The 56,225-nt window shown below is 69.6% G+C and carries 53 protein-coding genes and 1 pseudogene (1 of these 54 running past the window's edge); 32 read left to right on the forward strand and 22 right to left on the reverse strand.

Annotated elements, in window-relative coordinates; translation table 11 throughout:
* The first annotated feature begins 12 nt into the window (after positions 1 to 12).
* The 3 genes from ED92_RS22765 (at position 13) to ED92_RS22775 (ending at position 2,954) form a co-directional block, all read left to right on the forward strand.
* A complete protein-coding gene (locus tag ED92_RS22765) occupies positions 13 to 957 on the forward strand; it encodes an RNA polymerase sigma-70 factor (protein ID WP_037342553.1) in 945 nt (314 codons plus the stop codon).
* 82 nt (positions 958 to 1,039) lie between these two features.
* Positions 1,040 to 2,206, forward strand: coding sequence for an NAD(P)/FAD-dependent oxidoreductase (locus ED92_RS22770; RefSeq protein ID WP_037341838.1), 1,167 nt, complete (start codon positions 1,040 to 1,042; stop codon positions 2,204 to 2,206).
* A gap of 160 nt (positions 2,207 to 2,366) precedes the next feature.
* Positions 2,367 to 2,954, forward strand: a complete 588-nt coding sequence (locus tag ED92_RS22775) for an NmrA family transcriptional regulator (RefSeq protein ID WP_235213348.1) — start codon at positions 2,367 to 2,369, stop codon at positions 2,952 to 2,954.
* Here the strand turns inward: ED92_RS22775 and ED92_RS22780 are convergent.
* Together ED92_RS22780 and ED92_RS22785 are read right to left on the reverse strand one after the other, a co-directional pair.
* Positions 2,930 to 3,460: an SMI1/KNR4 family protein gene (locus ED92_RS22780; protein WP_037341840.1), complete on the reverse strand. Its 531-nt coding sequence runs from the start codon at positions 3,458 to 3,460 to the stop codon at positions 2,930 to 2,932. The two genes, ED92_RS22775 and ED92_RS22780, sit on opposite strands and share 25 nt — an antisense overlap.
* A gap of 4 nt (positions 3,461 to 3,464) precedes the next feature.
* Entirely contained in the window at positions 3,465 to 4,085 is a 621-nt protein-coding gene (locus ED92_RS22785) for a TetR/AcrR family transcriptional regulator (RefSeq protein ID WP_037341842.1), read from the reverse strand.
* Between the two features lie 101 nt (positions 4,086 to 4,186).
* Between ED92_RS22785 and ED92_RS22790 the strand changes: the two genes are divergently transcribed.
* Positions 4,187 to 5,206, forward strand: a complete 1,020-nt coding sequence (locus tag ED92_RS22790) for a hypothetical protein (protein ID WP_037341845.1) — start codon at positions 4,187 to 4,189, stop codon at positions 5,204 to 5,206.
* On the opposite strand, the gene ED92_RS22795 is transcribed toward ED92_RS22790, so the two are convergent.
* Together ED92_RS22795 and ED92_RS22800 are read right to left on the reverse strand one after the other, a co-directional pair.
* Positions 5,203 to 6,330: a bifunctional lysozyme/C40 family peptidase gene (locus ED92_RS22795; protein ID WP_037341847.1), complete on the reverse strand. Its 1,128-nt coding sequence runs from the start codon at positions 6,328 to 6,330 to the stop codon at positions 5,203 to 5,205. The genes ED92_RS22790 and ED92_RS22795 overlap by 4 nt on opposite strands.
* Positions 6,330 to 7,289, reverse strand: a complete 960-nt coding sequence (locus tag ED92_RS22800; RefSeq protein ID WP_037341850.1) for a nucleoside hydrolase — start codon at positions 7,287 to 7,289, stop codon at positions 6,330 to 6,332. Before ED92_RS22800 ends, ED92_RS22795 begins: the two co-directional genes overlap by 1 nt.
* 53 nt (positions 7,290 to 7,342) lie before the next feature.
* Between ED92_RS22800 and ED92_RS22805 the strand changes: the two genes are divergently transcribed.
* Complete coding sequence (locus ED92_RS22805) at positions 7,343 to 8,101, forward strand: acyltransferase (RefSeq protein ID WP_007031648.1); 759 nt, start codon at positions 7,343 to 7,345, stop codon at positions 8,099 to 8,101.
* Between the two features lie 136 nt (positions 8,102 to 8,237).
* Here ED92_RS22805 and ED92_RS22810 read toward each other — a convergent pair whose 3' ends face one another.
* Positions 8,238 to 8,804, reverse strand: a complete 567-nt coding sequence (locus tag ED92_RS22810) for an NADAR family protein (protein WP_200882738.1) — start codon at positions 8,802 to 8,804, stop codon at positions 8,238 to 8,240.
* Positions 8,805 to 8,899: 95 nt separating this feature from the next.
* Here ED92_RS22810 and ilvA point away from each other — a divergent pair, with 95 nt between their 5' ends.
* Positions 8,900 to 10,156 carry a threonine ammonia-lyase IlvA gene (ilvA, locus tag ED92_RS22815; RefSeq protein WP_037341853.1) on the forward strand — a complete coding sequence of 419 codons (1,257 nt, stop codon included), beginning with the start codon at positions 8,900 to 8,902 and terminating at the stop codon, positions 10,154 to 10,156.
* Between the two features lie 74 nt (positions 10,157 to 10,230).
* On the opposite strand, the gene ED92_RS22820 is transcribed toward ilvA, so the two are convergent.
* The gene (locus tag ED92_RS22820; protein WP_037341855.1) at positions 10,231 to 11,055 is read right to left on the reverse strand and encodes an NAD(P)H-binding protein; all 825 of its coding nucleotides are present in this window, start codon (positions 11,053 to 11,055) and stop codon (positions 10,231 to 10,233) included.
* A gap of 77 nt (positions 11,056 to 11,132) precedes the next feature.
* Entirely contained in the window at positions 11,133 to 12,560 is a 1,428-nt protein-coding gene (locus tag ED92_RS22825; RefSeq protein ID WP_037341856.1) for a short-chain fatty acyl-CoA regulator family protein, read from the reverse strand.
* Between the two features lie 228 nt (positions 12,561 to 12,788).
* Here ED92_RS22825 and aceA point away from each other — a divergent pair, with 228 nt between their 5' ends.
* The 3 genes from aceA (at position 12,789) to ED92_RS43670 (ending at position 16,284) form a co-directional block, all read left to right on the forward strand.
* Positions 12,789 to 14,075 (forward strand): isocitrate lyase, encoded by a 1,287-nt coding sequence (gene aceA, locus ED92_RS22830; RefSeq protein ID WP_037341857.1) that lies wholly within the window; start codon positions 12,789 to 12,791, stop codon positions 14,073 to 14,075.
* 101 nt (positions 14,076 to 14,176) lie between these two features.
* Entirely contained in the window at positions 14,177 to 15,781 is a 1,605-nt protein-coding gene (gene aceB, locus ED92_RS22835) for a malate synthase A (RefSeq protein WP_037341860.1), read from the forward strand.
* Positions 15,782 to 16,152: 371 nt separating this feature from the next.
* The gene (locus tag ED92_RS43670; RefSeq protein ID WP_255355370.1) at positions 16,153 to 16,284 is read left to right on the forward strand and encodes a hypothetical protein; all 132 of its coding nucleotides are present in this window, start codon (positions 16,153 to 16,155) and stop codon (positions 16,282 to 16,284) included.
* Positions 16,285 to 16,439: 155 nt separating this feature from the next.
* Here the strand turns inward: ED92_RS43670 and ED92_RS22840 are convergent, their stop codons facing one another.
* Positions 16,440 to 17,693: a glycosyltransferase family 4 protein gene (locus ED92_RS22840; RefSeq protein ID WP_037341862.1), complete on the reverse strand. Its 1,254-nt coding sequence runs from the start codon at positions 17,691 to 17,693 to the stop codon at positions 16,440 to 16,442.
* A 108-nt stretch (positions 17,694 to 17,801) separates the two neighbouring features.
* Between ED92_RS22840 and ED92_RS22845 the strand changes: the two genes are divergently transcribed.
* The gene (locus ED92_RS22845; protein WP_037341864.1) at positions 17,802 to 19,568 is read left to right on the forward strand and encodes a glycoside hydrolase family 2 protein; all 1,767 of its coding nucleotides are present in this window, start codon (positions 17,802 to 17,804) and stop codon (positions 19,566 to 19,568) included.
* On the opposite strand, the gene ED92_RS22850 is transcribed toward ED92_RS22845, so the two are convergent.
* The 5 genes from ED92_RS22850 to ED92_RS22870 form a co-directional block, all read right to left on the reverse strand.
* Positions 19,556 to 19,783, reverse strand: coding sequence for a hypothetical protein (locus ED92_RS22850; protein WP_037341868.1), 228 nt, complete (start codon positions 19,781 to 19,783; stop codon positions 19,556 to 19,558). The genes ED92_RS22845 and ED92_RS22850 overlap by 13 nt on opposite strands.
* A complete protein-coding gene (locus ED92_RS22855; RefSeq protein WP_037342557.1) occupies positions 19,783 to 20,844 on the reverse strand; it encodes a hypothetical protein in 1,062 nt (353 codons plus the stop codon). Before ED92_RS22855 ends, ED92_RS22850 begins: the two co-directional genes overlap by 1 nt.
* 283 nt (positions 20,845 to 21,127) lie before the next feature.
* Entirely contained in the window at positions 21,128 to 21,613 is a 486-nt protein-coding gene (locus tag ED92_RS22860) for a glutathione peroxidase (RefSeq protein ID WP_016336571.1), read from the reverse strand.
* A 13-nt stretch (positions 21,614 to 21,626) separates the two neighbouring features.
* Complete coding sequence (locus ED92_RS22865; RefSeq protein ID WP_037341871.1) at positions 21,627 to 23,138, reverse strand: glycoside hydrolase family 57 protein; 1,512 nt, start codon at positions 23,136 to 23,138, stop codon at positions 21,627 to 21,629.
* Positions 23,135 to 23,908 (reverse strand): class I SAM-dependent methyltransferase, encoded by a 774-nt coding sequence (locus ED92_RS22870; protein WP_037341874.1) that lies wholly within the window; start codon positions 23,906 to 23,908, stop codon positions 23,135 to 23,137. The genes ED92_RS22865 and ED92_RS22870 overlap by 4 nt, the downstream gene beginning before the upstream one ends.
* A 70-nt stretch (positions 23,909 to 23,978) precedes the next feature.
* On the opposite strand from ED92_RS22870, the gene ED92_RS22875 reads away from it, so the two are divergent.
* Complete coding sequence (locus ED92_RS22875; RefSeq protein WP_037341876.1) at positions 23,979 to 24,401, forward strand: hypothetical protein; 423 nt, start codon at positions 23,979 to 23,981, stop codon at positions 24,399 to 24,401.
* Here the strand turns inward: ED92_RS22875 and ED92_RS22880 are convergent.
* Entirely contained in the window at positions 24,382 to 25,233 is an 852-nt protein-coding gene (locus tag ED92_RS22880) for a DegV family protein (RefSeq protein WP_081975891.1), read from the reverse strand. The genes ED92_RS22875 and ED92_RS22880 overlap by 20 nt on opposite strands.
* Before the next feature lie 243 nt (positions 25,234 to 25,476).
* Here ED92_RS22880 and ED92_RS22885 point away from each other — a divergent pair, with 243 nt between their 5' ends.
* The 4 genes from ED92_RS22885 to ED92_RS22900 all read left to right on the forward strand — a co-directional run bounded on the left by ED92_RS22885 (position 25,477) and on the right by ED92_RS22900 (position 29,102).
* Entirely contained in the window at positions 25,477 to 26,262 is a 786-nt protein-coding gene (locus tag ED92_RS22885) for an electron transfer flavoprotein subunit beta/FixA family protein (RefSeq protein WP_037341879.1), read from the forward strand.
* 26 nt (positions 26,263 to 26,288) lie between these two features.
* Positions 26,289 to 27,248 (forward strand): electron transfer flavoprotein subunit alpha/FixB family protein, encoded by a 960-nt coding sequence (locus ED92_RS22890; protein ID WP_037341881.1) that lies wholly within the window; start codon positions 26,289 to 26,291, stop codon positions 27,246 to 27,248.
* A 175-nt stretch (positions 27,249 to 27,423) separates the two neighbouring features.
* On the forward strand, positions 27,424 to 28,206 hold the full coding sequence (locus ED92_RS22895; protein WP_037341884.1) for a GNAT family N-acetyltransferase: 783 nt from the start codon (positions 27,424 to 27,426) through the stop codon (positions 28,204 to 28,206).
* On the forward strand, positions 28,203 to 29,102 hold the full coding sequence (locus ED92_RS22900; RefSeq protein WP_037341886.1) for a 1-acyl-sn-glycerol-3-phosphate acyltransferase: 900 nt from the start codon (positions 28,203 to 28,205) through the stop codon (positions 29,100 to 29,102). The genes ED92_RS22895 and ED92_RS22900 overlap by 4 nt, the downstream gene beginning before the upstream one ends.
* A gap of 83 nt (positions 29,103 to 29,185) precedes the next feature.
* On the opposite strand, the gene ED92_RS22905 is transcribed toward ED92_RS22900, so the two are convergent.
* Positions 29,186 to 30,076, reverse strand: a complete 891-nt coding sequence (locus tag ED92_RS22905) for an NADP-dependent oxidoreductase (protein WP_037341888.1) — start codon at positions 30,074 to 30,076, stop codon at positions 29,186 to 29,188.
* A 134-nt stretch (positions 30,077 to 30,210) separates the two neighbouring features.
* Between ED92_RS22905 and ED92_RS22910 the strand changes: the two genes are divergently transcribed.
* From ED92_RS22910 to mnmA, 4 genes are read left to right on the forward strand one after another with little or no spacing between them, the layout of a single operon-like run.
* On the forward strand, positions 30,211 to 31,467 hold the full coding sequence (locus ED92_RS22910; protein ID WP_037341892.1) for a LuxR C-terminal-related transcriptional regulator: 1,257 nt from the start codon (positions 30,211 to 30,213) through the stop codon (positions 31,465 to 31,467).
* Positions 31,468 to 31,500: 33 nt separating this feature from the next.
* The gene (locus ED92_RS22915) at positions 31,501 to 32,880 is read left to right on the forward strand and encodes an MFS transporter (RefSeq protein ID WP_037341895.1); all 1,380 of its coding nucleotides are present in this window, start codon (positions 31,501 to 31,503) and stop codon (positions 32,878 to 32,880) included.
* Positions 32,881 to 32,929: 49 nt separating this feature from the next.
* Complete coding sequence (locus ED92_RS22920) at positions 32,930 to 34,126, forward strand: cysteine desulfurase family protein (protein ID WP_037341897.1); 1,197 nt, start codon at positions 32,930 to 32,932, stop codon at positions 34,124 to 34,126.
* A gap of 5 nt (positions 34,127 to 34,131) precedes the next feature.
* Positions 34,132 to 35,223: a tRNA 2-thiouridine(34) synthase MnmA gene (mnmA, locus tag ED92_RS22925; protein WP_037341899.1), complete on the forward strand. Its 1,092-nt coding sequence runs from the start codon at positions 34,132 to 34,134 to the stop codon at positions 35,221 to 35,223.
* Between the two features lie 78 nt (positions 35,224 to 35,301).
* On the opposite strand, the gene ED92_RS22930 is transcribed toward mnmA, so the two are convergent.
* From ED92_RS22930 to ED92_RS22940, 3 genes are all read right to left on the reverse strand, one after another.
* A complete protein-coding gene (locus tag ED92_RS22930) occupies positions 35,302 to 35,745 on the reverse strand; it encodes a GNAT family N-acetyltransferase (protein ID WP_037341901.1) in 444 nt (147 codons plus the stop codon).
* Positions 35,742 to 36,779: an MBL fold metallo-hydrolase gene (locus ED92_RS22935; RefSeq protein ID WP_037341904.1), complete on the reverse strand. Its 1,038-nt coding sequence runs from the start codon at positions 36,777 to 36,779 to the stop codon at positions 35,742 to 35,744. The genes ED92_RS22930 and ED92_RS22935 overlap by 4 nt, the downstream gene beginning before the upstream one ends.
* Positions 36,780 to 37,488: 709 nt before the next feature.
* Positions 37,489 to 38,295: a phospholipid scramblase-related protein gene (locus ED92_RS22940; RefSeq protein WP_037341907.1), complete on the reverse strand. Its 807-nt coding sequence runs from the start codon at positions 38,293 to 38,295 to the stop codon at positions 37,489 to 37,491.
* Positions 38,296 to 38,415: 120 nt separating this feature from the next.
* Here ED92_RS22940 and ED92_RS22945 point away from each other — a divergent pair, with 120 nt between their 5' ends.
* The 4 genes and pseudogenes from ED92_RS22945 to ED92_RS22960 all read left to right on the forward strand — a co-directional run bounded on the left by ED92_RS22945 (position 38,416) and on the right by ED92_RS22960 (position 42,770).
* On the forward strand, positions 38,416 to 39,453 hold the full coding sequence (locus ED92_RS22945; protein WP_037341910.1) for a methionine synthase: 1,038 nt from the start codon (positions 38,416 to 38,418) through the stop codon (positions 39,451 to 39,453).
* A 22-nt stretch (positions 39,454 to 39,475) separates the two neighbouring features.
* Positions 39,476 to 40,180, forward strand: a complete 705-nt coding sequence (locus tag ED92_RS22950; protein WP_037342560.1) for a hypothetical protein — start codon at positions 39,476 to 39,478, stop codon at positions 40,178 to 40,180.
* A 10-nt stretch (positions 40,181 to 40,190) separates the two neighbouring features.
* Entirely contained in the window at positions 40,191 to 42,326 is a 2,136-nt protein-coding gene (gene ligA / locus ED92_RS22955) for an NAD-dependent DNA ligase LigA (protein WP_037341913.1), read from the forward strand.
* Positions 42,319 to 42,770, forward strand: a pseudogene (locus tag ED92_RS22960) (GNAT family N-acetyltransferase). Before ligA ends, ED92_RS22960 begins: the two are co-directional and overlap by 8 nt.
* 73 nt (positions 42,771 to 42,843) lie before the next feature.
* On the opposite strand, the gene ED92_RS22965 reads toward ED92_RS22960, so the two are convergent.
* Entirely contained in the window at positions 42,844 to 43,497 is a 654-nt protein-coding gene (locus ED92_RS22965; protein ID WP_037341914.1) for an amino acid-binding protein, read from the reverse strand.
* 244 nt (positions 43,498 to 43,741) lie between these two features.
* Here ED92_RS22965 and gatC point away from each other — a divergent pair, with 244 nt between their 5' ends.
* The 5 genes from gatC to ED92_RS22990 all read left to right on the forward strand — a co-directional run bounded on the left by gatC (position 43,742) and on the right by ED92_RS22990 (position 49,054).
* Positions 43,742 to 44,041, forward strand: coding sequence for an Asp-tRNA(Asn)/Glu-tRNA(Gln) amidotransferase subunit GatC (gene gatC, locus ED92_RS22970; RefSeq protein WP_005162012.1), 300 nt, complete (start codon positions 43,742 to 43,744; stop codon positions 44,039 to 44,041).
* Positions 44,038 to 45,555, forward strand: a complete 1,518-nt coding sequence (gene gatA, locus ED92_RS22975) for an Asp-tRNA(Asn)/Glu-tRNA(Gln) amidotransferase subunit GatA (protein WP_037341916.1) — start codon at positions 44,038 to 44,040, stop codon at positions 45,553 to 45,555. Before gatC ends, gatA begins: the two co-directional genes overlap by 4 nt.
* Positions 45,552 to 47,057: an Asp-tRNA(Asn)/Glu-tRNA(Gln) amidotransferase subunit GatB gene (gatB, locus tag ED92_RS22980; protein ID WP_037341920.1), complete on the forward strand. Its 1,506-nt coding sequence runs from the start codon at positions 45,552 to 45,554 to the stop codon at positions 47,055 to 47,057. Before gatA ends, gatB begins: the two co-directional genes overlap by 4 nt.
* Positions 47,050 to 47,559: a hypothetical protein gene (locus ED92_RS22985; RefSeq protein ID WP_037341922.1), complete on the forward strand. Its 510-nt coding sequence runs from the start codon at positions 47,050 to 47,052 to the stop codon at positions 47,557 to 47,559. Before gatB ends, ED92_RS22985 begins: the two co-directional genes overlap by 8 nt.
* A gap of 97 nt (positions 47,560 to 47,656) precedes the next feature.
* Positions 47,657 to 49,054: a DUF6351 family protein gene (locus ED92_RS22990; RefSeq protein WP_037341924.1), complete on the forward strand. Its 1,398-nt coding sequence runs from the start codon at positions 47,657 to 47,659 to the stop codon at positions 49,052 to 49,054.
* Positions 49,055 to 49,060: 6 nt separating this feature from the next.
* Here ED92_RS22990 and ED92_RS22995 read toward each other — a convergent pair whose 3' ends face one another.
* Positions 49,061 to 50,284, reverse strand: a complete 1,224-nt coding sequence (locus ED92_RS22995) for a sorbosone dehydrogenase family protein (RefSeq protein WP_037341926.1) — start codon at positions 50,282 to 50,284, stop codon at positions 49,061 to 49,063.
* Between the two features lie 62 nt (positions 50,285 to 50,346).
* Between ED92_RS22995 and ED92_RS23000 the strand changes: the two genes are divergently transcribed.
* The 3 genes from ED92_RS23000 (at position 50,347) to ED92_RS23010 (ending at position 52,729) form a co-directional block, all read left to right on the forward strand.
* A complete protein-coding gene (locus tag ED92_RS23000) occupies positions 50,347 to 51,252 on the forward strand; it encodes a 2-hydroxyacid dehydrogenase (protein ID WP_037342561.1) in 906 nt (301 codons plus the stop codon).
* 32 nt (positions 51,253 to 51,284) lie between these two features.
* Positions 51,285 to 52,109 carry a DUF72 domain-containing protein gene (locus tag ED92_RS23005; protein ID WP_037341927.1) on the forward strand — a complete coding sequence of 275 codons (825 nt, stop codon included), beginning with the start codon at positions 51,285 to 51,287 and terminating at the stop codon, positions 52,107 to 52,109.
* Positions 52,110 to 52,186: 77 nt separating this feature from the next.
* Positions 52,187 to 52,729, forward strand: coding sequence for a DoxX family protein (locus ED92_RS23010; RefSeq protein WP_037341928.1), 543 nt, complete (start codon positions 52,187 to 52,189; stop codon positions 52,727 to 52,729).
* A 68-nt stretch (positions 52,730 to 52,797) separates the two neighbouring features.
* On the opposite strand, the gene ilvD is transcribed toward ED92_RS23010, so the two are convergent.
* Positions 52,798 to 54,642, reverse strand: a complete 1,845-nt coding sequence (gene ilvD, locus ED92_RS23015) for a dihydroxy-acid dehydratase (protein ID WP_037341930.1) — start codon at positions 54,640 to 54,642, stop codon at positions 52,798 to 52,800.
* Between the two features lie 63 nt (positions 54,643 to 54,705).
* Positions 54,706 to 55,164, reverse strand: coding sequence for a PH domain-containing protein (locus ED92_RS23020; protein ID WP_037341932.1), 459 nt, complete (start codon positions 55,162 to 55,164; stop codon positions 54,706 to 54,708).
* A 320-nt stretch (positions 55,165 to 55,484) separates the two neighbouring features.
* Between ED92_RS23020 and ED92_RS23025 the strand changes: the two genes are divergently transcribed.
* Positions 55,485 to 56,225 carry the start of an acetolactate synthase large subunit gene (locus tag ED92_RS23025; protein WP_037341934.1) on the forward strand. 1,134 nt of this gene lie beyond the right edge of the window, so only the first 741 of its 1,875 coding nucleotides appear in the window; the start codon lies at positions 55,485 to 55,487; the stop codon falls past the right edge of the window.

Raw genomic sequence — 56,225 nt, forward strand, 5'->3', positions numbered from 1 at the left:
TAATCTGGGGTGATGCTGACCGGCGCGCGCGAGGTCGAGGTGTTCGAGGCGGCCCGTGGCCGGTTGGAGGCGATCGCGTATCGCCTGCTGGGGTCCGCGAGCGACGCCGAGGACGCGGTGCAGGACACGTTCCTGCGCTGGCAGTCCGCCGATCGCGGGTACGTCGAGACGCCGGAGGCGTGGCTGACGAAGGTGCTCACCAACCTCTGCCTCAACCGGCTCACCTCGGCGCGGGCCCGGCGCGAAACCTATGTGGGCCAATGGCTTCCCGAGCCGGTCTTCGCGGGGGACCGGATGCTCGGTCCGTCCGACACCGTCGAGCAGCGCGAATCGGTCTCCATCGCGATGCTCACGCTGATGGAACGGCTCTCGGCCAAGGAACGCGTCGTGTACGTGCTGCGCGAGGCGTTCGGGTACTCCCACGCCGAGATCGCCGAGGTCCTCGACGTCACCGAGTCGAACTGCCAGCAGATCCACCGGCGGGCCAAACAGCATCTGGCCGCCGACCGGCGCCGGGTGGAGGTCGACACGGCCGCGGCCCGCAAGATCGTCGAGGAGTTCCTCGCCGCGGCGCTCAGCGGCCGGACCGACGCGCTGGTGCGGCTGCTGGCCGACGACGCGATCAGCGTGGGCGACGGCGGCGGCGTGCTCTTCTCGCTGCCGCGCCCGATCACCGGGGCGGTCCGGGTGGCGAGGTTCCTGCGCGGCCTCTTCAAACCGAGCGCGGCCAAATGGTCGTTGATCGGCGGCAAGCCCGAGCTGTTCTCCACCGTCGCCAACGGCGTTCCCGCGCTGGTGCTGATGGTGGAGGACAAGCTCGTCGGCGTCGTCTCCTTGGAGGTCACCGCCGACGGGATCGCCGCGGTCCACGCCCAGGTGAACCCCGCCAAGCTCGACCGCGCGGCGGGTCAGTGGGGCGTTTCCGAGCACGGGGAGCCACTCACCGTCCCCTGGTGACCCGGATCACAGTCCGCCGCTGTCAGGTTTCGTGTCGCTGCCCGGTTCAGGCAGCGAACACCGACCGGACAGGAGTGAGACCATGAAGCACCGAATCGTCGTTCTCGGAGCCGGATACGCCGGAGCCAACGCCGCCGGGCGGCTGGCCAAGCGGCTGCACCCCGCCGACACCGAGATCACCCTCGTCGACGCCGACGCCGAGTTCGTCGAGCGGGTCCGCATGCACCAGCTCGCGACCGGCCAGGACCTGAAGCCCCGTCTGCTGACCGACGTGTTCGCGGGTACGGGTGTCCGGGTGCGGACGGCGTGGGTCACCGCGGTCGACACCGAACGCAAGACCGTCGCCCTCGACGACGGGGACATCGCCTACGACACGCTCGTCTACGCCCTCGGCAGCGCCGCCGCGGACAGCGGTGTCCCCGGCGTCGCCGAGCACGCCCACCACATCGACGGCAAGGGTTCCGCGCTGCGGCTGCGGGAACGTCTCGCCGACCTCGCCGCGGGCGGGACCGTGCTCGTCGTCGGCGGTGGTCTCACCGGCATCGAAGCCGTCACGGAAATCGCCGAAGCCAGGCCGGATCTCCAGGTCGCTCTCGCGGCCCGCGGCGGGCTCGGCGACTGGATGAGCGAGAAGGCTCAGCGTCACCTTCGCGGGACTTTCGAGAGGCTCGGCATCACCTTGTACGAGGACACCGACATCACGCGTGTGGGGCCGGACGGTGCGACGACCGCGGCCGGCCGCGGGATTCCCGCCCAGGTGACCGTCTGGACGGCCGGTTTCGCCGTCCATCCCATCGCCGCCGCCACGACCCTGGACGTCTCCGCGACGGGACGGATCGTCGTCGACGACACGATGCGGTCGGTCTCGCATCCGGACGTCTACGCCGTCGGTGACGCCGCGCTCGCGACGGGTGTGAACGGGACGCCGCTGCGGATGTCCTGCGCCTCGGGAGTTCCCACGGCCTACCGCGCGGCCGACGCCATCGTCGCCGCCCTGACCGGAGGCTCGCTCCCCGAGAACAAGATCGGGTACACCGGCCAGTGCGTCAGCCTCGGCCGCCGCGACGCCGTCGTGCAGTGGGTGACCCCGGACGACCGGCCCAAGGACTCGGCGCTCACCGGTAAAACGGCCGCCCGGCTCAAGGAGATCATCTGCAAGGCCGCCGCCTGGAGCATCTCGCACCCGACGTCGATGCTTCCCGTGCGGCGCCGCCGCGTCGTCCGGGCCGAAGAACTCGCCGGCGTCTGACCATCCGCCCGCCGAACAAAGGAACGATCATGATCCTGATCACCGGAGCGAACGGCGTCGTGGGACGTCAAGTGAAGACGCGATCCAGATCAGCCCGCGGGCGACAGGCCCCGGTCTCGAAGAGCTGCTGAAGCTGGCCGCCGGACGAGGGGTGCGGCGGGTGGTGCTGCTGTCGGCCACCACCGTCGAGTACCCGGCCGGGGAGGCGCGGTTCGCCGCCCAGTTCAAGAAAGCCGAAGCGCTCGTCACACGCTCCGGTCTGGAGTGGACAGTCCTGCGCCTGGCGGATTTCGCCGCCAACGCGCTGGCCTGGGTACCCCAGCTCCAGGCGGGTGACGTGGTGCGCGGCGCGTACGGCCGCGCCGCCACCTCACCGATCCACGAAACCGACATCGCCGAGGTCGCCGCGCGAGCCCTTCTCGGCGACCTCCCGGCGGGGTCGGTGTCCACGCTGACCGGTCCGGGATCGGTCGACCAGCACGAGAAAGTGCGGCTCATCGGCGCGGCCGCCGGCCGGGCACTGTCCTTTCAGGAGCTTCCGCCCGAGCGGGTACGGCAGGGAATGCTCGCGCAGGGACTACCCGAGGAGGTCCCCGACCGCCTGCTCGGTTCCCTGGCCGACTACAGCGAACGCCCCGGGCCCACGACCACCACGGTGGAAGAACTCCTCGGACGGCCCGCGCTCACTTTCGCCGACTGGGCGCGCGACAACGCGCCGGCCTTTCAGGCCCAGCCGATCCGCTCGTAGAACGGCGTGATCCACGCCCGGAACCGATCACCGTGGGCTTCACGGGCGGCGGCCACGACGGCGTCCGGATCCTCGGACGGCGTCAGGCCCCGCCCCCGGAGCCACTCGACGAACAGCTCGTGCGAGCCGCTGTGGTCGTCGTCTTCCGCCCGGTAGTAGTAGGCCGAATCGTGGTCGACCATGATCTCGGCGTCGAAACCCAGCAGCCGCAGGAAATCCGTGAAGTCGCGGGCGACGACGTGCTCGCCGCCCTCGTCGCCGAAGACGACGACGGGTGCGAGGGCGAGGTCCGTTTCGTCGTCGGCTCGCCAGATGGCGTAAGTCGAGCCGCTCCCGTTCGCCTGGGCGAAGGGGATCAAGCGCGAGAGGAACGCCGGGTCGTCCAGCTCCTGGGGGAAGCTGCTCTTGTCGTCGTAGTCGTACAGCTCGAAACCGTCGGCGAGGTAGTCGCGGGTCGAGTCGTAGAGGTCCTTCAGCTCGTTCAGGACCGGAATCGGTGAGTACACGCGGTCACCTTATGTCGCGACGGGCCTCGGCGGCGTCGAATGCGGGCGCGAGGGGCGCGAGTGCGCCGCGGAGCAGGTCGGGCAGTGAGCCGGACGGTACGACGAGGCCGCCGGCCGAACTCGGCTGGAGCCATCGCTGGAGCGCGATCCGCACCGCCGCGGTCACGCTCGCCGCGAGCACATGGGCGACGTGCGGCGGGATGTCGTCCTGGCGTCGGGCGATCGCGTCGGCGAGGGGCAGTTCGAGCGCGCTGGTGGTGTCGGCGAAAGCCTCGCGCAGCGCCGGACGGGTGGTGATCAGCAACAGGGCGTCGCGTTGGTGCTCGCCCGGGTCGGTGTACTGCTCGACGATCGCCTCGATCACGGCGTCGGCGAGGCCTACTTCAGCGGGCTGGGCCGCCACCGCGGCCGCGATCCGCGCTTCCCGTTCGGCGGTGACGGCGGCGACGATGGCCTGTTCGCGGCTGGAGAAGTAGTTGTTGTAGGTCCGGGGCGAGACTCCGGCGGCTTCGGCGATGTCGTCGACGCGCACGTTTTCCGGGCCACGCTCCAGTGCCAGCCGCAGCGCCGCCTCGCGCAAGGTCTTCCGGGTCGCCTGCTTCTTCTGGTCGCGCAATCCGGTCACCGGCCGAGTATCCCAGCAAACTTGCGCGAACGCAAACTTGCGTGCGCGCAAGTTTCTGCCTACTCTCGGGCACCACATTCCGACATGAGAGGACCGAACCCATGCGTGCCAAAGGAATCGCCTACGACACCGGCTTCGTCCGGGGCGGCCGGATCTCCCGCGAGAACTTCGATCTCGACCTGGTGAAGCGCGAACTGGCCGTCATCCGTGACGATCTGCACTGCAACGCCGTGCATCTCGTCGGCGGCGATCCGGAGCGGCTGGAGCAGGCCGCTCACCTCGCCGCCGAACTAGGGCTGGAGGTCTGGTTCTCGCCCTACCCGCTGGAGCTGACGCCCGAGGAGATGCTGGCGTTGTTCACCGACTGCGCTCAGCGGGCGGAACGGGTCCGGCAGGCGGGAGCGGAGGTCGTGTTCGTCACCGGCGTCGAGCTGAGCCTCATGGACCACGGATTCCTGCCCGGTGCCGACATCACCGAGCGGCTCGAACGACTTTTCAGCAGGCCGGAGAGCCTGGGCGAGCGAACCACCGAAGCGAGCGCGCGCCTCAACGACTTCCTCGGCGACGCCGTGGCGGCGGTCCGCCGGCACTTTCACGGGAAGGTCACCTACGCCTGCATCCCGTTCGAGCGGGTCGACTGGAGCCTCTTCGACATCATGTCGGTCGAACTCATCCGGTCCGCGGAGGTGGCCGACCGATTCCAGGAAGGGGTGCGAGCCCTTGTGGGGCAAGGAAAACCGGTCGCGATCACCGGTTTCGGCACGGCCACCTGGCGCGGCGCCGGCGATCAGGCGCCCCGCAGCATGGAGATCGTCGAGCACGACGAGAAGGGCGACCCGGTCCGGCTGAACGGGGAGTACGACCGCGACGAGACCGGTCAGGCCACCTACCTGCGTGAGCTCCTGGAGATCTTCGACGCCGAAGGTGTCGACGGCGCCTTCGTCTACCTTTTCGCGCTCTCCAACTACCCGCACCGTCCCGGCGACCCTCGCCGTGACTTGGACTTGGCCAGTCTCGGGATCGTCAAAGTCTTCGAAGACCGCGACGGTGACACCTATCCGGGCATGCCGTGGGAACCCAAGGCCGCGTTCAGCGCCCTCGCCGACTACTACCGTTCCTAGGCCGTCGGGCGGCCCGCTCCGGCGTAGTCGTCGCCCTGTTTCCGGTAGGTGTGCACCTGCACCGCCTGCCCGGTCTGCGGGGCGTCGATCATCTGCTGGTTCCCGATGTACAGCCCGACGTGGTGGATCTTCGTGTTCGGCTCGCCGTAGAAGATCAGGTCGCCCAGCTGGGGATCGGTCACCTTGTTCACGCTGTGGTACTGCGTGTGGGCGGTGCGCATGAGCTTGACGCCGGCGCTGGCGTACGCGGCCGTCGTCAGGCCGGAGCAGTCGAAACCGGGGTCGCCGCCGCCGGTGCCGTTGCCGCCCCAGACATACGGCAGCCCGATCTTGTCGATGGCGAAGTTGACCGCGCTCAAGGCCGCCGCGTTCGGCGGCTGCGGGTTCTGGCCGACCGTGCCGTAGACGTTCACCGTCGCGAGCGTGCGATGCATCAGCAGCGGCGCGGGTTGCAGCGTGCTCACGGCGTTCCACCACGTCTGGCCCTGGCCGAGGTCGCGGCCGCCCGCGCACAGGGCACGCCCGGCGGTGAGCGTGGCGTCGTCGATGTTCTGCGGGTCCGGTTTCCCGCCGCTGGCCGACGCCTTGAACCGGTCCCACACCGACGGCGTCAGCTGCAGCGGGCCGCTCGCGTTCGCCGACGAGACGACCTTGTTGTAGAAGTCGCGGACCTCGACCGCGCCGAGCGGTTTGGTCAGCACGCCGTCGGCGTTCAGCCCCGAACCGGCGGCGCGGCCGTGATCGGAGGCGATCTTCCCGAGCGCGGCCAGCGTCACCCAGGAAAGGCGGCAGCCCGGCGTTTCCTTGCTCAGCGCCACGGTGGTCTTCGCGTACCCGGTCATCGCGCGCAGCGGGATGTCGAGCCAGCCGCTGGTCTTCGACACCCAGGCGTCGAACTCCTGTCCCATCTGCTGCGGGACCTTCGGCTGTTCCTTCGGCATCTCCGCCGGGGCGGACGACGACGGCGGCGGCGTGGGCGGGGCCGAGGACTCGACTGCGGCGGCCTCCGTCTTCGGCTCCTCCTTCGGCGCGAAGGTGATGGCGGCGACCAGTGCGGCACCCGCGACGACGACCGCGGCGATGATCACCGGGAGTCTGCGACGGCGCGAGGTTTCCTGCTCCATCACCGGCCCCCGGTGATCCGGCCGAGGACGAACTCGCGGAAGGCGTCGACATCGGTGGTCAGCGCGACGTCGATGGTGCGGCCGGGCACGGCCTGCGGATCGGTGCTTCGCAGCCTTCGCCGGTCTACCAGTGTCGCGCCTCGGGCGGGGCCGAAGCCGCACTCGACGTCCACGGGGTACGACTCGACGTCGAGGATGCCCGGCCGGATCGCCTCGGCCACCGCGACCGCGTCGTGCATGACCATCCCGGGGAGACCGAGGATCGGGGTGTAGTGCTCGACGTAGGTGGGCGTCAGCGCTTCGAGCGCCGCGCCGAGCGGACCGGACGCGGCGAGTTTGCCGAGCCAGCCGGTGTCGACCGAGCATTGATGCGTGATGTCCAGCGGGACCAGCACCGTCGGGATGTCCTCGTCGACCAGCACCCGGCGCGCGGCTTCGGGGTCGCTCCAGATGTTGAACTCGGCCGCGGTGGTGGAGTTCCCCTTGGTCACCCCGCCGCCCATGATGACGATCCGGCCGATCTTCTCGCGGATGTCCGGATGGGCGGCCAGCAGCAGCGCGATATTCGTCAGCGGGCCGATCGGGGCGATGGTCACCGGTTCGTCGGCGGCTTCCAGCAGATCCACCAGCAGGCGGACGGCGCCGCGTTCGTCGAGCAGGCGCTTCGCCTCCGGCAGGATCCCGGCGTGGCCGGACAGACCGTCCTCGCCGTGGACGAACCCGGCGGGCTTGGCGTTGTCGTAGACCATCGGCCGCGCGGCACCGGCGGCGACGGGCACGTCGTCACGGCCGAAGAGCTGGAGCAGGCGGCGGGCGTTGGCGGTGGTGTGGCTCAGCGGGACGTTGCCGAACACCGTGGTCACGCCGAGCAGGTCGACGTCCTCGGATTGCGAGGCCAGCGCCAGCGCGAACGCGTCGTCGACCCCCGGGTCGGTGTCGATGATCAGCTTGGTGCCCATGCGCGTGCTCCCCTTTGCGGTCGGCGGCCTGTTCACAGGTTACGGTCACCGGTATGACGTCCATGTGGGGTGCGCCCGCGTTGTCGCGGCTCCGCGCCTGGGGCCAGGCCCGTCGTGATCCGCGTCAGGCGAAGTTCCTGACCAAGGACTCGCTGCGCTGGGTGCTGCGAAACCGCGCGTACACGCCTTGGTACCTCGTGCGCTACTGGCGGCTGCTGAAGTTCCGGATCGCGAACCCGCACATCATCCTGCGGGGGATGGTGTTCCTCGGCAAGGACGTCGAGATCCACTGCCGTCCCGGCTACGGGCGGCTGGAGATCGGCCGCTGGGTGCACATCGGCGACGGCAACGCGATCCGCTGCCACGAGGGCTCGCTGCGCATCGGCGACAAGGCCGTCTTCGGGCGGCAGAACGTGCTCAACGGCTACCTCGACATCGAACTCGGCGCGGCCACGCTCGTCGCGGACTGGGTGTACATCTGCGACTTCGACCACGTCACCACCGACATCACCGTCCCGATCAAGGATCAGGGCATCGTGAAGTCGCCGGTGCGGATCGGGCCGGACACCTGGATCGGCACCAAGGTCTCCGTGCTCAAGGGCACCCGGGTCGGCCGCGGCTGCGTCCTCGGCGCGCACGCCGTGGTGCGGGGCGAGATCCCGGACTACTCGATCGCCGTCGGCTCGCCGGCGCGCGTCGTCCGGAACCGCCAGGACGACTACGCCGCCGACGCCGCCCGCCGCGAAGCCGTCGCGGACATGGCCCGCAAGGCGAACAAGGCACTGCAGAAGACCCTGGGCGTCGACTCGTAACTCGCGTGATCGAGGACGTGACTCGCGTGATCAGAGACGTAACTCGCGTGATCGGAAGCCGCAGACACGAGTTACGCCTCTGATCACGCGAGTTACGCCTTCAAGCACGCGAGTTCGGCCTCTGATCACGCGAGAACTAGCCGCGCAGCTGCTCGCGGACCTCCATGAGCGCGAAGCCCAGGAGGTTCTGCCCGCGCCAGTAGTCGGGGCGGGTGGCGTTCTTGTCCTCGCGGGCGAGGCCGCTGCCCCAGACCAGGTCCATCCTGGACGCCTCGACGATCACCTTGTCGCCCGTGCCCAGCAGGAACTCGCGCTCCTCGGCGTGCTGACGGAACTTCTCGAGGTTCCCGTCGATGACGATGTCGAAGCGGTGCCGTTCCCACACCTCGGCGTCGAAACCGGAGACCTCACGCCCCAGGATCTTGGCGGTCTTGGGATCCGGCGCCTGACGGATGTTCGCCGCCGCCTCGTGATCGCCGAACAATTCCGCCTTGCTCGCCATCATGAAATGCTCGGCCGTCGGGTACCGCTCGCCGTCCACCACGAACGGCGCCAGCCACCACTGGCTCAGGCACGCCGCGTTGACCCGGCCGCTTTTGAGCGGGGTGTGGCCGTAGAAGAGCTGGTACTCGGGCTCCGCGCCACTGTGGACCAGCTCGCGCAACGCATCGAGACTCCGGACTCCGTCGACCTTGCTCACCATGGCGACCAGTGGACCACAGGCCACCGACAACCCTGTGACGCACCCACTGGACCACTCTCCGTCGTGGCCGGGGCCGGTCAGTACATTCAGCATTCGTGCAAGGGATCGAAACGGTGAGCGCCCGAACGGTCGAAGAGGCCGCCAAGCGATTGGCCGGGGTGGTGACCCGCACGCCGCTCGAACCGAACGAGCGGCTTTCGGCGCGGGTGGACGCCCGGGTCTGGCTCAAACGCGAAGACCTGCAGACCGTGCGCTCGTACAAGATCCGCGGCGCCTACAACTTCATCGTCCAGCTCGACGCGGAGCACCGCGAGCGCGGCGTCGTCTGCGCGAGCGCGGGCAATCACGCGCAGGGCGTCGCGTACGCGTGCCGCCGCCTCGGCGCGAACGGCCGCGTCTACGTCCCCGGCACGACTCCCCGGCAGAAGCGCGAGCGCATCGCGACGCTGGGCGGTTCGCATATCGAGGTCATCGTCGTCGGCGAGACCTACGAAGACGCCTTCAGTGCCGCGAAGCAGGACGCGGAGAGCACCGGCGCGACGCTGGTCCCCGCGTTCGACGCGCCGGAGACGGTCGCCGGTCAGGGCACGGTCGCGATGGAGGTCGTCGCGCAGCTCGGGTTCGTCCCGGACGTCATGGTGGTGCCGGTCGGCGGTGGCGGCCTGCTCGCGGGGATCGCCGCGTGGGCCGCGGAACGCGCGCCGGAGATGCGGATCGTCGGGGTCGAGCCGTCGGGCGCGACCTGTATGGCGGCCGCGCTGGCGGCGGGGGAGCCGGTGCGGCTCGAGAGCGTCGACACCTTCGTGGACGGTGCGGCGGTCGCGCTGGCCGGATCGGTGACGTATCCGCTGGTCCGCGACGGCGGTGTCGAGCTCACCGACGTCGCCGAGGGCGCGATCTGCACCGAGATGCTCGCGATGTACCAGTCCGACGGCGTGATCGCCGAACCCGCGGGTGCGCTCGCGACCGCCGCGCTCGGCACGACGGTGAAGATCGACCCCGGGCAGATCGTGGTGTGCGTCGTCTCCGGCGGCAACAACGACGTCAGCCGCTACGGCGAGGTGCTCGAACGGTCGTTGATCCACGAAGGACTGAAGCACTACTTCCTGGTGGGATTCCCCCAGGAGCCCGGCGCCCTGCGGCGGTTCCTCGACGAGGTCCTCGGGCCGGACGACGACATCACGCGGTTCGAGTACGTGAAGCGCAACAGCCGGGAGACCGGCCCGGCGCTGATCGGCGTCGAACTCGCGCGGCCCGGCGACCTTGAAGGCCTGCTGCACCGCTTGGAGGTCAGCCCGCTCCAAGTCGAGCGGGTGGAACCCGGCAGCCCGCTCTTCCACTTCCTGGTGTGACCCCCCTCCCGCGTTTCGTCCTCTGAATGCGGTCCTTGCGCGTGCAACGACCGCATCCAGAGGACGAAACGCGGCTAGCGGAAGGCGGCCAGATGTGTCCGGGCCCAGGTCGCGAACGGTCGCGGCTCCCGTCCAGTGAGGTCCTGGACGGCACCCGTGACCTCGGAGTCGTCGAACTCGCCCTCGGCGAAGAAGCGGAAGAAAGCGTCGACGTACTTCGCCGGCATCTCCGCGCTCATCGTCACCCGCGCCTCGGCGTCCGAAAGCGGATCCAGGCGCAGCTCCCGCCCGAGCAGTTCGCTCAGGACGCGGAGCCGGTCGGCCGGCCGGAGCGAACCCGGACCGGTGATGGCGTACGCCCGGCCTTCGTGTCCCGGCGTGGTCAGCGATTCCGCGGCGACGGCGGCGATGTCGTACGGATCGATCGTCGCCACCGGCACGTTCGCGAACGGCTCGCGCACGACGTCCCCCGCGCGAAGCTGCGCGATCCATTGGAGCGAATTCGACATGAACCCGCTCGGCCGCAGGAAGGTCCACGGCAGCTTCGAAGCACGCACCGCCGCCTCGGCCGCCATGTGCATCCCGGCGACGGCGTTGTCCGCGTGCCCGCCGACGACCGAACGGGACGACAACAGTGTCACCTGCTCGACACCCGCCTCCCGCATCACCGCGAGCGCGCCGGGCATGTCCTCGTAGCCGCCGAGCAGGAAGACCGCCCGGACACCGTCCAGCGCGGGTTTCAGGCTCGTCGCCTCGTTGAGATCGCCCACCACCGCTTCGACGCCGTCCGGCAACGGCCGCGGTGTGCGGACCAGCGCCCGGACGGGATGCCCGCCGCGCGCCAGGATTCCGGTCAGTTCCGAGCCGACGTTGCCGCCTGCCCCGGTCACCAAGATCATCCAGTTCTCCCCAGTGCGGTGGCCGCCGTCACACCGGCGGCCGTCGACGGCAACCCTGCCAGGGAGATCAGGACGGCTCAAGGCGCCTTCGGCACCGCCGGGTACGGGACGAAGGTGCTCGTGTTCTCGTCGACGGTGAGCTGCTTGCCGATCGTCGGGAACGCGCGCTGCGAACAGGCCGGACGTTCGCAGACTTTGCAACCCATGCCGATCGGTGTGGCCGCCGCGCGGTCGTCGAGGTCGAGCCCGGTCGAGTAGATCAGCCGTTTCGCGTGCCGCAGTTCGCAGCCGAGGCCGACGGTGAACGTCTTGCCGGGGCTGCCGTAGCCGCCGATGTTGCGCGACACCGTCCGCGCGACCCAGAAGTAGCTCTTGCCGTCGGGCAGGGTCGCGATCTGGGTGAGGATCTTGCCCGGCTGGGTGAACGCCTCGTAGATGTTCCACAGTGGACACGCGCCGCCGACGCGGGAGAAGTGGAAACCGGCCGCGGACTGGCGTTTCGACATGTTCCCCGCCCGGTCGACGCGCACGAACGAGAACGGCACGCCGCGGTTCTTCGGCCGCTGCAACGTCGAGAGCCGGTGGCAGACGGTCTCGAAGCCGACGCCGAAGTGGTCGCACAACCGCTCGATGTCGTAGCGGAAGCGTTCCGCGGTCGACAGGAACGGTCCATAGGGGAGGATCAGCGCGCCCGCGAAGTAGTTCGCGAGCCCGACCCTGGCCAGCGAACGCGCGGCGGGCCCGGAGAACGCCCACGAATCGGCGAGTTCGGTGATCAGGTCGTCGTATTCGAGCAGGGCGATCTGCGAAGCCATCCGGAACGCTTGCTGTCCGACGCGCAGGCTCGGCGCCAGCCGCAGCACCCGCGGCCCGGGTTCGTACCGGTGCTGTTCGCCGTTGGCCTCGTCGATGCCTTCGCTGGTGACGTCGACGCCGTAGCGCTGGATCAGCGTTTCCTTCAGCGCCGCGAGCACCTGACCACGCTGGAGCGGGATGTCGTGCGCCATGCGTTCGGCGCGTTCGTCCAGCTCGGCGACGTAGTTCTCCCGCTCGTAGAAGAAGTCGCGGACCTCTTCGTGCGGCAGGGCGGTGGCGGCGCTTCCGTGCAGGCCCAGGCCGTTTTCCGTGGTCAGCGCGGCGGTGTTCTCGACAGCGTTGCGGTAGCTGCGGTGCAGTTTGACCAGTGCCTGGGCGATCGTCGGCAGGTTCGTGGCCAGGTCGTTGAGCTCGCTGTTCGTGACGTCCACGCCGAGGACCTCGTCGAGCAGCGCTTCCTTCACGTCCGCGACCAGGCGGGCGGTGTCGTTGTTCGCGAAGAACTCGGTGTCCACTCCGAACGCTTGCGTGATGCGAAGGAGCACCGGGACGGTCAGCGGCCGCGAGTTGTGCTCGATCTGATTGAGGTAACTGGGTGAGATCTCCAGCACACGAGCCAGATCCGCCTGGCTCATCGACCGGCTTTCGCGCAGATGCCGCAGCTTCGCTCCGGCGAAGGTTTTGTCCACTGAGGCCTCTCTGTCCGCAAGGTTTCCGGGCCTGAACGATTCAGTGAACGGTCAAGCACGTGGATTTTCGCTCCGCTTGCGAACCTGCGATTCGCAACCTTTGCAAGATGCTACGGAAGCTTCGCAGAAATTGGCAAATTGGAGGCCTGGATCGGATTTCCCCAGTCGTGTCAGGGTCGGATCAGGAAAGGCGATCACTCGCAAACTTCGCAACACCGGGAGAATCCGATGACTCAGCACGCGCAGCAGCTGGAGCAGGCGGCCGCCGAACTGGCCAAGCAGTGGGAGACCGACCCCCGCTGGGCGGGCGTGAAGCGGTCGTACTCCGCGGCTGACGTGGTCAAGCTGCGCGGCAGCGTGGTCGAGGAGCACACGCTCGCTCGCCGTGGCGCCGAGAAGCTGTGGGACCTCCTGCACACCGAGGACTACGTCCACTCGCTGGGCGCCCTGACCGGTAACCAGGCCGTGCAGCAGGTGCGCGCCGGCCTCAAGGCCATCTACCTGTCGGGCTGGCAGGTCGCCGCCGACGCCAACCTCTCCGGCCAGACCTACCCGGACCAGAGCCTCTACCCGGCCAACTCGGTGCCCGCCGTCGTCCGCCGCATCAACAACGCGCTGGGCCGCGCCGACCAGATCAACTGGGCCGAGGGCAACACCGACATCGACTGGTACGCCCCGATCGTCGCCGACGCCGAGGCCGGCTTCGGTGGCCCGCTCAACGCCTTCGAGCTGATGAAGGGCATGATCGCCGCCGGTGCCGCGGGCGTGCACTGGGAGGACCAGCTCGCTTCCGAGAAGAAGTGTGGTCACCTCGGTGGCAAGGTGCTCATCCCGACCAAGCAGCACGAGCGCACGCTGAACGCCGCCCGCCTCGCCGCGGACGTGCTGAACGTGCCGTCGCTGATCGTCGCCCGCACCGACGCCCAGGCCGCCACGCTGATCACCAGCGACGTCGACGAGCGTGACCGCAAGTACGTCACCGGCGAGCGCACCGCCGAGGGCTTCTACAACGTCACCAACGGCATCGACCCCTGCATCGACCGCGGTCTGGCCTACGCCGAGTACGCCGATCTGCTGTGGATGGAGACCTCCAAGCCGGACCTGGAGGTCGCCCGCCAGTTCGCCGAGGCGATCAAGGCGAAGTACCCGGACCAGATGCTGGCCTACAACTGCTCGCCGTCGTTCAACTGGAAGAAGCACCTGGACGACGCGACGATCGCGAAGTTCCAGCGCGAACTCGGCCACATGGGCTACAAGTTCCAGTTCATCACCCTGGCCGGCTTCCACGCCCTGAACTACTCGATGTTCGACCTGGCGCACGGTTACGCCCGCGAAGGCATGACCGCCTACGTCGACCTGCAGGAGCGCGAGTTCGCTTCGGAGGAGCGCGGTTACACCGCCACGAAGCACCAGCGCGAGGTCGGCACCGGCTGGTTCGACAACGTCGCGACCGCGCTGAACCCGGAGAGCTCGACCACCGCGCTCGCCGGTTCCACCGAGGCCGAGCAGTTCTGATCCCTCGCAAGTAGGTGCCAGGTGGCGGTCTCCGGACTCCCAGCGGAGACCGCCACCTCCCATCCCCCTCTATCTCTCGCGAAGCCCAGCGGAGGCACACCATGGTTGAGAAGCTGAACTACCGGATCGACGTCTGCGGACCCGCCGGTGACCGGTTCGCCGAGATCCTCACCCCGGCCGCGCTGGACTTCGTGGCCAAACTGGACAACGCGTTCGCCGGCCGCCGCCGCGAACTGCTCGACGCGCGCCGTCTGCGCCGCGAGAAGCTGCAGTCCGGTGAGGAGCCGCTGGGCTTCCTGCCCGAGACGCACGCGATCCGCGACGACAGCAGCTGGTCGGTCGCGCCGTCCGCGCCCGGTCTCGAAGACCGCCGCGTCGAGATCACCGGCCCGACCGACCGCAAGATGACGGTCAACGCGCTCAACTCCGGCGCGAAGGTCTGGCTCGCCGACTTCGAGGACGCGACCTCGCCGACCTGGCACAACGTGATCGACGGACAGCTCAACCTGTTCGACGCGATCCGCCGCAACATCGACTTCACCACCGAGGCCGGCAAGCGCTACACGATCGGCGACGACCCCGCGACGATCGTCGCCCGCCCCCGCGGCTGGCACCTGGTGGAGAAGCACATCCGCATCGACGGCCGCCCGGTTTCGGCGAGCCTGGTCGACTTCGGCCTCTACTTCTTCCACAACGCGCGCCAGCTGCTGGCCCGCGGCAGCGGCCCGTACTTCTACCTGCCGAAGCTCGAGAACCACCTCGAAGCGCGGCTGTGGAACGACGTCTTCCTGCTGGCGCAACGGGAACTCGGCATCCCGCGCGGCACGATCCGGGCCACCGTGCTGATCGAGACGATCACCGCCGCGTTCGAGATGGAGGAGATCCTCTACGAACTGCGCGAGCACGTCGCCGGGCTGAACGCCGGCCGCTGGGACTACATCTTCAGCGTCATCAAGAACTTCTCGTCGCACGGCGCGGACTTCGTGCTCCCGGACCGCGCGCAGGTGACGATGACCGTCCCGTTCATGCGGGCCTACACCGAATTGCTGGTGCGCACCTGCCACAAGCGCGGGGCGCACGCCATCGGCGGGATGGCCGCGTTCATCCCGAGCAAGGACCCGGAGATCAACGCGACCGCGCTGGAGAAGGTCCGCCAGGACAAGGAACGCGAGGCGAACGACGGTTTCGACGGCTCGTGGGTCGCGCACCCCGGCCTCGTCCCGGTCTGCCGCGAGGTGTTCGACAACGTCCTCGGCGGCTGGCCGAACCAGCTCGGCAAGCTCCGTGAAGACGTCGTCGTGACGGCCGAGGACCTGCTCGACATCGCCAGCGCGGGCGGCGAGGTCACCGAAGCCGGTGTCCGCGCCAACATCAACGTCGCGCTGCGCTACATCGACGCTTGGCTGCGCGGCACCGGCGCGGCGGCGATCCACAACCTGATGGAGGACGCCGCCACCGCCGAGATCGCGCGCTGCCAGGTGTGGCAGTGGATCCGCAACGGTACGAAGCTCGAAGACGGCACCGCGCTCACCCGCGAACTCGCGGTGTCCTATTTGGACGAAGAGCTGGCGTCGGTGCGTTCCGAACTGGGCGAGGACACCCGGCTCGACGACGCCTACGAGATCTTCACCGAGACCGCGCTGGGCGAGAAGCTGCCGAGCTTCCTCACCACCGGTGCGTACGCGCGATACCTGACCACGCACTGATCGAGGCTCCGGCCGCCCCTACCTGACGCGGGGCGGCCGGGTTCCACACCGGTTTGGGACGGTGTGGCCCATCGGGTCCGGTGGCGGAGGCTCCCCGCCACCGGACCCGCTTCACGCGCGCGCTCTTCCGGTAGCGCTGTCGGGCGTGCGCCTCGCGGCGGGGACCCCGCTCACCCCCACACCGCAGTGGGCGGGGTCTCCGCGGCTTCACTCACGCGAGTTCCGGCTCCGGGCACTCACGGGACCGGACGAATCGGTCACGGACCGCGATTAGGTAGGGGTACCTAGTGATACCCCCGTTGTTTCGGCGGCGGGTCGCGCGGATGCTCGGCGCCGGGCGGGAAATCCGCCCGTTTCCCCGAGGAGCCACCATGAAGAAGCAGTTGAGAACGCTCTTGGCCGCGACCTTCGCCGTCCTCGCCGTCGCCCTCGCCGCTCCCGCGGTGTCCGCTTCGGCCGGGATCTCGGTGCAGCCGGACTGCGTCCGGCCCTGCCACTTCTGATCTTCGCCACCTAGAGCAGCCCCGGGGGTCGTGCCCCTCGCGACCCGCGACGCTCGTGAAGGGGGATCCGGGTCCCCCGACGTCCCGGATTCCCCTTCGCCCCCCGCATTCAGAGGACTAAATGCGCCCCGCCGCGTTTAGTCCTCTGAATGCGATCAGGGCTCGAAGGCGTTGCCCGTCGCGATCTTCGGCCGCCCCAGTTCCACCGGCTCGGCGACGCGAGCCTTCCGGTAGACGGCCACGGTCGCCTCGGCGATCCGGCCCCAGTCGAAGTCCGCCGCCAGCCGCGACTGCGCGGTCAGCGCCCGCCGGGCGGCGGCGACCTCGTCGTCCAGCACCGCCTCGACCGCGTCCCCGAGGGCGTCGACGTCGCCGGGGCTGAATGCCAGGCCGGTCTCGCCGTCGACGACGACCTCGCCGAGCCCGCCCGCGGTCGAAGCCACCAGCGGCGCCTTCGCGGCGGCGGCCTCCAGCGCGACGATCCCGAACGGTTCGTAGCGGCTGGGCAGCACGACGGCGTCGGCCGCGGCCAGCACGGCGCGCAGTTCGCGGTCCGACAGGTGCCCGACGAAGTCGACCGCGCGCCGGATGCGCAGTTTCCGGGCCTGGTCGACCAGTTCCTCCAGATGCCGTCCCTTGCCGGCGACGACCAGCCGCGTCCCCGGTTTGGCGCGGCGGATCCGGGGGAGCGCGGCGAGCAGGTCCTGCACGCCCTTCTCCCATTCCAGCCGTCCGAAGTAGAGCAGCAGCGGCGCGCCGGAGGGGCTGTAGACCTCGCGTGCGTGCGCGACCTCCTCCGCGGGCACCTGCCAGGTGCGTTCCTCGATGCCGTTGTGGATCACGGTGACCGCGTCGCCGTCGACCTCGAACAGATGCGCCACCTCGCGGCGCATGGCCTGCGAGCAGGTGATCAGCGCGTCCGAGCGGTTCGCGAGCCACCACTCGACGGAGTGCACCTGCTGGTTCAGCGGATGCGAGAGCCAGCCGGAGTGCCGTCCGGCCTCGGTGGCGTGGATCGTGCCGACCAGCGGCACCCGCGCGGCCTCCGCGATCGCGATCGCGGGATGGGTGACCAGCCAGTCGTGCGCGTGCACGACGTCCGGCTGCCAGCCGCGCAGCAGGTCGGTGGCGGCGCGGACCATCGCGTGCCCCATGGCCAGCGTCCACGCGACGAGGTCCCGTTCGAAGGTCACGTGCATCGGGTCTTCGGCGACCCGGATGATCCGGACGCCCTCGACCACGCGATCGGTCCTCGGATGGGTCTCGGCGTCGGTGCCCGCCGTGTGACGGCACAGGACGACCACGTCGTGCCCCTGCCGGGCGAGATGCCTGGCCAGGGCGTGGACGTGCCGTGCGAGTCCGCCGACGACCACGGGTGGGTACTCCCACGACAACATCAGCACGCGCATGGGTGGAGGTTACTCGTGAGTCGGTCGGCGGCGGGACGGGGCGATCACCCCCGCAGGTGACGCCGACCGAGGGCGACAGCGGCGGCGATCTTTGCCACCATCGGGTCGATGACGTCTTCGGTGAACACGGCCGGACCGGCCTTCAAGACCGTCGAACCGGTGCTCTCGACGCCGTGGTCCGCGCAGGTCGGACCCGGCAACGCGCTGCCCGAGTACCCGCGTCCGAGGCTGGTCCGCGAACGCTGGCTGAACCTCAACGGCGTCTGGGAGTACGCGGGCAGCGGCGCGCCCCGCCGCGACGGGTACGGCGAGCGGATCCTGGTGCCGTTCCCGCCGGAGTCGGCGCTCTCCGGCATCAGGCGACGGGACGAAACCCTCTGGTATCGCAAGGTTTTCCACGTCCCGTCCGGCTGGGACGGTCAGCGGGTGCTGCTCCATTTCGGCGCCGTCGACCAGTCCGCGACGGTCTGGGTCAACAACCAGCGGGTGGCCGTCCACGAAGGCGGGTACACGGCTTTCAGCGCGGACATCACCGACGTCCTGCGCCCGTCGGGATCGCAGGAACTCACCGTCCGGGTGACGGATCGGACCGACGCCGCGACGCATCCCGTCGGCAAGCAGCGGAACGACCCGAAAGGGATCTTCTACACCGCCGCCTCGGGTATCTGGCAGACCGTCTGGCTGGAGCCCGTGCCGTCCGCGCATATCCGGGATCTGCGTCCGACCCCCGATCTCGATGGAGTGACGGTTGTGCCCAAGGTCACAGGCGGCGCCCGCGTGGAGATGATCGTCAGCGAGTCCGATGGCGCGGAGGTGACACGCGTCGAAGGACCCGTTGGGCGGCAGTTGCGCGCGGACGTGCCTTCGCCGCGCCTGTGGACACCGGACGACCCTTATCTCTACGACCTCCGGGGCCGTTTGCTCGACGAGAGCGGCAACGTGCTCGACGTCGTCGAGTCCTACGCCGGGCTCCGGACGATCGGGACGGTCGCCGACGCCCAGGGCAGGCCTCGGATCGCACTCAACGGCCGGATCACCTTTCTTCACGGCCCGCTCGACCAGGGGTATTGGCCCGACGGGATCTACACGGCCCCCACCGACGAGGCGCTGCGCTTCGATCTGGAGAAGACCAAGGAACTCGGCTTCAACTTCGTCCGCAAGCACGTCAAGGTCGAACCGGAACGCTGGTACCACTGGGCGGACAGGCTGGGTCTGCTCGTCTGGCAGGACATGCCGTCGCTCACCGTCTCCTTCGACGGTCCACCCGGGACGGCGCCGGACCCGGTCCCGGAGGCGCGGGCGCGGTTCGAAGCCGAGCTGACCGAGATGATCGAGCAGCTGCGCGGAGTGACGTCGATCGTCGGCTGGGTGCCGTTCAACGAGGGCTGGGGGGAGTTCGACACCGCGCGGATCGCGAAGCTGGTGAAGGACCTCGATCCGACCAGGCACGTCGTCGCGAACAGCGGGGTGAACTGCTGCTTCTCCCGGCCGGACACCGGCGCGGGTGACGTCCACGACGACCACACCTACGTCGGGCCGGGGAGTCCCGCGGTGAAGGACCACAGGGTGATCGTCGACGGCGAGTACGGCGGGCTCGGCCTGGTCGTCGACGGACATCGCTGGCCGGGAGAGCCGCAGGCCTACGAGATGACGCCGACTCCGGCAGAGCTGGCCAAGCGCTATGCCGAGGTCAGCGGGCACCTCGAACGGATCGTCGCCGGAACCGGCCTTTCCGGCGCGATCTACACGCAGACCACCGACGTCGAGAACGAGGTCAACGGCCTGCTCACCTACGACCGGCGGGTGGTGAAGGCGGACGCGGAATCCGTCGCCACCCGCAATCGGGCGGTCATCGAGACGGGTCAGTCCGGCTGAGCCTCCACCGGGCCGCCGGAGTCACGGACCCGGACGGGCACTCCGAGCAGCTGAGAAGGCAGCTGCCCGGAGTCGTGACCGGGGGTCATCCACACGTCGATCGTGGGTGACCCCTCGGCCTCGCCCTGTCCGACCCCGACCACTCCGGGGACGTCGTCGAGCCACCGGGACGCCGTCACGAGGGCGGCATCGACATCGGATACGTCTTCGGCCACTACGGATGCACCTTGATCCCGAGCGAGGCCTCGACCAGCGTGATCCGGTTGACCACGGTGACCGACGGCGAACCGGCGAACAGCAGGCCGACCGCGTTCTCGCTGAGGTCCGTGACGAGGCTGCCGGAGTCGCCGCCCGCGGAGAAGGCCGTGGTCAGCAACTGCTGCGCGAACCTGGCCACCTTGCCGCCGCCGTAGTTGACGTCCACCGTCGCGTTGATGTTGGTGATCCGCCCGGTCGTCCAGTTCGTGGTCCGGCCGGTCTTCTGCACGAGGGTGCCGACCGCGGGGGCGACGTTCGTGCCCTTGAGGTCGCCGACCCAGTAGATCCGCCGGTCGAGGTCGTGGAACTGGCCTTCGGCGATGGCGGCGTCGACGAAGTTCAACGGGACCGGTTGCCCTGGCTGGATGAACTTGATCGGCACGAACCGGCTGAGCCTGGCGATGACGTCCGCGGGCGCGGTGCCGCCGTCGAACGGTCCCGGCTGCAGGATGGGGTCGCCGATGGCGGCGGCGTTCGAGTTCGCCAGGACGTGGTTGTTGGACAGGATGTAGTACCTGGGCGGAATCCCGGGCAACGCGGTGGCGTCGTACACCGCGGTTCCGTAGGTGCCCGCGGTGATCTTGAAGTGACCGACGCTCACGCCGCCGAAGGCCGGGCGGAACCGTTTGGCCAGGGTGAACGGGCCGACCTGTTGCTGTGCGAGCTCTTCGGGACGGCTGAGCGACGGCGTCGACGGCTCGTCGAGCAGGCCGGGCAGCCCGTTGCCCTTCGTCGCGGTGAGGCTGCGGCCGGCCTGGAGTACGCCGACCTCCTGCACGTCGGTGGGAACACCGGAGACGGTCTGCGGGATGACGTCCTGCTTGCGGAGCAGATCGCGGGGCAGCTTGGTCTCGACGAGAACCGTCAGAGCCTTCTCTTCGGTGTCCGTGCCTCCCGCCCACTTCGTACCGAGGGCGACCCCCACGACGTTCTGGCGGGCGAAAAGACTTTCTTCCTCGGATGCCTGTACTTCGGCCAGTGACTGGAATTCCTTCGGGATCATGTTGCTTTCGATCATGTCGGCCACACTTTTCTGGTTGTCGGCGTTGACGAAGTGCGGGACTCCCGACGAAAGAGTCTTCCCCTTCTGCGACGGATGGCGCCATAGTGCAATCGGGTATGGCGCTTCACGCTGAGACGTCAGGATTTCCCTTGTGTGGCAAGGGTTTGTGATCGATCAACCGGACATCGTCCCGGCGTCGCGGCCGTTGAGGGACTTTGGTCACCGATTCACCGGAAAAGGAAACGGGCGGGCTCGCCGGATCACTCCGGCGGGCCCGCCCGTTCGCGAAAAGCGGTGATCAGCCGATCGCGGCGTCGATCGCCTTGGTGATCGTCTCGTCTTCGGGTTCGGTGCGCGGGCGGAATCGGCCCACCACTTCACCGGACGGGGCGACGAGGAACTTCTCGAAGTTCCACTGGACGTCGCCGGCGGCACCCTCCGCGTCGGCCGCCTTGGTCAGTTCGGCGTAGAGCGGGTGACGGCTTTCCCCGTTGACATCCAGCTTTTCGAACAGCGGGAACGAAACGCCGTACGTGGTCGAGCAGAAGGTCTGGATCTCCTCCGCGGTACCCGGCTCCTGGCCCGCGAACTGGTTGCACGGGAACCCGACGACGGAGAAACCCTTGTCCGCGTAGCGTTCCTGGAGCTTTTCCAGCCCGGTGTACTGCGGCGTCAGCCCGCATTTCGACGCCACGTTCACCACCAGCAGCGTCTTGCCTTCGAGCGCGCCGAGCGTCGTGTCCTCGCCCGCGAGCGTCTTCAGCGGGATGTCGTGGATCCCCATGATGCCCCTTTCGTCATTTCCTCAGCAGATCGCGCGCGTCGACGTGACCGAACGGCCCGTCGTCGCGCCGGAACGCGGCCGCGGTCTCCCGCGCGCGGCCGAGTGCTCCTTCCCGGAGCAGCCCGGCGAGCGTGTCGAACCGTTCCGTGTGCACTTTCGCCCGCCGCCGCGCGTAATCGGCGGCGGAGTCCTTGGTGACCATGAACGCCCAGTCGCTCGAAAGCGCCAGCATCGCTTCGGCGACAGCCTGATCGCGGACGGAGTCGCGGGTCGTCGTGTCCATCCCGGCGACGAGGTCGAGCATCCGGTCCTGCAACGCGGTGTTGTCCCGCACCATGTCGGCGACCTGCTCGCCGTCCCAGACCCGCCAGTCCTTGCCCGAACCCCACGACGAGGCCGGGAGATCGACCTTCCCGCCGAGGTGACCGGCTTCGAGCGCGCCCTTGAGCGTCGTGACGCGGACGCCCGCCTCGGGCAGCGCGCGCAGGACGCCTTCGAGCCACGCCGGGCCCTCGTGCCACCAGTGTCCGAACAGTTCCGTGTCGTACGCGGCGACGACGAGCGACTCGCGGCCGTGCTCGGCCTTGAGCGAACGCAGGCGGGCGACGACCGTGTCGACGAAGTCCTGGACGTGGCCGCCGAGGGTGGCCGTCGCCATCGCCGGGTCGTACGGCGCCTTGTCCGGCGGCTCGACGGTCTTGCCGGTCACCCGCGAGGGTTTGAGACCGACTTCGTGCGCCCAGGTGTGGAAATCGCGATAGGCGGCGTGGCCGGGATAGCCGGCCTTCGGTGACCAGACGCGGTACGTGACTTCGAGGTCGCGGCCGAAGCACACGACGTCGGAGTCGCCGACGGTCCGCGCTGCCGAGGTGTCGCCGTGCAGGGAAGGCCCGTCCACCATGAACCGCTGGACACCCGCGGCGGCGTATCCCGCTTCCATGCCGGGCGCGTAGCCGCATTCGGGTGCCCAGATGCCCTCGGGACGCCGTCCGATCCGCAGCGCGGTGTCGGCCAGGCCGCCGCGCAGCATGAAGTCGCGGACCGCCGGGTCGAGCAGCGGCTGGAACGGATGCGCCAGCGGCCCGCCGAGCAGTTCGATCGTCCCGTTGTCCACAAAGGATCGGAGGATCGGGGAGAAACCGTGCCGCCAGTGGGTTTCGAGTTCTTCCGAGGCCTTGAGCGCCGTCCGGTACTCGCTCGCCGCGAGGTCGCGCAGCAGCGGATCGCCGCGCCACAGTGTGGACGCGTGCCAGGAGCGCAGCTGCCAGTGGCCGAGCCAGTCGTGGAAGGCGTCGATGCAGTACGGGTCGTCGAGCTGGGCGGCGAGGATCGGCGTCATCCCGAGGGTGAGGACGTCTTCGCGGCCCTCGTCGGCGAAGCGGCGCAGGAGATCGACCATCGGCAGATAGGAATGCGCCCACGCCTGGTAGAGCCATTCTTCGCCGACCGGCCAGGATCCGTGATGCGGCAGCCACGGCAGGTGGCTGTGCACGACGAGGCAGAACGTGCCCTCGTGGTCGCTCATCGGCGCACCGCCACGGCGACCAGGTCGAGGCTGGCGTCGAGGTCTTCGCCGTGGATCGCGAAGTCCGCGGCCTTGATGCCTTCGACGTCGGCGAGCAGTTCCGCGGGCCAGCTCGCCTGCCCGGGCAGCTGCCCCATGACGACGTTGAGCTGGGCGTCGATGATCGAACCGCCGTACTTGGCGTCGAGCTTCGCCACGCCTTCGCCGTGGTGGAGCCCGTGCAGCGTCTCGACCTCGAAACCGGCGTCACGCAGCAGTCCGTCCAATTCGGACGGTGCGAGCTCCCTGGTGTGGAACGGGTTGAGCGGGGTGTCGCTGTCCGGGGTGAAGGTCAGCCGGTTGGGCGTGGTGACGATCAGCCGTCCGCCGGGGGAGAGCACGCGGCGGCATTCGGCGAGGAAGGCGCCCTGATCCCAGAGATGCTCGATCACCTGGAAGTTGGCGACGACGTCGACCGAGGCGTCCCGCAGCGGCAGGAACACCAGGTTCGCCCTGGCCACGCCGATGCCGGGGTACCGGCGGGCGACGTGCTCGGTGGTGGGGACGTCGTAGTCGAGGGCGAGCACCCGCTCGGCGACGGTGGCGATGAGCCCGGCGCCGTAGCCCTCGCCGCAGCCTGCCTCCAACACGGTCTTGCCTTCGCACAGCGGCAGGAGCTTTTGATACGCGGCCTCGTGGCGGCGGTACCAATAGTTTTCCTCGGCGATGCCCGGCACGGTGCGTTCACCGGTGAGGTGCAGCGCTTCGGCCCTGGTGGCTGGGGTGGTCACGCCGCGACCCTACCGGCCGGTCACTTCGGCCCGCGTGTCACGTTTCGCGGCGCCACGCAGTCCAGGAGGTATGCAACGGACATTCACCCGCGTACTGCTCGTCGTCTTCGGTCTCATCGAACTGCCCGTCGGGCTGTGGCCGCTGTTCAGCCCGGAGGGCTTCTACCGGGACTTCCCGGGGTTCCGCACCGGCTGGGTGGCGATGGACGGCCCCTTCAACGAGCACCTGATCCAGGACTTCGGCGGCCTCAACCTGGCGCTTTCCGCGATCCTGATCGGCGCCGCCGTGATCGGGACGACGGCGGTGGCCAGGTTGGCGGCGCTCGCCACCTTCTGCTTCGGGTTGCCGCATTTCCTCTACCACCTGGGTCACGTCTCGCATTTCGAGCCGGTGGACCAGGTGCTGATCATCGTGACGACGGCGCTGGGCGCGGTGCTCCCGGTGGTGCTGGCGCTGATCCCCTCGAAGCGGACTACACCGGCGACACCGTGATGCCGATGGCGCCGGGCCCGAGGTGGGCGCCGAGGATCATGCTGGCGTCCACCAGGGTGCTGTCGACCATATGCGGCAGCCGCGCCCGCAGCCGCCCGCCGATCTCGAGGTCGCGTTCGTCCGGGCCGAACCGGGTGATGGCGACCTCGACATCCTGGTCACCCGCACATTCCACCGCGAGGTCGACGAGTTTGTTGAGCGCCCGCCGCTGGCCCGGCACCCGGGTCAGCGGGGCGACCTCGCCGTTCTTCAGCGTCAGCAGGGGTTTGATCGAGAACGCGGAGCCGAGGAACGCCTGCGCGGCGCCGATCCGGCCGCCGCGGCGCAGGAACTCCAGCGTGTCGACGTAGAGGATCTCCCGGCTGCCGCGGAAACGGCGTTCGGCCGCGTCGATGACGCGGGTGGCCTGCCCGCCGGCGGCGGCGACCTTGGCCGCCGAGGTCGCCGCGAAACCGAGGCTCATCCCGGTGGTCCCGCTGTCGAGGACGTGCACGGGGATGTTCACCTGCTGGGCGGCCTCGCGGGCGGCGTTCACCGTCTCCGACATCCGTCCCGAGATGTGGACGCTGACGATCGCGGACGCGCCCTTGCTCGCGGCGTCCTGGAACGCCCAGAAGAACGCGGCGACCTCGGGCGGCGCCGTCTTCACCGGCGTCCCCGCCCGCAGATGGCCGATGATTTCCTCGCGGTCGTAGCGGTTCTCCTCGTCGAACTGCTCTCCGACCTGCAGTTGGACCTGAACGACGCCGATTCCCCAGCGTTCGGCGACCGGGGCGGGAAGGCAGGCGGTCGAGTCCGTGATCACGGCGACAGGGCCGGGCATGGAACGCATGGTGGGGCAGGTTATCCCTTCACCATCTCCGGGAGTACCCCGGAATACGGCCGTTCGGGTTAGTCGGCCGGTTACACTCACTTCCGGGTGAATTACCTGGACGATGGTCCCACTAAAACGTGCATCCAGGTGAATGAGGTCACCTCGGCGGGCCGCGGCGCTGAAATGGCCCTAATCTACCGGCCAGTAGAGCTGTTGCCCCGTGGCCGACGCCGGCCACTAACGGGAGGTCGAAGTAGACCCATGACGAACATCGTTGTCCTGGTCAAGCAGGTACCGGACACCTACTCGGAGCGGAAGCTCTCCGGTGCCGACAACACTCTTGACCGCGAATCCGCCGACGCCGTGCTCGACGAGATCAACGAGAAGGCCGTCGAAGAAGCACTGAAGATCAAGGAAGCCGGCGAGGGCGAGGTCACCGTCGTCTCGGTGGGTCCCGACCGCGCGACCGACGCGATCCGCAAGGCGCTGTCCATGGGCGCCGACAAGGCCATCCACGTCTCCGACGAGGCCCTGCACGGTTCCGACGCGATCGCCACCGCCAAGGTGCTGGCCGCCGCGATCTCGAAGGTCGAAGGCTTCGACCTGGTCATCACCGGTAACGAGGCCTCCGACGGCCGTGGTGGCGCCGTGCCGGCGATCATCGCCGAGCTGCTCGGCCTGCCGCAGCTGACCCACGTGAACGAGCTGACCGTCGAGGGCACCTCGATCAAGGCCGACCGCTACACCGAGGACGGCGTCACGCACCTCGAGGCGAACCTGCCCGCGGTGGTGAGCGTCGGCGAGAAGATCAACGAGCCGCGCTACCCCTCCTTCAAGGGCATCATGGCCGCCAAGAAGAAGCCGGTCGAGACCCTGACTGTCGCGGACCTGGGCGTCGACGCGGCCGAGGTCGGCCTCGGCAACGCGTGGTCGTCCGTGCTCGAAGCCTCCCCGAAGCCGCCGCGCACCGCCGGTGAGCGCGTCGAGGACGAGGGTGACGGCGGCAGCAAGGTGGCCGCCTACCTGGTCGCGCAGAAGCTCATCTGAGACAGGTTTCGAGGAGGAATAGGGAAATGGCTGAAGTACTCGTCCTCGTCGACCACGTCGACGGTGAAGTCAAGAAGGTCACGCTCGAGCTGCTGACCGCCGCTCGTGAACTGGGTGAGCCGTCCGCGGTCGTCGTCGGCCCGACCGGCACCGCAGCCAAGGCGAAGGAAGCCCTCGCCGCGCACGGCGCCGCCAAGGTGTACGTCGCCGAGGGCGACAACGCCACCGGCTTCCTGGTCACCCCGAAGGTGGACGTCCTCGCCGCGCTCGCGGAGCGGACCTCCCCGGCCGCCGTGCTCGTCGCGGCCAGCGCCGAGGGCAAGGAGGTGTCCGCCCGGGTCGCGGTCCGCCTCGGCTCCGGTCTGCTGTACGACGCCGTCGGCGTGAACGGCGACGGCAGCGTCGACCAGTCCATCTTCGGTGGCGCGTTCTCCGTGAAGTCCAAGTCCACCAAGGGTGTCCCGGTCATCTCGGTCCGCCCGGGCGCGGTCGAGGCGGCCCCGGCCGAAGGTGCGGCCGCCGAGGAGACCGTCGAGGTCCCCGCGGGCGACCCGGCGAAGTCCGCCAAGATCACCGGCGTCGAGCCGATCGTCGGCGGCGACCGGCCGGAGCTGACCGAGGCCTCGGTCGTCGTCTCCGGTGGCCGCGGTGTCGGCTCGGCCGACAAGTTCGACGTCGTCGAGGCGCTCGCCGACTCGCTCGGTGCCGCCGTCGGCGCTTCCCGCGCCGCCGTCGACTCGGGCTACTACCCGGCGCAGTTCCAGGTCGGCCAGACCGGTAAGACGGTCTCGCCGCAGCTGTACATCGCGCTGGGCATCTCGGGTGCGATCCAGCACCGCGCCGGTATGCAGACCTCGAAGACCATCATCGCGGTCAACAAGGACGCCGAGGCGCCGATCTTCGAGATCGCCGACTTCGGTGTGGTGGGCGACCTGTTCAACGTCGCGCCGCAGCTGACCGAAGAGGTCCAGAAGCGCAAGGGCTGAGTCCTTCGTTCGAAGCGGGGCCGTCCGGGATTATTTCCCGGGCGGCCCCTTTTCCGTGACCGGGAAGTGACTTCCCAGCCTGAGAGAAGCCTGAGAACCCGCAATTAACGGAACGTGCACTAATCGGCCATCGGGCGCATTGTCGTTGGTACCCCTCCAGGGGTAGACCTGGGTCATGACGACGTCACAGCTCCTCGTCAGCACTGACCAGGCAGGTGTCGAACTCCCGGCCGACGCGCCGCGTTACTCCCTTCTCGTGGCGAACGGAAACGAAGAAGTCGTCGCCGCGCAACGCCTCCGCCATCGGGTGTTCGCCGAGGAAATGGGAGCGACGCTCAATTCCCCCGAACCCGGCCTCGACGTCGACTACTTCGACGAGTTCTGTGATCACCTCGTGGTGCGCGACGACAACACCGGCGAGATCGTGGGCACGTACCGGATGTTGCCGCCCGATCGGGCCGCGCGGGCGGGGAAACTGTATTCCGACAGCGAATTCGATCTCACCGCCCTTGATTCCCTGCGTCCTTCGCTGGTCGAGACGGGCCGCTCGTGCGTGCACCCCGACCACCGCAGCGGCGCCGTGGTGAGCCTCGTGTGGGCGGGGATCGGGCGCTACATGCTGCTGGCCGGGCACCGGTATCTCGCGGGCTGCGCGTCCGTGCCGCTGACCGACGGCGGGGTCTACGCGGCGGGCGTCTGGGATGTCCTGCGTGCCAAGCACTACGCGGATGAATCCCTTCGGGTGACGCCGCTGAACCCGTGGCTGAACGAGAGGATCGAGCGGCCCACCCGCGCCATCCTTCCACCGCTCATCAAGGGCTACACCCGCCTGGGCGCGAAGATCTACGGGCCGCCCGCGCTGGACGCGGATTTCGGTGTCGCGGACTTCTTCGTCCTGCTGGATCTGCACAACGTCGACGAGCGGTACCTCAAGTTCTTCCTGGGAGAGCAGGGATGAGCCACGCCTGGATGCCGAAGTCGCCGTGCGGCGACGGCTGCCTGACCGAAGGGGCGCCGAAGGTGGCGTTCGCTCGGCGGGTCCTGCGGTTCACCGCCGCGATCGGCGTCATCTTCGGTGCCTTCCTGAGCGCGCCGCTGGTGCTCGTGCTGCGCGGCAAGCCCCGGGAACGGTTGGTGCGCCTGCTTTTCGCGGGGATCCTCCGCTCGTTCGGGGTGAAGCTGCGCGTGCTCGGCGACGAGCGGTTCCGCGCCGTGCCCGGCCGTGGCGCGCTCGTGGTGAACAACCACATCTCGTGGCTGGACATCATCGCGGTCAACGCCGTGCAGCCGATGCGGGCGCTCGCGAAGAAGGAGGTCGGCGCCTGGCCGGTGCTCGGCCTGCTGGTGCGCCGCGGCGGCAGCATCTTCCTCGACCGGGAGAACCTGCGGAGCCTTCCCGCGACGATGGACGAACTCGCCTCCGCGATGCGCGGTGGATCACTCGTCAGCGTGACCCCGGAAGGCACCACCTGGTGCGGCCTCGGCTCGGGCCGGTTCCGCCCGGCGACCTTCCAGGCCGCGATCGACGGCGGTGTCCCGGTGCGGCCGCTCGCGTTGCGGTTCCGGCTCGCCGACGGGCGGGAGACGACGCAGCCGGCGTTCATCGGGCCGGAGTCGCTCATCGCTTCACTGCGGCGGGTCGCGGCCCTGCGCGGTCTGGTGCTGGAAGTGCACGTGTGCCCGGAGATCGCGCCGGGCCGCGCTTCGGACCGGCGGGAACTGGCCGCGCTGGCGGAATCCGCGGTGCAGGCGGCTCTCGGGCGGGTGCAGATCCCGGCTCAGCGGCGCCGCCGCGCTCCGGTCGTCGCTCCCGCTCCGGCCGCTGCTCCCGCTCCCAAGGCGGTCTCGCAGTAACTCTCGGATGTGTCATGAAAGGGCCGTTCAGGACGTTTTCCGTCCTGAACGGCCCTTTCATGACATCCGCCGGTAGCCCGGCATCACTCCAGCGTCAGCGTGATCTTCCCGCCCGCGTGCCCGGTCGCGCTTTCCCGGTGCGCCGAGGCCGCATCGGCGAGCGCGTAACTCGAACCCAGCTTCAGCTTCAGCCCCCGCACGACGAGATCCTCCAGCACGGCGGCGGTTTCCGAGCCGCCCGCCGAGAACTTCAGTCCCTGCGCGTAAGCCGCCGGGTCCGCGATGGTGATCAGCCGGTCGGGTGAGCCGAGCAGCTCGACGGAATCACCCAGGACACCGAAACCGGCGGCGTCGAAGACCGCGTCGACGCCGTCCGGCGCGGCCGAGCGGACCCGCGCGAGCCAGCCGTCGCCGTACTGGACGGGCACCGCGCCGAGCGCCTTCACCTCGTCCAGCGACGAGGCCCCGGCGAGCCCGATGACCGTGGCGCCCAGCGCGACGGCGGCCTGCGTCGCGATCCGGCCGACCTGGCCGCTCGCACCGTGGATCACCACGGTTTCGCCCGGTTTGACCTCGAGTTCGCCCAGTACCCGCAACGCGGTTTCCCCGGCGATAGGCAGCGCGGCTGCTTCGGCCCACGAAAGCCCGGCGGGTTTGCGGATGACCGTGCTCGCCAGCGCGTACTCCGCGTACGTACCGGTCTCCGACCAGCCGAAGACCTCGTCCCCGACGGCGAAATCGGCGCCTTCGCCCACCGCGTCCACCACGCCCGCCAGTTCCAGGCCGGGGATGTGCGGGAAGTCGACGGGCCGGACCTCGGCCATCGCGCCGGACCGGATCTTCCAGTCGATCGGGTTGACGCCGGCGGCCTTGACCGCCACCCGAACCTGGCCAGGGCCGGGCTCCGGCAGCGGGGCCTCGTCGAGCCGCAGGACGTCCGGTTCGCCGTACTGGGTGATGGTGATCGCTCGCATGTTCACTCCTGTTCGGATTTCTTCGCTGCGATCAGTCAACCGGCGCCCGTACCCCGCCCGAACCAGTCGGACGAGCAGTGTTCACTAGCCGGGAGAGCAGCGTCCCCGAGCCGGGACGCGCCTACTGTGGACTCATGGATCCGCTGCAAGTGCTGAGCCAGGTCGAGTACATGCTCGCCGCTCCGCGCCCCGAACTCCTGCCGCGTTTCTCCGCGACGGCCGCGACCGTCCTGCCGCATCGCGCCGCCGCGATGGAGACCGGTGACTGCTCGCGTCTGCCCATCAAGGTCGACGGCGACCCGGAGATCATCGGCGCGGTCACGAGCGCGGAGCTTCAGCGGCTCGCCGCGCTCGGCGTGCCGGGCCAGGCCGTGGTGGCCGAGGAGACGCTCGGCGGGAAGCACCGGAAACTCGTCGTCCTGACCTCGGCGCCAGTGATCGGCAAGGGCGCGATGATCGCGCTCGTCCCCACCGAGGACGAACCTGCCGAAAGCGCGCTCGCGTTCGTCGCCAAGCTGTGGGACATCGTCAGCGTGAACGCCGCCCAGCGCGCCACCGACCCCGAACCCGCCGTCCTGGAGAGCAATATCGCGGCGGCGACCGCCCGGGCGCGGGCGATCACCGATCTGGGGCAGACCCACGCCACCACCCTGACGTCGCTGCTTTCGGTGCTGCGGTCCCGCAGGCTCGGCGACGCCGCCGCCCGGCAGACCGCGACCGACCTCGCCGCGGCCGCGCTGGTCGAACTGCGCTCGATCGCCGACCGCGACCAGGAACTCTCGGCGGAACCGGCCACGGAGGCGTTCGGCATCCTCGTCACGCAGCTGGATCCCTTGGTGCGCCACGACGACGTGACCGTCGACCTCGCCGGGCCGGACGACGAACGGCCGCTCCCGCAGGACATCGCGCACACCGCCCGCACGGTCTCGCGCGGTCTGGTGCTCGCCGCGCTGGAGCGGGGCAGTACCCGCGTCCGGGCGTCCTGGCGGATCGACGGGCAGGAACTCCGCGTCACCGTGCGCGACGACGGCCCGGACGTCGCCCGCGCCGTCCCCGCCGCCGGTCTCACCGAGCGGATCACCCCGCTCGGCGGCCGCTGGGAGGTCGACGCCGTCCCGGACTGGGGCGCCACGATCACCGCCGTCCTGCCGCTGGGTGTGCGGGAAACGCCGGAACTGCGCCCGCTGGACCGGCTGAACCCGCGCGAACTGGAAGTCCTCGCCGGGATCGCGCGCGGGAAGCGGAACCGGCAGATCGCCGACGAGCTGGCCCTGACCGAGCACACGGTGAAGTTCCACGTGCGGAAGATCCTCGGGAAGCTGGAAGTCAGCTCGCGCGGCGAGGCCGCCGTGCTGGCGCGTGAGCTGCGCCTGGAGTCCGTCGGCGCTTGACCTCCACCGAACTGGAGGTTGCAGGCTCGTCGTATGACGATCACTGGGGGCAAGGCCGAGCCGAAGGGTGTGCTCTGGACACCGGAGCACCGCGTGACCACCATCGGGCTGCTGCTCATGGTCACGCTCATCGCGTTCGAAAGCATGGGCGTCGCCACCGCGATGCCGACGATGGTGGCCGACCTCGACGGCCTCGCGCTGTACGCCTGGCCGTTCACCACCTTCCTGGTGGCCAGCGTGGTCGCGACCGTCCTTTCCGGACGCCTCGGCGACCGCAAGGGCCCGGCGCCCGCGCTGCTCGCCGGAACCGCGCTGTTCGCCGCCGGGCTGCTGGTCGCGGGGCTCGCGCACGACATGCCGCTGCTCCTGCTCGGCAGGGCGTTGCAGGGCTTCGGTTCCGGGCTCCTGCTGGTCTCGGTGTCCCTGCTGATCGCGCTCACCTTCACCGACCGGGAACGCCCGGTGATCTACGCGGCCAACGCCGCCGCGTGGGTGCTGCCCGCGGTGATCGGGCCGTCGGTCGCGGGCGTGGTGACCGTGAGCGTCGGCTGGCGCTGGGTGTTCCTGGGGCTGATCCCGCTGACCGGGATCGGGCTCGCCCTGCTGGTCGTCGTCACGCGCAAGCTGCCCCGGCACGAGCCCGCCGAGTCCGCGCGCCGCGCCGGGGTCGTGCCCGCCGTGGTCGCCGCCCTCGGCGTCGCCGCGCTCACCTGGGCGGCGCAGCATCCGTCCCTCGTGGCGCTGGCCTACGGCGGGGCCGGCCTGATCGCCCTCGCGTACGCGCTTCGCAAACTCCTGCCCGCCGGGACGCTGTCGTCGCGGCCGGGGTTGCCCACAGTGATCGCTTCGCGCGCGTTGATCGCGGGCGCGTACGCCGGGATGGAGGCGTACCTGCCGCTCACGATGACCGAGGTCCACGGATACAGCCCCGCGCTGGCCGGGCTGCCGCTGACGGTGACCGCGCTGGGCTGGTCGGCCGGGTCGATGCTGCAGGGCCGCATGCTCGACTGGTCGCGCGAGGCGTCCCTGAGGACCGGGTTCGCGCTGGTCGCGGCCGGTTTGGCGATCTTCGTCTTCGTCCCGCTGCCCTCGTTCCCCGGCTGGATGGCGTTCGTGGCGTCGGCGGTCGGCGGCTCCGGGATGGGCATCGCGATGCCCGCGATCTCGGTGCTCCTGCTCCGGTACTCGCCGGAGGCGGAACGCGGGTTCAACACCTCGGCGCTGCAGCTCGGCGACTGGGTCGGATCGGCCCTGACCATCGGTTTGGGTGGCGTTCTGCTCGCTTCGCTGGCTTCGGCGAAGGAGCCTTCGGTGGCGATCGTGGTGCTTTCGGTCGTGCTGACCGGCATCGCGTTGCTCGGGGTGCGGGTGACCGGCCGGTGGCCGTCGGATATGAGCGCCGCCACCCGCTGATGAGGGTGGGCTTGGTCACGCCCCGGAACGGGCTACCCTGAAGGATGCGATGACCTATCTCGACCACGCGGCGACCACCCCGATGTTGCCCGAAGCCGTAGCGGCGATGTCCGAGGCGCTGTCCACAGTGGGCAACGCCTCCGCACTGCATTCCTCGGGACGCCGCGCCCGCCGCCGGGTCGAAGAAGCCCGCGAGGTGATCGCGGAGGCGCTGGGCGCCCGGCCGTCCGAGGTGATCTTCACCGCCGGTGGCACGGAGAGCGACAACCTCGCGGTCAAGGGCATCTTCTGGGCTCGCAACGGCGAGGACGCGCGGCGCCGCCGGGTGCTGTGCAGCACCGTCGAGCATCACGCCGTCCTCGAGTCCGTCGAGTGGCTGGAGCAGCACGCGGGCGCCGAGATCGGCTGGGTCGAGGTCGACGAGGCGGGCCGGGTCACCCCGGAGTCGCTGCGCACCGCCATCGGCGACAGCCCGGAGACGGTCGCGCTGGTCACCGTGATGTGGGCGAACAACGAGGTCGGCACGGTCAACCCGATCGCCGGACTCGCCGCCGTCTGCGCCGAGCACGAGATCCCGCTGCACACCGACGCCGTCCAGGCCGTCGGCGCGGTGCCGGTCGACTTCGCCGAAAGCGGCGCCGCGGCGCTGACCCTCACCGCGCACAAGCTCGGCGGCCCGTACGGCGTCGGCGCGCTGCTGCTCGGGCGCGACACGGCGTGCGTGCCGGTGCTGCACGGTGGCGGCCAGGAACGCAGCGTGCGCTCGGGCACGCTGGACGTCCCCGCGGTGATCGCGTTCGCGACGGCGGTGAAGGCCACGGTCGAGGGACGCGAGGAGTACGCGAAACGCGTCGCCGAACTGCGCGACGACCTGATCGAGGCGGTCCGGCGCGAGGTGCCGGACGTGGTGCTCAACGGTGGCGAGGGCGAGCGCCTGCCCACGCACGCACACTTCACCTTCCCCGGTTGCGCGGGGGACAGCCTGTTGATGCTCTTGGACGCCAAGGGCATCGAATGCTCCACCGGATCGGCGTGCACGGCGGGTGTCGCGCAGCCGAGCCACGTGCTGCTGGCCATGGGTGCCGAACCCGCGGCCGCGCGCGGGTCGCTGCGGTTCTCGTTCGGGCATACCTCGGCACCGGAAGACGTTGAAGCGGTTTCGAGGGAGATCGCGGGCGTCGTCGACAGGGCGAGGCAGGCGGGACTCGCCGGAATGCGCAAGCAGACGCAGAAGCAAGAGGTGTGAGGAAGATGCGCGTACTGGCCGCGATGAGCGGGGGAGTGGACTCGGCGGTGGCCGCCGCGCGCGCCGTGGACGCCGGGCACGAGGTCGTCGGCGTGCACCTGGCGCTGTCGGCGAAGCCCGGCACGCTGCGCACCGGATCCCGTGGCTGCTGCACGATCGAGGACTCCGGCGACGCTCGGCGAGCCGCCGACATCCTGGGCATCCCCTTCTACATCTGGGATTTCGCCGAGCGCTTCACCGAAGAGGTCATCGAGACCTTCGTCGGCGAGTACGCCGCCGGCCGGACGCCGAACCCGTGCGTCACCTGCAACGAGAAGATCAAGTTCGAGGCGTTGCTGGACAAGGCGATGGCGCTCGGCTTCGACGCCGTCGCCACCGGGCATTACGCCCGTCTGTCCCTTGTGGACGGTGTACCGGAGCTGCGGCGCAGCGTCGACTCCGGCAAGGACCAGTCCTACGTGCTGGCGTCGCTCACCCCGGAGCAGCTGCGGCATTCGCTGTTCCCGCTGGGTGATTCGTGGAAGACCGACGTCCGCGCCGAGGCCGCGAGCCGTGGCCTGTCGGTGGCGAAGAAGCCGGACAGCCACGACATCTGCTTCATCCCGGACGGCGACACGAAGAGCTTCCTGGAGAAGCGGCTCGGGCAGCGTCCGGGGCAGCTCGTCGACGCGGAGACCGGCGCCGTGCTCGGTGAGCACACCGGTGTGCACGGTTTCACCGTCGGCCAGCGCAAGGGCCTCGGCATCGAGGCGCCGGCGCCGGACGGGCGGCCGCGCTACGTGCTTTCGCTGGAGCCGGTTTCGGGCACCGTGAAGGTCGGTTCCGCGCGGGATCTCGGCGTGGACGTGATCGAGGCGGACCGCCCGATCTGGCCGAGCGAGCGGCCGCTGGACGGGCCCACGGAATGCGTCGTCCAGGTGCGCGCGCACGGCGGGATCGTCGAGGCCGTGGCGGAGGTCTCCGGCGACTCGGTGACCATTCAGCTGCGCGAGCCGCTGCGCGGCGTCGCACCGGGCCAGGTCGTCGTGCTGTACCGCCCCGATGCCGCCGAAGGCGACCTCGTGCTCGGCAGCGCGAAGATCTCCGGAACCCGCTGACCGCCCGCATTTAGTCCTCTGAATGCGGTCCTTGCGCGTGCAACTACCGCATCCAGAGGACTAAATGCGGGGGCGGGGCTAGAACTTCAGCTTGAAGCCGGTGTGCGTCGCCTCGAAACCGAGGCGTTCGTAGAACCGGTGCGCGTCCTCGCGTTTCACGTCCGACGTCAGTTGCACGAGGGCGCAGCCCCGCCGCCGCGATTCGTCGATGGCCCACCTCATCAGCTCGCCGCCGAGGCCGGAGCCGCGATGGCTCGACCGCACCCGGACGGCCTCGATCTGCCCGCGCAGCGCGCCTTTCCTGGCCAGGCCGGGAATGATCGACAGCTGGAGCGTGCCGACGGCCTCCCCGCCGTCGTCGGCGACGATCAGCAGTTGCGCCGGATCGGCGTCGATCTGCTCGAAAGCCTTCAGGTACGGCGTGAGGTCGTCGGCCGAATCGCGGGTGCTGCCGATCTGGTCGTCGGCGAGCATCCCGACGATCGCCGCGACGTCTTCCCGGCGCGCTTGACGGATGATCATGACGCGTAGTGTCGCACCCCGTCGGTTTCGGTCGAGGTGAGTTTCCCTTGGGCCACCAGCAGATCCAGATGCGAACCGGTCTCGAGCACGGCGAGCATCTGGTTGAACGGGTCCATGTCGGGCAGCTTGCGCCGCTTGCGCGTCCAGCCCAGCCGCAGCGCGACCTCGTACGCCGTCGTGACGTCCGCGGTGATCTCGGCGCCCATGACCTCGAGCCGGTCGCGGTGGTGCTCCAGCAGTTCGTCCACGCGGGCGTGGACGCTGTCGGTGACGGGGCCGTGCGCCGGGAGCATGCGCCGGTCCGGCATCTCGCGCACCAGGCGCAGAGAGTCGAGGTAGTCACTCAGCGGCAGCTCGGTGGGCACCGGCTGGAAGCCGATGGACGGCGTGATGTGCGGCAGCACGTGGTCGCCGGAGAACACCAGCCCCGCCTCGTCGTCGACGAAGACGACGTGCCCGTCCGTGTGGCCCGGCGTGTGCACGACGTCGAACTCGCGGCCGGGCACGATCGCGCGTTTCCCGGGGACGAGCCACTCGTCGGGCTGCTCCCACAGATGCGCCTCGGTGTGCCGGACGCCGCCGAAGGCCTTGGCGAGTTCGTCGACGACGGCGTCCGCGCCACACCGCTGGAGCAGGCCGACCTGCGCCTCCATCGGGAAGCGGTCCGGATCGCCGGAGCGCACCAGCGACGGCTCTTCCCGTTTCCCGAGCCCGAGTGTGCCGCCGAATTCGCGGCGCAGTTCCACGGCCAGCGTGTAGTGATCGCGATGCACGTGGGTGATCAGGAACTCGTCGATGTCGCCGAGATCCGCGCCGAGCGCCTTCAACCCGCGCGAAAGCCGTTCGCGCGCCGACTCCAGCGCCCAGCCCGAGTCCACGAGGACCAGGCGGGTGCCGTCGGTGACGACGTAGACGTTGACCGCGCGCAGCGCGTCCTGCGGCAGGGGCAGCGGGATCCGGTGGACCCCCGGCGAAACCGTGTAGACGCCTGGCTCCGCCCAGTCCCGTTCGCCGTCTTCCGGCAACGGCTGCATGGTGACCTCCGTCCCGGACGCACTCCGGTGTGCCGCCCAGTCCCACCACTTTGTGCCGCCGGAAGCCGAGTGTCCACTTGAGCGGGGTGAGACCCCGGTCACTTGGTATTTGGCCCACGCTGCGGGCAATGCAGATCAGTGCGGAACATGCCGGGCGATGTGTTGCGTATACGCAGACCAACGGGGTTACAGTTGCGCGGATAAGGTCGAATCTTTGACCGCGCAAGTCATCGCCGGAGCCATCCTGGTGGACAGCCCCGGCGATGGGTTGCCCCAGGTCAGTGCTGGTACAAGGTTTCTAGCCCTAACAGCGCCAGTACGACCAGGGTTATCACGTGGTTCGCCGTCAGGGTCAGTTCGAACCTGACTCTGACGGCGAACCGGTTACTACGGCCCTTTTGTGCCATGGGCCTTCACCTCCACCCCCTGAAGTACTGCGCGAGCCTCTGCTCGGCAGAGTCGAGAAGCCAGGGGAACCTCCCCGACGGCCGTACGAGGAGGTAAGTGGACGAGCTTCGCGATGCAGCGTAGAAGCCCGTTGTGACATGTTCGGCGCGACACGCGGGACTCGTCTGAGGCCAGGTGATTGCGCTCGCGCAAGTCCAAAACAGAAGAGAGCCCCGTCGGGTGACGTCCCCAATGTGGCATTGGAGACGCTGATCGTCCCCAATGCCACATTGGGGGACACGGGCTGCCGGTACGACGGCCTTCAGCGATCGTCCTGCTTCAGCGCGGTGTCGATCGTCAGCGCCGAAGCGACCACCATCGACGCCAGCGGGTCTCGCAGCGGCCGGTGGATCTCGACGACGTAGTTGTCGGCGGTGGTGAACGCGGCCTTCACGAAACCGCCCCAGGTCTTGGTGATCCGCGCGATCTCGACGTCGGCGTGGTCCTTGATCACGAAGTTCCACGCCCGCCAGTTCTCCGCGAAGATCCCGCCCACCTTCTGGCCGTTCACCACGAAACCCAGCCGGATCTTGCCGAAGACGTTCTCCTGCACGATCTCCCCGATGGGGGAGTCGTCGGCCTTCGTCACCAGGAACCGGGATTTGAACACCTTCGCGGGCCGCGTCACCTTCAGCACGGTGCTGTGGTTCGCGTCGCGGATTTCGAAGCGGTGGGTCAGGAACTGGTCGTAGTTCGTGAGCAGCCGGATGGCCTTCTTCAACGTGCTCTGCCCGACCTGGACGACGCCGCCGAGGCGGTTGCCGTTCTGGTCGAACACGCCGAACTCGTTCGACATCTCGATGAGTTTCGCGCGCTGGTTGACCACCAGCACGGGTTCGGAGAACAGCGTTCCGCCGCCGACCACCCCGGTGGCCCGGCCTTGGGTCCCCCGTGCCGCCTGCGCCCGGATCTTGTTCGGGTCGTGCGCGCCTTCGATGTCCAGCTCGATCATCTCGGCGTCGTGCGACGGCCGCGTGTTCGCGGTCCAGGCCTGCCCGTCCCACCACCGGTACACCCGGGGGTTCTGCTGGTCGGGATACCAGCCGGCGGGCTGTGGAGAGCTCGTCATGGCAGGTCAGCGTAATGCGCGCGGCGCCGTCTGGGGCTCGACGACGGCAATTGCGTCGAATGTCCGTGTCCTCCCGTGCCCCGCCGCCCCGCACACTCGGACCAAGGGGAGAATCCGGGTGTGAACGAACGACCTTGGCCCCCTGGCGCGGCCACCGCGATCGGTTCCCTGCCCGGTACCGATCCGGTCGAGGCCGCTTCGATCGTGTTCGGTGAACTGCCCGAATTCCCCTGTATGCCCGAACTTCCCGCCCGCGGCGTCGGCGCCGACATGATCGGCCGGACGGCGGCGTTGCTGGTCGACCTCGCCGTCGAGGTGGTGCCGAGCGGCTACCGCGTCACCGCCCGTCCCGGGCACGATCACCGCCGGGCCCTCGATCTGCTGAACTGGGACCTCGACGCCGTCCAGGAGGCGCGGGAGAAGGCGGGTGCCGCGCCGCCCGCCTTCAAGATCCAGGTCGCCGGGCCGTGGACGCTGGCCGCGAACGTCGAACTCCCGCGCGGACACCGGGTCCTCACCGACAGGGGCGCGCTGCGTGACTTCGCCGCTTCGCTGCTCGACGGACTGACAGGCCACGTCGAGGAACTGAAATCGCGTATCGGCGCGCCTGTCGTGATCCAGTTCGACGAGCCGTCGCTGCCCGCGGTCCTCGCCGGTGATCTCCCGACGGCGTCCGGCTACGGCACCGTTCCCGCCGTGCCCGCGCCGGAAGCCCGCGAGCTGCTTTCGACGGTGATCTCGGGCGCGGAGCGCATCACCGGTCAGCCGGTCGCGGTGCACTGCTGCGCCGAAAAACCGCCGATCTCGTTGCTGCGCGCGGCGGGGGCGAAGGCGATCGCGTTCGACTTCGCCTTGCTGAAGGGCGCTTCGCCCGCGCTGCTCGACGAAATCGGCGAGACGCTGGACTCCGGCACGACGCTGATGCTCGGCCTCGTCCCCACCACCGACCCCGGCGTGCCGGTGGAACTGCGTGACGTGGTCTCGCCCGTCCTCAAGCTCGTCGACCGGCTCGGCTTCCGCCGCGAAATCCTCGCGGACCAGGTCGTGCCGACGTCGGCGTGCGGGCTCGCGGGTGCCACTCCCGAGTGGATGCGCCGCGCGCTCACGCTCAGCCGCGAGTCCGGCAAGGCTTTCACCGAACCGCCTGAGGGCTGGTGAGCGGCGCGGTAGCGTGCCCGTCATGCGTTTGTTCCGCCGTTCCCGTAAATCCGAGGACGTTCCCGACCCCCGTACCGCCTGGCCGGAGCAGCCGGTCCCCGAGGACGCGGCCGCCGCGGCGGCGAAGTTCTGGGAGGCGTGGTTCGCGCTCCTGCCGGAGGTCAGCGCCGCCCTCGGCGACCGTGAACCGCATCGGGTGGAACACGACCTCTGCACCATCGTCGAGGCACTGCATCCCCGGCTGCACTTCTCCCTCGATCGTGGGCACCGGGCGATCTACTCACTGGTGCTGACCGGCCAGGAGGATCCGGAACTGCGCCCGTACACCGACGCGTGGAAGGCCGCGGCACCGCCGGAGGATGCGATCTGGGAGTACCACGATTCGGTGCCACCGGTCCCCGATCCGAGTGACGTCACCGTCAACCTCGGCGAGACCCGCATCGCGCTCGCCGACGTCCGGGTGACCGCGAAAGTCGACGAAGCAGCCGGACGGGTGGACGTGACCGTGTTCCATCCGCTGATCGAAGAGCTGGCGCCGGAGACCCGGACGACCATGACGTTCCTGCCGCTGGACGCCACGCTGGGTGAGCGTGTCGCGGCCGAACGCCTCGGCAAGGTCGAGCTGGTGACCGAGGCCCAGGACGGGCAGCTGACCTTGCTCGAACTACGCGAAGTGGTCGGCGGACTCGGTTCACCGGAGCCCGGAAATGTCGGTACCCCCGACTAGGGTTACCCCCGTGAGCAGCGAACTTCCCGAAAACATCGAGCCGGCGCAGGACGTCACCGACGTGCCTGCCGACGTCCGTGAACGGCATGCCGAGCTGGCGGAGGAGATCCGCGGCCACCAGTTCCGGTACTACGTGCTGGATTCACCGATCGTGTCCGACGGTCAGTTCGACGAGCTGCTCAACGAACTCCAGGCCATCGAGGACGAGTATCCGGGGCTGGTGACGCCGGAGTCGCCGACGCAGAACGTCGGCGGCACGTTCTCCACCGAGTTCGTCGCGCACGACCACCTCGAGCGCATGCTCAGCCTCGACAACGTTTTCGACACCGAGGAGTTCGAGGCCTGGGTCGAGCGGGTCCAGAAGGAGATCGGCGCGACGAAGTACCTCGCCGAACTGAAGATCGACGGGCTCGCGATCAACCTGCTGTACGAGAACGGCCGCCTGACCCGCGCGCTGACCAGGGGTGACGGCCGCACCGGCGAGGACGTCACGCTCAACGTCCGCACGCTGGAGCAGGTGCCGGAGCGGCTGACGGCGACGGACGAGTTCCCGGTGCCCGCACTGGTCGAGGTCCGCGGCGAGGTGTTCTTCCGCGTCGAGGATTTCCTGGCGCTGAACGCGAAAATGGTCGAGGCGGGCAAGGATCCGTACGCGAACCCGCGCAACACGGCCGCCGGATCGTTGCGGCAGAAGGATCCCAAGATCACGAAGTCGCGCAACCTGCGGCTGATCTGCCACGGCCTCGGCAAACGCGAGGGTTTCGAGCCGAAACGCCAGTCCGAGGCGTACGACGCGCTCGCCGCGTGGGGCCTGCCGGTCTCGCCGCACAGCAAGGTGCTGACCTCCGGCAAGGAGCTGCTGGAGCACATCCAGTACTGGGGAGAGCACAGGCACGACGCCGAACACGAGATCGACGGTGTCGTCATCAAGGTCGACGAGGTCGCGCTGCAGCGCCGTCTGGGCACGACGTCGCGCGCGCCGCGCTGGGCGATCGCCTACAAGTACCCGCCGGAAGAGGCGATCACCACGCTCCTGGACATCCAGGTCAACGTCGGCCGCACCGGGCGGGTCACCCCGTTCGCGGTGATGGAGCCGGTGAAGGTGGCCGGATCCACGGTCGCGATGGCGACCCTGCACAACCAGGAGGAGGTCAAGCGCAAGGGCGTGCTGATCGGGGACAAGGTCGTCATCCGCAAGGCGGGCGACGTCATCCCCGAGGTACTCGGCCCGGTCGCCGACGCGCGCACCGGCGAAGAGCGCGAGTTCGTCATGCCGTTGCGCTGCCCCAACTGCGACACCGAACTGGCGTACCAGAAGGAGGGCGACATCGACATCCGTTGCCCGAACGCCCAGTTCTGCCCGGCGCAGCGGCGGGAGCGGCTGTTCCACCTGGCGAGCCGGAACGTCTTCGACATCGAGGTGGTCGGGTACGAGGCCGCGGTGGCGCTGCTGGACGCCGGTGTCGTGCACGACGAGGGCGACATCTTCGACCTGGACGAGGAGAAGCTGCTCCAGGTCGAGCTGTTCCGCACCAAGGCGGGGGAGCTCTCGGCCAACGGGCGCAAACTGCTGGAGAACCTGGAAACCGTCAAGGACCGTCCACTGTGGAGGGTCATCGTCGGGCTGTCGATCCGGCATGTCGGCCCGACGGCCGCGCAGGCGCTGGCGCGGGAATTCGGTTCACTGGAACGGATCGAGAACGCCTCCGAAGAGGAGCTCGCCGCCGTCGACGGTGTCGGCCCGACCATCGTGCGGGCCGCGAAGGAATGGTTCGAGGTCGATTGGCACCGTGAGATCGTCGAGAAATGGCGTGCGGCGGGCGTGCGGATGGAGGAGGAGCGCGACGAGTCCGTCCCGCGCAACCTCGAAGGCCTGTCCATCGTCGTCACCGGCTCGCTGAACGACTACTCCCGCGACGAGGCCAAGGAGTTCATCATGGCCCGCGGCGGGAAGGCGGCCGGTTCGGTGTCGAAGAAGACGGCGTTCGTCGTCGTCGGCGACGCGCCGGGCTCGAAGTACGACAAGGCCGTCCAGCTGAAGGTGCCGGTGCTCGACGAGAACGGCTTCCGTGTGCTGCTGGAAGACGGGCCCGAGGCCGCGGCCGAGCTCGCGTTGCCGACCGGCGAGGAGGAGAGCGGTGAGTGACCTGGAGATCCGGCCCGCGCGGCCGGAGGAGCTGACGGCCGTCGGGGAGCTCACGCTGGCCGCGTACTCGGCGGAGCGGAGCCTCGTCGACGGCGTGGGCTACGCGACCGAGTTGCTCGACGCCGCCCGGCGGGCGGAGCTGGCCGAACTGCTGGTCGCGGTGGACGGGGACGGCACGCTCGTCGGCACCGTCACCATCGCGCACCCGGGGACGCCCTTCGCCGAGCTGTCCCGCGAGGGCGAACTGGAGTTCCGCATGCTCGGGGTGCTGCCCTCGGCGACCGGGCGCGGGAACTCGGCGCGGCCCGGGTGGTCCTGTGCAGCCTGGAGACGATGACGCGGGCCCACCGGCTCTACGAGCGGCTCGGCTTCGTGCGGCTGCCCGAGCGGGACTGGGAGCCGCATCCCGGGGTGACCCTGATCGCGTACCGCCTGGAGCTCTGAGCCCCGCATTTAGTCCTCTGAATGCGGTACTTGCGCGTGCAACCACCGCATTCAGAGGACGAAATGCATGAGGTCAGCTGTCCAGAACGACGGCGACGATCCCGGCGAAATGCGCCAACCGCGCCACCTCGGCGGCCCGGAAGTTCGGCCCGCCCGGCCGCGCGACCAGCAGCGCCTTGCCCGGCTTCCCCAGCGGCGTCGCCGCGAGCTCGGTCCCCAATTCCTTCCACGTCTCCGGCACCCACGCCTCTTCGGCGTCGAGGATGGTGGCGCGTTCCAGCGGCAGCCACGGCAGATCGGTGATCGGCGTTTCGGGAGCGGCGTTGGACGACGCCAGCCGGATCGCGCCGGCCTCGGCGTGCTCGACGACGACGGCCCAGCCCGCCCGGATGATCCTCGGCACACCTTCGGCGAGGATCTCCAGCCCCGAAGCGGGCTTCGCGGCGATCTCCTCGACCAGTTCGAGCTCACGATGGGTGTCCAGCACCCCGGCGTACGGCCGGACGGCGTCGACCTCGACCCCGTCGACGCTTTCGGCGGCGGTGATCAGCGCGTCCGGCAGCCTGCCGGAGGGGATTTCGACGACGAGGTCGTCGATGGCGACACCGCCGCCCCGTTCGACGACGTCCACGCTCAGGATGTCGGCGCCGACGGTGCCGAGCGCGGTGGCGACCGCGCCGAGGGTCCCCGGGGTGTCCGGTAATTGGACCCGGATCAGGAACGACACACGCGCCCCTCTCGCCTCAGGCGTCCCAGCCTCGCCGTGGAACGCGCTACGCCGGGCGCCGATTGTGACAGACCGGACGAGGTAATGGGACCCGACGTCCGGGGCGCGGGATAACGAACCAGGCACTCCTTACCCGACATGGGAGCGCAGGCCGCGGCATAACCCAATCGAGTCCGCCGACGCCGCCACCATAGACTTGCAGCTTCCGACAGAACCCGCACAGCACACCCCGGGAGTCACCCGCGTGCCCAACATTTCCCGCGACGAGGTCGCACACCTCGCCAAGCTGGCCAGGCTTGCCGTCACCGAAGAGGAGCTGGACGTCTTCGCAGGCCAGCTCGACCAGATCCTGGACTCGGTGGCCAAGGTGAGCGAGGTCGCAGGCGAGGACGTCCCGCCCACGTCGCACGCCGTGCCGCTGACCAACGTGTTCCGTGAGGACACGGTCCGACCGGGGCTGACCCAGCAGCAGGCGCTGGCCGGTGCGCCGGCCAGCGAAGAGGGTCGTTTCCGGGTGCCGCGGATTCTGGGAGAAGAACAGTGACCGAACTCATCAAGCTCACCGCCGCCGAGCTGGCGGAGAAGATCCAGTCCCGTGAGGTCTCGGCCGTCGAGGTCACCCAGGCCCACCTGGACCGGATCGCCGAGGTCGACGACCACATCCACGCGTTCCTGCACGTCGACACCGAGGGCGCGCTCGAAGCCGCCCGCGCGGTGGACGCCGACGTCGCCGAGGGCAAGGCGCCGAAGTCGGCCCTCGCCGGTGTCCCGCTGGCGCTCAAGGACGTGCTGACCACCAAGGGCATCCCGACCACGGTCGGTTCGAAGACCCTGGAGAACTGGCTCCCGCCGTACGACGCCACCGTGACGCGCAAGCTGCGCGAGGCCGGTGTCGTGGTGCTCGGCAAGACCAACATGGACGAGTTCGCGATGGGCTCCTCCACGGAGAACTCCGCGTTCGGCCCGACCCACAACCCGTGGGACCACGCCCGCATCCCGGGCGGTTCCGGCGGTGGCTCCTCGGCGTCCATCGCGGCGTTCGAGGCCGCGATCGCGATCGGCACCGACACCGGCGGCTCGATCCGCCAGCCCGGCGCGGTCACCGGCACCGTCGGCGTGAAGCCGACGTACGGCGGCGTCTCCCGCTACGGTCTCGTCGCCTTCTCCTCCTCGCTCGACCAGGCCGGTCCCTGCGCACGGACGGTGCTCGACGCCGCCTTGCTGCACGAGGTCATCGCCGGGTACGACCCGATGGACTCGACCTCGATCGACGCGCCGGTCCCGCCGGTGGTCGCCGCGGCCCGCCAGGGCCTGACCGGTGACCTCAAGGGCGTCCGCGTCGGCGTGGTGAAGGAATTCGCCGGCGACGGCTACCAGCCGGGCGTGTTGCGGTCGTTCGAGGCCGCCGTCGAGCAGCTGCGCGCGCTCGGCGCCGAGGTCGTCGAGGTCTCGTGCCCGAACTTCACCTACGCGCTGCCCGCGTACTACCTGATCGCGCCGAGCGAGTGCTCGTCGAACCTCGCCCGGTTCGACGCCATGCGCTACGGCCTGCGCGTGTCCGACGACGGCGCGCACAGCGCCGAAGAGGTCATGTCGCTGACCCGCGAGAAGGGTTTCGGTCCGGAGGTCAAGCGCCGCATCATGCTCGGCACGTACGCGCTTTCCTCGGGTTACTACGACGCGTACTACGGCTCGGCGCAGAAGGTCCGCACGCTCATCACGCGCGATTTCGAAGCCGCGTACGAAAAGGTGGACGTGCTGGTCTCGCCGACCACGCCGACCACGGCGTTCAAGATCGGCGAGCGCGTCGACGACCCGATGGCGATGTACCTGGCGGACCTCTGCACCATCCCGTCGAACCTCGCCGGCAACGCCGCGATGAGTGTCCCGAGTGGACTGTCGCATGAGGACGGCCTGCCGGTCGGCCTGCAGATCATGGCCCCGGCGATGGCCGACGACCGGCTGTACCGCGTCGGCGCCGCCTACGAGGTCGCGCGCGACGCCGCCAACGGTGGCTCGCTGGTGCACGAGGTTCCGGAGCTGGGAGGAAAGAAGTGACCGCCGTGGTTGAGTTGATGGACTACGCCGACGTCATCGAGCGGTTCGACCCGGTGCTGGGCCTCGAGGTGCACGTCGAGCTGAACACCAACACCAAGATGTTCTGCGGCTGCGCCAACGAGTTCGGCGGCGAGCCGAACACCAAGGTGTGCCCGACCTGTCTCGGCCTGCCCGGTTCGCTGCCGGTCGTGAACGGCAAGGCGGTCGAGGGCGCGATCCGCATTGGCCTCGCGCTCAACTGCGAGATCGCCGAATGGTGCCGCTTCGCCCGGAAGAACTACTTCTACCCGGACATGCCGAAGAACTTCCAGACGTCGCAGTACGACGAGCCGATCGCCTTCAACGGCTACCTCGACGTGACGCTGGACGACGGCGAGGTCGTGCGAGTCGAGATCGAGCGCGCGCACATGGAGGAGGACACCGGCAAGTCGCTGCACGTCGGCGGCGCCACCGGGCGGATCCACGGCGCCGAGCACTCGCTGCTCGACTACAACCGCGCCGGCGTGCCGCTGATCGAGATCGTCACCAAGCCGATCGAGCACACCGGCGGCCGCGCCCCCGAGGTCGCCCGCGCGTACGTGAGCGCCCTGCGGGACCTGCTGCGCGCGCTGGACGTTTCCGACGTCCGCATGGACCAGGGTTCCCTGCGCTGCGACGCGAACGTTTCGCTGATGGCCAAGGACGCGACCGAGTTCGGCACGCGCACCGAGACCAAGAACGTCAACTCGCTGCGCAGCGTCGAGCGCGCCGTGCGCTACGAGATGACCCGCCAGGCGGCGATCCTCGCCGAGGGCGGTTCCATCAAGCAGGAGACGCGGCACTTCCAGGAGGCCGACGGCACCACGTCGTCGGGCCGCACCAAGGAGACCGCCGAGGACTACCGGTACTTCCCGGAGCCCGACCTGGTCCCGATCGCGCCGTCGCGCGAATGGGTCGAGGAGCTGCGCAAGACGCTGCCGGAGATGCCGTCGGAGCGCCGCAAGCGCATCCAGCGGGAGTGGAACCTGACCGACGAGGCGCTGCGCGACCTGCTCAACGTCGGCGCGGTCGACCTGGTCGCCGCGACCGTCGAGGCGGGGGCGACGCCGGACGAGGCCCGCAGCTGGTGGGTCAACACGCTGGCGCAGGAGGCCAACTCCCGTGAGATCGAGCTGGCCGAGCTGGCGATCACCCCGGCGCAGCTGGCCGAGGTCATCGCGCTGGTCAACGCCGGTGAGCTGACCAACAAGCTGGCCAAGGAGGTCGTGCAGGGCGTGCTCGCCGGCGAGGGTTCGCCGTCCGAGGTCGTCGAGAAGCGCGGTCTGAAGGTCGTCTCCGACGACTCCGCGCTCATCGCGGCGGTCGACGAGGCGCTGGCCGCGCAGCCCGACGTCGCCGAGAAGATCCGCGGCGGCAAGGTGGCCGCGGCCGGGGCGATCGTCGGCGCGGTCATGAAGGCCACCAAGGGCCAGGCCGACGCCAAGCGTGTGCGCGAACTGATCGTCGAGCGAGTCGGTGCCTGATCTCGCTCTGAAGAAGGTCACCTGGCGTGAGTGGCTCGGCCTCGCGGCCGGGCTGCTCGCGCTGGTGGCCTTGTTCCTTCCGTGGACGACGCTGACCGCCTCGCGCCCGGAAATCGAAGACGTGCTGAGCACGTTGCCCGCCACCGACGTCACGCGTGACGCGTGGCGTTCGGGTTTCCTCGCTTGGGCGCCGGTGTTCCTCCTGTTCCTTCCCGGTCTCGCGGTCGTGCTGTTCGGCCGTGTCGACGCCGTCCGCCGGGCGGGCCTGCCGCATCTGTGGCTGATGGCGGCCATCGGCGCGCTGCTGCTGATGGTGCTCGGCTGGACCACCCTCGACTGGCAGTTCGACGCCGACCAGCGCGGGATCCTTTCCGCCGCCGGAATCGAGATCGGGACCGGCCTCGGCCGCTATCTCGGCCTGGTGGTCGCCGTGGTCTCCGTCGTCGTGGCGTTCTTCGACGTCCGGCGCCTGCGTGCCGAGACCCGCACCCGCCGTCCCTGAGTCCCCACCTCTCTCGCGTTTAGTCCTCTGAATGCGAAAGGGAGGGCGCTTGCGAACGCCTTGACATGTGACCATTTGGTCACCTATTTTGTCCTGCATGACCACTTCACGCAGGACACTCGTCACCGTGCTCGTCGCAGTTCTCCTCGGCGCGCTGTTCACCGCCGCGCCCGCGGCCGCCAAGGAGCGCCACCGGATTCACGAGGGCACCATCGACGGCGCCGACTATCTGGTCAAAGTGCCGAAACGCTGGAACGGCACGCTGGTGCTCTACAGCCACGGGCTCTACGTGGACCCGTGGAAGCCGGCGCGGATCATGCTGGCCACCAGACCCGAGACCGAGTCTTGGCTGCTGGACCAGGGTTACGCGCTGGCCGCGTCGAACTACAAGGGCACCTTCGGGCACGCGATCGAAGAAGCCTTGACCGACCAGATCGCGCTGCTCGATTGGTTCGAGGCGAACGTGGGCAAACCGCGGCGGACGATCACGAGCGGAATGTCCATGGGCGCCGTGATCTCCTTGAAGCTGGCCGAGAACAACCCGGGCCGGTTCGACGGTGTCCTGGCGCAGTGCGGCGAGTACGACGCGCACGGCACGTGGAACAGCGCGCTGGACATGCTCTTCGCGCTCAAGACGCTGCTGGCGCCGGACGCGGACATCGACCTGGTCCGGCCGCGTGATCCGCAGGCCGCGCAGGCGGCACTCGAAGCCGTCGTGGCCGAAGCGCAGAAGACCGACGCGGGCCGGGCGCGGATCGCACTGGCCGGTGCGCTGGGCACCGTCCCGGGCTGGGCACTCGCACACGAGCCGGAGCCGACGGCGTCCGCCGACCGTCTGGCCCAGCAGGCGATGTGGGTCACCGGCGCCTATCTGTACGGCTACGGACCGGGTGCGCGTCCCGAAATCGAGCGCCGGGCAGGCGGGAACCCGTCGTCGAACACCGGGATCGACTACCGGCGTCAGCTCGTCCGGTCCGCCGGTCTCGACCTGGTGCGGCAGGCATACCGGACGGGCGGAGTGGATCTGGACGCCGACCTCGACCGGCTCGCCGCGGCTCCGCGGATTTCGGCGGATCCGAAGGCCCAGGCCTACATGCAGCGCTTCACCGTGGCGCGCGGCACCACGCCGTCACCCGTGCTGACCACGCACACCACCGGTGACGGCGGCGCCGTGGCGGGCCAGGCCCGGTGGTACGGCGACCAGGTCCGGCGCGACGGCGATCCCGCTCTGCTGCGGCAGACCTACGTGAACCGGGGCGGGCACTGCTCGTTCAACGCGGCCGAGGAGATCGTCCTGCTGCGCACCCTGCTGTCCCGGGTGGACACCGGCCGCTGGCCGTCCACCGAACCGCACCGCCTCACCGCCGCGGCGAACGCGCTGGGCTCGGGCTACCGGCTCGTGCCGGAGCTGTTCGACCCGCAGGGCAAGGAAAAGGCGATGCCGCCGTCGTTCACCCGGTTCGCACCGGCGCCCCACCCGCGGCCGTCCCGCTAGGACCGCTCAGTCCTTGCCGCCCCCGCCGGAACTGGCCGACGGCGTGATGATGACGACGCGGTCGTCGCTCGAAACCGGGGAACCGCCGTCCTTGTTGACCGTTCCGGCGAGCGCGATCTGCGGGTTGACCATGCTCATCGCGGACAGCCTGCCGAAGGTCTTCGGCGGCTTGCCGACCTTGCCGTCCATGACGACGTTGGGCTTGCCGGTCACCGCCCCGTCCGGGGTGACCGGCAGGTTCTGCAGGTTGCCCGCGATGGACGTGGTGATCGAGAGATACCCGGTGGAGCCGACGAAATCCGCGCACCCCGCGACACCGGGTTTGTCGGTCCAGCTCCAGGCCGGGGTGGTCAGCGGCTGGCCGCCGCGAAGCCGGTACAGGACGTCCTTGTCGGCCAGCCGGTCGGTGAGCCACACGCGGGAACCGGCCTGGTCGCGGCAGATCCCGCCGGGGGAGTGCACGCCGGTGGAGAAGACCGCGGAACCCGCCGTGGGGTTGCCCGGCGCCGGTTTGCCGGAGGTGTCGATGCGCAGCACCTTCCCGGCCAGCGACGCCGGATCGGCCGCGAGCCCGGGGTTCCCCGCGTCGCCGGTGGCGACCAGGAGCGCGCCCTTCGCGTCGGTGCCGATCGCGCCGCGGTTGCCGGTGGCCCCCTTGGGGATCCCGGTCAGCACCGGTTTCGGCGCCTGGCCCTTCGCCAGGCGGACGACCCGGTTGTCGGTCGGGGTGGTGATGTAGGCGAAGACGAGCTGGTCTTCGGCGAACCCGGGGGAGAGGGCGAGCGAGGTGAGGCCGCCGTCGCCGGAACCGTCCACGGGGACGGTCGCCCAGTCGGCCGGGTCCTTCTCCGCGGCGGCGAGCAGGATCCGGCCGCTCTTGCGTTCTCCGGCGAGCGCGCTCGGCGCGGTGCCGTCGCCGGGGATCGCGGCCACGGCGGCGACGGTGTCCAGGCAGGTCGCGATGACGGCCTTGTCGAAGTCCTTGCAGCCCTGCGGCGGCGGGACCGGCGTCGGCGCCTGGTTCGGCCCGTTTCCCCGGCCGGGACCGGCGTCGCCCGCTTCACCGCCCGGCCCGACCTGCGGCGGGACCTCGGGGGACGGCGGGTTGACCGGGGTGAACTTCTGCCCGGCGGCGGTGTTGTCGAATTCGGCGCAACCGGAGAGCATCAGGGCGCCGCAGGCCAGTATGGCCAGCGGCGCGGTCCATTTCCGCCGGTACCGGGTACGCACGGGCCCAGCCTAGGTGGGCGTACGTGAGCCACGGGTAAGAGCTCCTCGATACCGTGGTGATCATGACTGTGACCGTTCTCGTGCCCGACGAAGAGGGAGTGGCCGCGCTTTCGGAGATCGAGGGCGTGCGTCCGGTGGTGTACCGCCGCGGCGAGCCGGTGCCCGCCGAAGCCGCCGAGGCCGAGGTCCTCGTGACCGGCGAGGGGCCCAGCGAGGAACTCTGGCGCGAACTGCCGAACGTCAAACTCGTGCAGCTGCTGGCGGCGGGCGCCGAGGACTGGGTCGGCAAGGTGCCGGACGGTGTGCTGCTCTCGACCTGCCGCGGCGCGCACGGCGGAAGCTCGGCCGAGTGGGTCGTCGCGGTCCTCTTGACCATCTACCGGGACCTCGGCGGTTTCGCCGACGGCCACCGGCGGAAGCACTGGGAACGCCGGATCACCGACACCCTGCAGGGCAAACGGGCACTCATCGTCGGCGCGGGCGACCTCGGCAGGCATCTGCGCCGACGGCTGGAGACGTTCGACGTGCGCTGCACGATGGTGGGCGCGACGGCCCGCGAGGGTGTCCACGGCAACGACGAACTCCCCGGGCTGCTGCCCGACCACGACATCACCGTCCTGATGGTGCCGCTCACGCCGCATACGCGGGGCATGGTCGACGCGGAGTTCCTGGCCGCGATGCCGGACGACGCGATCCTCGTCAACGTGTCGAGGGGGCCGGTCGTGGACACCGGCGCGCTCGTCGCGGAACTCGCGTCGGGACGGCTGCGCGCCGCTCTCGACGTCACCGACCCGGAGCCCCTGCCCGAGGGGCATCCGCTGTGGGACGTGCCGGGACTGCTGCTGACACCGCACGTCGCGGGCGCCGTGAGCGGGCGGCGGCAGCGTGCCTACGCGGTGGTGGTGCGGGAACTGAGCCACTATCTGGGCGGGGAGTTGCCGAAGAACCTGGTCCACGGCGAATACTGATCGGCGTGGCGAATCTTCATGTCGGCTGCGCGATGTGGACGCACAAGGCGTGGGCGGGCCGGTTCGTGCCGCGGTCGTCGCCCGCCGGGGAACGCCTGCGGGCCTACGCCGGCTGGTGCAACGCGGTCGAGGGCAACACGACCTTCTACGCGACCCCCGCGAGGGAAACCGTCGAGACGTGGGCGCGGCAGACCGGTCCCGGTTTCCGGTTCGTGGTCAAGCTGCCCAAGGTCGTCACGCACGAGAAACGGCTCGCCGGGGTCGAGACCGAGATGCGGGCGTTCCTCGACGCGATCGAACCCCTCGGTGAGCGGGCGGTCCTGTGGACCCAGCTGCCCGGCTCGTTCGGCCCGTCGGACGTCGACGCCCTCGGCCGCTTCCTGCGTCGTCTCCCCGCCGGTCTCCGGCGCGCCGTGGAGGTGCGTCACCCGGAGTTCTCCAGCGACACCCGCGCGACGGCGTTGCTGGAGACGGCGCTGGCCGGCGCTGGTGCCGAGTGGGTGCCGTTCGACACCACGGTCTTCTTCGCGAGTCCGCCGGTCAGCGAAGCCGAACAGGACGCCTGGGCGAAGAAACCCCGGCTGCCGCGGCGGACGCGGGCGCTCACCGATCGCCCGATCGTCCGCTACCTGGGCCGCGACGCGACCGAAGTGACCGTCGAGGGATGGCGGCCGTGGACCGAGGTGGTCGCCGGATGGCTGCGGGAGGGCCGGTCGCCGACGGTCTTCGTGCACACTCCCGACAACGACGACGCGCCGGCGCTCGCCCGCCGCTTCCACGACGACGTGCGCGCCCTGGTGCCCGGGCTCGACCCGCTGCCGGAGCCCGAACCGGTCGAGCCCGCGACCTTGTTCTGAGCCGCTCCGGCGGTTCGGTCGCCTGACGGGCCGGTTTCCCCTACCCTTCGCGCGTGAGCGATGACTATCAGACCAGCATGATCTCGGACGTGGCCGACGCCGACAGCGGCCCCGGCCCGGCGGAGACCAGGGGCGGGATCGATCTCGGTCTGCTCGTCCTGCGAGTGGTGCTCGGCGTGACGATGGGCGCGCACGGCCTCCAGCACCTCTTCGGTGCCTTCGGCGGCCCTGGGGTCGGTGGCTTCGCCAGGGCACTCGGCGAGCTCGGCTACACCAGCCAGACCACGTTGCTTTCGTGGATCACCGGGATCAGCGAGGTGGTCGGCGGCGCGCTCGTGCTGGTGGGCCTGTTCACCCCGATCGGTGCCGCCGCGCTGCTCGGCGTCTGCGCGAACATCGTCTACGTGAAGTTCGGCGGCGGGTTCTTCCAGAAGCAGGGGCAGGGCTTCGAGTTCGAACTCCTGCTGGCCGCGGCTTCGCTGACCGTCCTGCTCGCGGGCTCCGGGCGGATCGCGCTGGACGTCAACACCCCGTGGCGGAAGCGGCCGCTTTCGTTCGGGTTGATCGGGTTGCTCCTGTCGGCGGCCGCCTCGGTCGTGGTGATCGTCCTCTGCCGCTGACGGCTCGCATTTAGAGGACTAAATGCGCTCGTTGCGCATTTAGTCCTCTAAATGCATGCTTGTGACCGCTACTTGTTCGGGTCCCGGACGGCGCCGGTGTCGGCCGAAGTCGCCATCCGCGCGTAGGCCCGCAACGCGGCGGTGATCTTCCGGTCCCGCGAGACCGGCTGCCACGGCCGCTCGCTCGCCTCCATCTTCGCGCGCCGCTCGGCGAGCACGTCCTCGTCGACGAGCAGTTCGAGCCGCCGCTCGTGGACGTCGAGCAGGATCCGGTCGCCGTTCTGGACCAGGCCGATCGCCCCGCCCGCGGCGGCCTCGGGCGAGATGTGCCCGACCGAGATGCCCGACGAGCCGCCGGAGAACCGGCCGTCGGTGATCAGCGCGCATTTCTTGCCCAGCCCCGAGCCCTTGAGGAACGCCGTCGGGTGCAGCATCTCCTGCATCCCCGGGCCGCCCGCCGGGCCTTCGTAGCGGATCACCAGCACCTCGCCGGGCTGGATCTCCTTCTTGAGGATGGCCGAGACCGCCTCCTCCTGGCTTTCCAGCACCCGCGCCGGGCCCTCGAAATGCCACAGTTCCTCGTCGATACCCGCCGACTTGATCACGGCGCCGTTCTCGGCGAGGTTGCCGCGCAGGATCGCGAGCCCGCCGTCCTTGGTGTAGGCGTGCTCGACGTCGTGGATGCAGCCGCCGGCGGCGTCGGTGTCCAAAGAGGACCAACGGTTCTCGGTGGAGAACGCCTCGGTGGTGCGGACCCCGCCCGGAGCGGCGTGGAACAGTTCGATCGCCCGCTCCGACGGCTCCTCCGCGCGAATGTCCCAAGTGGACAGCCACGACTCCAGATCCGGCGAGTGCACGGAGTGGACGTCGGTGTTCAGCAGCCCGCCGCGGTGCAGTTCGCCGAGGATGGCCGGGATTCCGCCCGCCCGGTGGACGTCCTCCATGTGGTAGTCCGAGTTCGGCGCGACCTTCGACAGGCACGGCACGCGGCGGCCGATGGCGTCGATGTCGTCGATGGTGAAATCGACCTCGCCCTCCTGCGCGGCGGCGAGGATGTGCAGCACCGTGTTGGTCGAACCGCCCATCGCCATGTCGAGGGCCATCGCGTTCTCGAACGCCTTCTTCGACGCGATCGAGCGCGGGAGCACGGACTCGTCGTCCTGCTCGTACCAGCGCTTGCACAGCTCGACGACCGTGCGCCCGGCGTCCTCGAAGAGCGCCCGGCGGGCTGCGTGCGTGGCGAGGGTGGAGCCGTTGCCCGGCAGGGAGAGCCCGAGCGCCTCGGTGAGGCAGTTCATCGAGTTCGCGGTGAACATGCCCGAGCACGAACCACAGGTCGGGCAGGCCGAACGCTCCACAATGGACAGCCCGTCCTCGTCGACCTCGCTGCTGGCCGACGCGGCGATCGCGGTGATGAGGTCGGTCGGCGCCTGCGCGACCCCGCCGACGACCACGGCCTTCCCGGCCTCCATCGGTCCACCCGAGACGAACACCACCGGGATGTTCAGCCGCATGGCGGCGTTCAGCATGCCCGGGGTGATCTTGTCGCAGTTGGAGATGCAGACCAGCGCGTCGGCCTGGTGCGCGTTCACCATGTACTCGACGGAGTCGGCGATGATCTCGCGCGAGGGCAGCGAGTAGAGCATTCCGCTGTGCCCCATGGCGATCCCGTCGTCGACGGCGATCGTGTGGAACTCGCGGGCGACACCGCCCGCCTCCTTCACCGCGCCGGCCACGATCTCGCCGAGGTCCTTGAGGTGCACGTGCCCCGGCACGAACTGGGTGTAGGAGTTCGCGATGGCGACGATCGGCTTGCCGAAGTCGCTGTCGGTCATTCCGGTGGCGCGCCAGAGCGAGCGCGCGCCCGCCGCGTTGCGGCCGTGGGTGGTGGTCCGGGAACGGAGTTGAGGCACGGCTGACTCCAAGGTTCGGGATGGGGACCAGGGCGAACGAGCGCCAAACTGGTCCTACCAATCCTACTCCCCGGAATCGTCGCGCTTTTCCGGAGCCTCGGCCAGGTCGTCGGTCAGCCCGGAGGGATCGGCCATCCGCCCCGCGCTGACCAGCGAGATCACCGGAAGATGGCGGGTGCGCACGGCGGGCAGGGCGACCTTGGTCTCGTCCTTCAGCACCGCCTGCACCTTCGCCTTGTCAGTGATGGCGAGGCCCTTGAGGGAGGTCCACGGCAGATCCTTCCGCCCGAACATCGTCCGCACCTCCAGCCCCTCGGCCGTCGCCGTCGTGCGGGTCCGGATGACGAACACCGCCAGCGCGATCGGGAAGAGGTAGAGCCACTGGAGATACGGCACGTCGCCGAACGCGACAGGCGTCACACAAACGACGAGGAAAGCGATCGCCAGCAATGCCGTGTTCGGGATTTTGAAGACGGCCTTGCGGTCCTCGTTCGCCTGTTCCCGCTGCTTTTCTTCTGCCACGTCAAAGATGGTGCACCGCGGCCTCCGTGGCCCCGAACGCGGGTCGCACCACGCGCCGAAGGTGTCCAGCATGCGGAATCGCCGTCCCGCAGAGTTGACACTCTTGACGGCGACCGGCTAGCTTCACTCTCGTGACAACGCAGACCGGCCTCGTACTTCCCAAGCGCGTCGACGCTTAGGGAAGTCTCCGCTGCGTCGACGCGCGACCCTCGTGCGACCACTCCGGTCGGCGGGGGTTTTTTGTTGCCTGGAACAATTTCACTGCCGAACCAGCCAATGAATACCCGAACGAGTGACTAGACAAGACGAGGCAAACAGCGATGACTAGTGCCACCTCGCGAGCTGATGCGAACTCCGGTACCACCGGTGCCCGACCCAAGCCGGCGCCGCCCGCCGGGACCCCGGTGCGGGTCACGGGCGCGCAGTCGCTCGTCCGCTCGCTCGAGGCGGTGGGCGCGGAGGTCGTGTTCGGTATTCCCGGCGGCACCATTCTCCCGGCGTACGACCCGCTGCTCGACTCGACGAAGGTCCGCCACGTCCTGGTCCGTCACGAACAGGGCGCCGGGCACGCCGCCACCGGGTACGCGCAGGCGACCGGCAAGGTCGGCGTGTGCATGGCCACCTCCGGTCCCGGCGCCACCAACCTGGTCACCCCGCTGGCCGACGCGAACATGGACTCGGTGCCCGTCGTCGCCATCACCGGACAGCAGTCCCGCGCGCTGATCGGCACGGACGCCTTCCAGGAAGCCGACATCTGCGGCATCACAATGCCGATCACCAAGCACAACTTCCTGGTCACCGACCCGGCGGACATCCCGCGCACCATCGCGGAGGCGTTCCACCTCGCCTCGACCGGCCGTCCCGGCCCGGTCCTGGTGGACATCCCCAAGGACGTCCTGCAGGAGATGACCTCCTTCTCCTGGCCGACGGAGATGCGCCTGCCGGGCTACCGGCCCACGCTGCGCCCGCACGGCAAGCAGGTCCGCGAAGCCGCGCGGCTGATCAGCAAATCGCGGCGCCCGGTCCTCTACGTCGGCGGCGGCGTGGTCAAGGCCGACGCC

The sequence above is a fragment of the Amycolatopsis sp. MJM2582 genome (genome assembly GCF_000754115.1).
GTDB lineage: Bacteria > Actinomycetota > Actinomycetes > Mycobacteriales > Pseudonocardiaceae > Amycolatopsis > Amycolatopsis japonica.

Excerpts from the sequence above, each read along its gene's own strand:
- ED92_RS22855 (WP_037342557.1), bottom strand. The coding sequence starts at position 20,844 with ATGATCGAAAGCAACATGATCCCGAAGGAATTCCAGTCACTGGCCGAA.
- ED92_RS22930 (WP_037341901.1), bottom strand. The coding sequence starts at position 35,745 with ATGATCATCCGTCAAGCGCGCCGGGAAGACGTCGCGGCGATCGTCGGG.
- ED92_RS22905 (WP_037341888.1), bottom strand. The coding sequence starts at position 30,076 with ATGCGAGCGATCACCATCACCCAGTACGGCGAACCGGACGTCCTGCGG.
- ED92_RS22900 (WP_037341886.1), top strand. The coding sequence starts at position 28,203 with ATGAGCCACGCCTGGATGCCGAAGTCGCCGTGCGGCGACGGCTGCCTG.
- ED92_RS22915 (WP_037341895.1), top strand. The coding sequence starts at position 31,501 with ATGACGATCACTGGGGGCAAGGCCGAGCCGAAGGGTGTGCTCTGGACA.
- mnmA (WP_037341899.1), top strand. The coding sequence starts at position 34,132 with ATGCGCGTACTGGCCGCGATGAGCGGGGGAGTGGACTCGGCGGTGGCC.
- ED92_RS22940 (WP_037341907.1), bottom strand. The coding sequence starts at position 38,295 with ATGACGAGCTCTCCACAGCCCGCCGGCTGGTATCCCGACCAGCAGAAC.
- ED92_RS22920 (WP_037341897.1), top strand. The coding sequence starts at position 32,930 with ATGACCTATCTCGACCACGCGGCGACCACCCCGATGTTGCCCGAAGCC.
- ED92_RS22770 (WP_037341838.1), top strand. The coding sequence starts at position 1,040 with ATGAAGCACCGAATCGTCGTTCTCGGAGCCGGATACGCCGGAGCCAAC.
- ED92_RS22865 (WP_037341871.1), bottom strand. The coding sequence starts at position 23,138 with ATGAGCGACCACGAGGGCACGTTCTGCCTCGTCGTGCACAGCCACCTG.
- ED92_RS22950 (WP_037342560.1), top strand. The coding sequence starts at position 39,476 with ATGCGTTTGTTCCGCCGTTCCCGTAAATCCGAGGACGTTCCCGACCCC.
- ED92_RS22840 (WP_037341862.1), bottom strand. The coding sequence starts at position 17,693 with ATGCGCGTGCTGATGTTGTCGTGGGAGTACCCACCCGTGGTCGTCGGC.
- ED92_RS22795 (WP_037341847.1), bottom strand. The coding sequence starts at position 6,330 with ATGGAGCAGGAAACCTCGCGCCGTCGCAGACTCCCGGTGATCATCGCC.
- ED92_RS22820 (WP_037341855.1), bottom strand. The coding sequence starts at position 11,055 with ATGATCTTGGTGACCGGGGCAGGCGGCAACGTCGGCTCGGAACTGACC.
- ED92_RS22885 (WP_037341879.1), top strand. The coding sequence starts at position 25,477 with ATGACGAACATCGTTGTCCTGGTCAAGCAGGTACCGGACACCTACTCG.
- ED92_RS22895 (WP_037341884.1), top strand. The coding sequence starts at position 27,424 with ATGACGACGTCACAGCTCCTCGTCAGCACTGACCAGGCAGGTGTCGAA.
- ED92_RS22790 (WP_037341845.1), top strand. The coding sequence starts at position 4,187 with ATGCGTGCCAAAGGAATCGCCTACGACACCGGCTTCGTCCGGGGCGGC.
- ED92_RS22910 (WP_037341892.1), top strand. The coding sequence starts at position 30,211 with ATGGATCCGCTGCAAGTGCTGAGCCAGGTCGAGTACATGCTCGCCGCT.
- ED92_RS23005 (WP_037341927.1), top strand. The coding sequence starts at position 51,285 with ATGTGGACGCACAAGGCGTGGGCGGGCCGGTTCGTGCCGCGGTCGTCG.
- ED92_RS22990 (WP_037341924.1), top strand. The coding sequence starts at position 47,657 with ATGACCACTTCACGCAGGACACTCGTCACCGTGCTCGTCGCAGTTCTC.
- ED92_RS22860 (WP_016336571.1), bottom strand. The coding sequence starts at position 21,613 with ATGGGGATCCACGACATCCCGCTGAAGACGCTCGCGGGCGAGGACACG.
- ED92_RS23010 (WP_037341928.1), top strand. The coding sequence starts at position 52,187 with ATGATCTCGGACGTGGCCGACGCCGACAGCGGCCCCGGCCCGGCGGAG.
- ED92_RS22805 (WP_007031648.1), top strand. The coding sequence starts at position 7,343 with ATGACGTCCATGTGGGGTGCGCCCGCGTTGTCGCGGCTCCGCGCCTGG.
- ED92_RS22890 (WP_037341881.1), top strand. The coding sequence starts at position 26,289 with ATGGCTGAAGTACTCGTCCTCGTCGACCACGTCGACGGTGAAGTCAAG.
- ED92_RS43670 (WP_255355370.1), top strand. The coding sequence starts at position 16,153 with ATGAAGAAGCAGTTGAGAACGCTCTTGGCCGCGACCTTCGCCGTCCTC.
- aceB (WP_037341860.1), top strand. The coding sequence starts at position 14,177 with ATGGTTGAGAAGCTGAACTACCGGATCGACGTCTGCGGACCCGCCGGT.
- ED92_RS22810 (WP_200882738.1), bottom strand. The coding sequence starts at position 8,804 with ATGGTGAGCAAGGTCGACGGAGTCCGGAGTCTCGATGCGTTGCGCGAG.
- ED92_RS22935 (WP_037341904.1), bottom strand. The coding sequence starts at position 36,779 with ATGCAGCCGTTGCCGGAAGACGGCGAACGGGACTGGGCGGAGCCAGGC.
- ED92_RS22845 (WP_037341864.1), top strand. The coding sequence starts at position 17,802 with ATGACGTCTTCGGTGAACACGGCCGGACCGGCCTTCAAGACCGTCGAA.
- ED92_RS23000 (WP_037342561.1), top strand. The coding sequence starts at position 50,347 with ATGACTGTGACCGTTCTCGTGCCCGACGAAGAGGGAGTGGCCGCGCTT.
- ED92_RS22875 (WP_037341876.1), top strand. The coding sequence starts at position 23,979 with ATGCAACGGACATTCACCCGCGTACTGCTCGTCGTCTTCGGTCTCATC.
- ED92_RS22765 (WP_037342553.1), top strand. The coding sequence starts at position 13 with ATGCTGACCGGCGCGCGCGAGGTCGAGGTGTTCGAGGCGGCCCGTGGC.
- aceA (WP_037341857.1), top strand. The coding sequence starts at position 12,789 with ATGACTCAGCACGCGCAGCAGCTGGAGCAGGCGGCCGCCGAACTGGCC.
- ED92_RS22880 (WP_081975891.1), bottom strand. The coding sequence starts at position 25,233 with ATGCGTTCCATGCCCGGCCCTGTCGCCGTGATCACGGACTCGACCGCC.
- ED92_RS22800 (WP_037341850.1), bottom strand. The coding sequence starts at position 7,289 with ATGGGCACCAAGCTGATCATCGACACCGACCCGGGGGTCGACGACGCG.